This is a genomic window from Bradyrhizobium sp. RD5-C2, from assembly GCF_019972155.1.
In the GTDB taxonomy this organism is placed as follows: domain Bacteria; phylum Pseudomonadota; class Alphaproteobacteria; order Rhizobiales; family Xanthobacteraceae; genus Bradyrhizobium.
This window is the reverse complement of record NZ_BOVL01000048.1, coordinates 1-57,344: the sequence shown is the minus strand read 5'-3', so window position 1 is coordinate 57,344 and position 57,344 is coordinate 1. Positions and strand designations below refer to the sequence as shown.

At 59.4% G+C, this 57,344-nt stretch carries 49 protein-coding genes, 1 tRNA gene and 2 pseudogenes (1 of these 52 running past the window's edge); 19 read left to right on the top strand and 33 right to left on the bottom strand.

Annotated features, from left to right (window positions below):
• Positions 1 to 812: the 5' portion of an SDR family NAD(P)-dependent oxidoreductase gene (locus tag BraRD5C2_RS33900; RefSeq protein ID WP_223975784.1), read on the bottom strand. It extends 106 nt beyond the left edge of the window; 812 of the gene's 918 nt are visible here — the first part of the coding sequence; its start codon is at positions 810 to 812; the stop codon falls past the left edge of the window.
• A gap of 67 nt (positions 813 to 879) precedes the next feature.
• On the bottom strand, positions 880 to 1,116 hold the full coding sequence (locus BraRD5C2_RS33895; protein ID WP_223975783.1) for a DUF2798 domain-containing protein: 237 nt from the start codon (positions 1,114 to 1,116) through the stop codon (positions 880 to 882).
• Between the two features lie 111 nt (positions 1,117 to 1,227).
• Between BraRD5C2_RS33895 and BraRD5C2_RS33890 the strand changes: the two genes are divergently transcribed.
• On the top strand, positions 1,228 to 1,740 hold the full coding sequence (locus tag BraRD5C2_RS33890; protein ID WP_249788377.1) for a TetR/AcrR family transcriptional regulator: 513 nt from the start codon (positions 1,228 to 1,230) through the stop codon (positions 1,738 to 1,740).
• A gap of 197 nt (positions 1,741 to 1,937) precedes the next feature.
• Here the strand turns inward: BraRD5C2_RS33890 and BraRD5C2_RS33885 are convergent, their stop codons facing one another.
• Positions 1,938 to 2,522 (bottom strand): TetR/AcrR family transcriptional regulator, encoded by a 585-nt coding sequence (locus BraRD5C2_RS33885; protein WP_223975782.1) that lies wholly within the window; start codon positions 2,520 to 2,522, stop codon positions 1,938 to 1,940.
• A gap of 80 nt (positions 2,523 to 2,602) precedes the next feature.
• Here BraRD5C2_RS33885 and BraRD5C2_RS33880 point away from each other — a divergent pair, with 80 nt between their 5' ends.
• The 4 genes from BraRD5C2_RS33880 (at position 2,603) to BraRD5C2_RS33865 (ending at position 5,821) form a co-directional block, all read left to right on the top strand.
• Positions 2,603 to 3,556, top strand: a complete 954-nt coding sequence (locus BraRD5C2_RS33880; protein WP_223975781.1) for an NAD(P)H-binding protein — start codon at positions 2,603 to 2,605, stop codon at positions 3,554 to 3,556.
• 75 nt (positions 3,557 to 3,631) lie between these two features.
• A complete protein-coding gene (locus BraRD5C2_RS33875; RefSeq protein ID WP_223975780.1) occupies positions 3,632 to 4,102 on the top strand; it encodes a hypothetical protein in 471 nt (156 codons plus the stop codon).
• Positions 4,103 to 4,175: 73 nt separating this feature from the next.
• Positions 4,176 to 4,463, top strand: coding sequence for a DUF1330 domain-containing protein (locus BraRD5C2_RS33870; protein WP_223975779.1), 288 nt, complete (start codon positions 4,176 to 4,178; stop codon positions 4,461 to 4,463).
• Positions 4,464 to 5,668: 1,205 nt separating this feature from the next.
• A complete protein-coding gene (locus tag BraRD5C2_RS33865; RefSeq protein WP_223975777.1) occupies positions 5,669 to 5,821 on the top strand; it encodes a hypothetical protein in 153 nt (50 codons plus the stop codon).
• Between the two features lie 153 nt (positions 5,822 to 5,974).
• Here the strand turns inward: BraRD5C2_RS33865 and BraRD5C2_RS33860 are convergent, their stop codons facing one another.
• On the bottom strand, positions 5,975 to 6,964 hold the full coding sequence (locus BraRD5C2_RS33860; RefSeq protein WP_223975775.1) for an alpha/beta hydrolase: 990 nt from the start codon (positions 6,962 to 6,964) through the stop codon (positions 5,975 to 5,977).
• A 241-nt stretch (positions 6,965 to 7,205) separates the two neighbouring features.
• Here BraRD5C2_RS33860 and BraRD5C2_RS33855 point away from each other — a divergent pair, with 241 nt between their 5' ends.
• The 3 genes from BraRD5C2_RS33855 (at position 7,206) to BraRD5C2_RS33845 (ending at position 11,665) form a co-directional block, all read left to right on the top strand.
• Positions 7,206 to 10,064 (top strand): ATP-binding protein, encoded by a 2,859-nt coding sequence (locus BraRD5C2_RS33855; protein WP_223975773.1) that lies wholly within the window; start codon positions 7,206 to 7,208, stop codon positions 10,062 to 10,064.
• A gap of 587 nt (positions 10,065 to 10,651) precedes the next feature.
• Entirely contained in the window at positions 10,652 to 10,966 is a 315-nt protein-coding gene (locus BraRD5C2_RS33850) for a hypothetical protein (protein ID WP_223975772.1), read from the top strand.
• 54 nt (positions 10,967 to 11,020) lie between these two features.
• Positions 11,021 to 11,665: a hypothetical protein gene (locus tag BraRD5C2_RS33845; protein WP_223975770.1), complete on the top strand. Its 645-nt coding sequence runs from the start codon at positions 11,021 to 11,023 to the stop codon at positions 11,663 to 11,665.
• Between the two features lie 830 nt (positions 11,666 to 12,495).
• On the opposite strand, the gene BraRD5C2_RS33840 is transcribed toward BraRD5C2_RS33845, so the two are convergent.
• From BraRD5C2_RS33840 to BraRD5C2_RS33750, 19 genes are all read right to left on the bottom strand, one after another.
• Positions 12,496 to 12,924: a VOC family protein gene (locus BraRD5C2_RS33840; protein ID WP_223975768.1), complete on the bottom strand. Its 429-nt coding sequence runs from the start codon at positions 12,922 to 12,924 to the stop codon at positions 12,496 to 12,498.
• A gap of 119 nt (positions 12,925 to 13,043) precedes the next feature.
• Positions 13,044 to 13,370: a hypothetical protein gene (locus BraRD5C2_RS33835; RefSeq protein ID WP_223975767.1), complete on the bottom strand. Its 327-nt coding sequence runs from the start codon at positions 13,368 to 13,370 to the stop codon at positions 13,044 to 13,046.
• Complete coding sequence (locus BraRD5C2_RS33830) at positions 13,367 to 13,555, bottom strand: 3-hydroxyacyl-CoA dehydrogenase NAD-binding domain-containing protein (RefSeq protein ID WP_223975766.1); 189 nt, start codon at positions 13,553 to 13,555, stop codon at positions 13,367 to 13,369. The genes BraRD5C2_RS33835 and BraRD5C2_RS33830 overlap by 4 nt, the downstream gene beginning before the upstream one ends.
• Positions 13,552 to 15,342 (bottom strand): alpha-keto acid decarboxylase family protein, encoded by a 1,791-nt coding sequence (locus BraRD5C2_RS33825; RefSeq protein WP_223975765.1) that lies wholly within the window; start codon positions 15,340 to 15,342, stop codon positions 13,552 to 13,554. The genes BraRD5C2_RS33830 and BraRD5C2_RS33825 overlap by 4 nt, the downstream gene beginning before the upstream one ends.
• A 35-nt stretch (positions 15,343 to 15,377) precedes the next feature.
• A complete protein-coding gene (locus tag BraRD5C2_RS33820; RefSeq protein WP_308444474.1) occupies positions 15,378 to 16,553 on the bottom strand; it encodes an efflux RND transporter periplasmic adaptor subunit in 1,176 nt (391 codons plus the stop codon).
• Between the two features lie 11 nt (positions 16,554 to 16,564).
• The gene (locus BraRD5C2_RS33815) at positions 16,565 to 16,768 is read right to left on the bottom strand and encodes a DUF1656 domain-containing protein (RefSeq protein WP_223975764.1); all 204 of its coding nucleotides are present in this window, start codon (positions 16,766 to 16,768) and stop codon (positions 16,565 to 16,567) included.
• Positions 16,768 to 18,588, bottom strand: a complete 1,821-nt coding sequence (locus tag BraRD5C2_RS33810; protein WP_223975763.1) for an FUSC family protein — start codon at positions 18,586 to 18,588, stop codon at positions 16,768 to 16,770. The genes BraRD5C2_RS33815 and BraRD5C2_RS33810 overlap by 1 nt, the downstream gene beginning before the upstream one ends.
• A 156-nt stretch (positions 18,589 to 18,744) precedes the next feature.
• Entirely contained in the window at positions 18,745 to 18,978 is a 234-nt protein-coding gene (locus BraRD5C2_RS33805; RefSeq protein ID WP_223975762.1) for a DUF6894 family protein, read from the bottom strand.
• A gap of 229 nt (positions 18,979 to 19,207) precedes the next feature.
• Positions 19,208 to 22,006: an ATP-binding protein gene (locus tag BraRD5C2_RS33800; protein WP_223975761.1), complete on the bottom strand. Its 2,799-nt coding sequence runs from the start codon at positions 22,004 to 22,006 to the stop codon at positions 19,208 to 19,210.
• A 916-nt stretch (positions 22,007 to 22,922) separates the two neighbouring features.
• Entirely contained in the window at positions 22,923 to 24,158 is a 1,236-nt protein-coding gene (locus BraRD5C2_RS33795; protein ID WP_223975760.1) for an NAD(P)/FAD-dependent oxidoreductase, read from the bottom strand.
• Positions 24,159 to 24,207: 49 nt separating this feature from the next.
• Positions 24,208 to 25,542, bottom strand: a complete 1,335-nt coding sequence (locus tag BraRD5C2_RS33790) for a Rieske 2Fe-2S domain-containing protein (RefSeq protein ID WP_223975759.1) — start codon at positions 25,540 to 25,542, stop codon at positions 24,208 to 24,210.
• 210 nt (positions 25,543 to 25,752) lie between these two features.
• Positions 25,753 to 26,070 (bottom strand): 2Fe-2S iron-sulfur cluster-binding protein, encoded by a 318-nt coding sequence (locus BraRD5C2_RS33785; RefSeq protein WP_223975756.1) that lies wholly within the window; start codon positions 26,068 to 26,070, stop codon positions 25,753 to 25,755.
• A gap of 246 nt (positions 26,071 to 26,316) precedes the next feature.
• A complete protein-coding gene (locus BraRD5C2_RS33780) occupies positions 26,317 to 27,720 on the bottom strand; it encodes an MFS transporter (RefSeq protein WP_223975754.1) in 1,404 nt (467 codons plus the stop codon).
• A 130-nt stretch (positions 27,721 to 27,850) separates the two neighbouring features.
• Entirely contained in the window at positions 27,851 to 28,384 is a 534-nt protein-coding gene (locus tag BraRD5C2_RS33775) for an aromatic-ring-hydroxylating dioxygenase subunit beta (protein ID WP_223975752.1), read from the bottom strand.
• On the bottom strand, positions 28,381 to 29,727 hold the full coding sequence (locus BraRD5C2_RS33770) for an aromatic ring-hydroxylating oxygenase subunit alpha (RefSeq protein ID WP_223975751.1): 1,347 nt from the start codon (positions 29,725 to 29,727) through the stop codon (positions 28,381 to 28,383). The genes BraRD5C2_RS33775 and BraRD5C2_RS33770 overlap by 4 nt, the downstream gene beginning before the upstream one ends.
• Positions 29,728 to 29,991: 264 nt before the next feature.
• Positions 29,992 to 31,002, bottom strand: a complete 1,011-nt coding sequence (locus BraRD5C2_RS33765) for an AraC family transcriptional regulator (RefSeq protein WP_223975750.1) — start codon at positions 31,000 to 31,002, stop codon at positions 29,992 to 29,994.
• A 471-nt stretch (positions 31,003 to 31,473) separates the two neighbouring features.
• Positions 31,474 to 32,223, bottom strand: coding sequence for a dioxygenase family protein (locus tag BraRD5C2_RS33760; protein ID WP_223975749.1), 750 nt, complete (start codon positions 32,221 to 32,223; stop codon positions 31,474 to 31,476).
• Entirely contained in the window at positions 32,220 to 32,942 is a 723-nt protein-coding gene (locus tag BraRD5C2_RS33755) for a dienelactone hydrolase family protein (protein WP_223975748.1), read from the bottom strand. The genes BraRD5C2_RS33760 and BraRD5C2_RS33755 overlap by 4 nt, the downstream gene beginning before the upstream one ends.
• Before the next feature lie 20 nt (positions 32,943 to 32,962).
• Entirely contained in the window at positions 32,963 to 34,228 is a 1,266-nt protein-coding gene (locus BraRD5C2_RS33750; protein WP_223975747.1) for a muconate cycloisomerase family protein, read from the bottom strand.
• A 17-nt stretch (positions 34,229 to 34,245) separates the two neighbouring features.
• Between BraRD5C2_RS33750 and BraRD5C2_RS33745 the strand changes: the two genes are divergently transcribed.
• The gene (locus tag BraRD5C2_RS33745) at positions 34,246 to 35,121 is read left to right on the top strand and encodes a LysR family transcriptional regulator (protein ID WP_223975746.1); all 876 of its coding nucleotides are present in this window, start codon (positions 34,246 to 34,248) and stop codon (positions 35,119 to 35,121) included.
• A 92-nt stretch (positions 35,122 to 35,213) separates the two neighbouring features.
• Positions 35,214 to 36,290 (top strand): maleylacetate reductase, encoded by a 1,077-nt coding sequence (locus BraRD5C2_RS33740; protein WP_223975744.1) that lies wholly within the window; start codon positions 35,214 to 35,216, stop codon positions 36,288 to 36,290.
• An 86-nt stretch (positions 36,291 to 36,376) separates the two neighbouring features.
• Here the strand turns inward: BraRD5C2_RS33740 and BraRD5C2_RS33735 are convergent, their stop codons facing one another.
• From BraRD5C2_RS33735 to BraRD5C2_RS33720, 4 genes are all read right to left on the bottom strand, one after another.
• A complete protein-coding gene (locus BraRD5C2_RS33735) occupies positions 36,377 to 36,787 on the bottom strand; it encodes a Zn-ribbon domain-containing OB-fold protein (RefSeq protein ID WP_223975742.1) in 411 nt (136 codons plus the stop codon).
• 1 nt (position 36,788) lies between these two features.
• Positions 36,789 to 37,952 (bottom strand): thiolase family protein, encoded by a 1,164-nt coding sequence (locus BraRD5C2_RS33730; RefSeq protein ID WP_223975741.1) that lies wholly within the window; start codon positions 37,950 to 37,952, stop codon positions 36,789 to 36,791.
• Entirely contained in the window at positions 37,943 to 39,661 is a 1,719-nt protein-coding gene (locus BraRD5C2_RS33725) for a class I adenylate-forming enzyme family protein (RefSeq protein WP_223975740.1), read from the bottom strand. The genes BraRD5C2_RS33730 and BraRD5C2_RS33725 overlap by 10 nt, the downstream gene beginning before the upstream one ends.
• A gap of 124 nt (positions 39,662 to 39,785) precedes the next feature.
• The gene (locus BraRD5C2_RS33720; protein WP_223975739.1) at positions 39,786 to 41,573 is read right to left on the bottom strand and encodes an FAD-dependent oxidoreductase; all 1,788 of its coding nucleotides are present in this window, start codon (positions 41,571 to 41,573) and stop codon (positions 39,786 to 39,788) included.
• Between the two features lie 736 nt (positions 41,574 to 42,309).
• Between BraRD5C2_RS33720 and BraRD5C2_RS33715 the strand changes: the two genes are divergently transcribed.
• Positions 42,310 to 43,485 carry a helix-turn-helix domain-containing protein gene (locus BraRD5C2_RS33715; RefSeq protein ID WP_223975738.1) on the top strand — a complete coding sequence of 392 codons (1,176 nt, stop codon included), beginning with the start codon at positions 42,310 to 42,312 and terminating at the stop codon, positions 43,483 to 43,485.
• Between the two features lie 47 nt (positions 43,486 to 43,532).
• On the opposite strand, the gene BraRD5C2_RS33710 is transcribed toward BraRD5C2_RS33715, so the two are convergent.
• Positions 43,533 to 43,952: a hypothetical protein gene (locus BraRD5C2_RS33710; RefSeq protein WP_223975737.1), complete on the bottom strand. Its 420-nt coding sequence runs from the start codon at positions 43,950 to 43,952 to the stop codon at positions 43,533 to 43,535.
• A 101-nt stretch (positions 43,953 to 44,053) separates the two neighbouring features.
• Here BraRD5C2_RS33710 and BraRD5C2_RS33705 point away from each other — a divergent pair, with 101 nt between their 5' ends.
• Together BraRD5C2_RS33705 and BraRD5C2_RS33700 are read left to right on the top strand one after the other, a co-directional pair.
• Positions 44,054 to 44,290: a helix-turn-helix domain-containing protein gene (locus BraRD5C2_RS33705; RefSeq protein ID WP_223975735.1), complete on the top strand. Its 237-nt coding sequence runs from the start codon at positions 44,054 to 44,056 to the stop codon at positions 44,288 to 44,290.
• 573 nt (positions 44,291 to 44,863) lie between these two features.
• Positions 44,864 to 46,096 (top strand): NAD(P)/FAD-dependent oxidoreductase, encoded by a 1,233-nt coding sequence (locus BraRD5C2_RS33700; RefSeq protein WP_223975734.1) that lies wholly within the window; start codon positions 44,864 to 44,866, stop codon positions 46,094 to 46,096.
• 642 nt (positions 46,097 to 46,738) lie between these two features.
• On the opposite strand, the gene BraRD5C2_RS33695 is transcribed toward BraRD5C2_RS33700, so the two are convergent.
• From BraRD5C2_RS33695 to BraRD5C2_RS33685, 3 genes and pseudogenes are all read right to left on the bottom strand, one after another.
• Positions 46,739 to 47,050 (bottom strand): DUF736 domain-containing protein, encoded by a 312-nt coding sequence (locus BraRD5C2_RS33695; RefSeq protein ID WP_223975732.1) that lies wholly within the window; start codon positions 47,048 to 47,050, stop codon positions 46,739 to 46,741.
• A gap of 719 nt (positions 47,051 to 47,769) precedes the next feature.
• Positions 47,770 to 49,780, bottom strand: a pseudogene (locus BraRD5C2_RS33690) (ParB/RepB/Spo0J family partition protein).
• Between the two features lie 997 nt (positions 49,781 to 50,777).
• Positions 50,778 to 51,101, bottom strand: coding sequence for a DUF736 domain-containing protein (locus tag BraRD5C2_RS33685; protein ID WP_223975730.1), 324 nt, complete (start codon positions 51,099 to 51,101; stop codon positions 50,778 to 50,780).
• Between the two features lie 792 nt (positions 51,102 to 51,893).
• Between BraRD5C2_RS33685 and BraRD5C2_RS33680 the strand changes: the two genes are divergently transcribed.
• Positions 51,894 to 52,268, top strand: a complete 375-nt coding sequence (locus BraRD5C2_RS33680; RefSeq protein WP_223975728.1) for an excisionase — start codon at positions 51,894 to 51,896, stop codon at positions 52,266 to 52,268.
• Here BraRD5C2_RS33680 and BraRD5C2_RS39600 read toward each other — a convergent pair.
• Entirely contained in the window at positions 52,265 to 52,687 is a 423-nt protein-coding gene (locus tag BraRD5C2_RS39600) for a hypothetical protein (protein ID WP_308444472.1), read from the bottom strand. The two genes, BraRD5C2_RS33680 and BraRD5C2_RS39600, sit on opposite strands and share 4 nt — an antisense overlap.
• Between BraRD5C2_RS39600 and BraRD5C2_RS39595 the strand changes: the two are divergent.
• A pseudogene (locus BraRD5C2_RS39595) lies at positions 52,580 to 53,092 on the top strand (site-specific integrase); the annotation flags it as partial. The gene BraRD5C2_RS39600 and the pseudogene BraRD5C2_RS39595 sit on opposite strands and share 108 nt — an antisense overlap.
• 216 nt (positions 53,093 to 53,308) lie before the next feature.
• On the opposite strand, the gene BraRD5C2_RS33670 reads toward BraRD5C2_RS39595, so the two are convergent.
• Positions 53,309 to 53,385: transfer RNA gene (locus BraRD5C2_RS33670), tRNA-Pro, on the bottom strand.
• 78 nt (positions 53,386 to 53,463) lie between these two features.
• On the opposite strand from BraRD5C2_RS33670, the gene BraRD5C2_RS33665 reads away from it, so the two are divergent.
• The 4 genes from BraRD5C2_RS33665 (at position 53,464) to BraRD5C2_RS33650 (ending at position 57,045) form a co-directional block, all read left to right on the top strand.
• Complete coding sequence (locus tag BraRD5C2_RS33665; RefSeq protein ID WP_223975727.1) at positions 53,464 to 54,450, top strand: L-threonylcarbamoyladenylate synthase; 987 nt, start codon at positions 53,464 to 53,466, stop codon at positions 54,448 to 54,450.
• A 111-nt stretch (positions 54,451 to 54,561) separates the two neighbouring features.
• Complete coding sequence (locus tag BraRD5C2_RS33660; RefSeq protein ID WP_223975726.1) at positions 54,562 to 55,989, top strand: FAD-binding oxidoreductase; 1,428 nt, start codon at positions 54,562 to 54,564, stop codon at positions 55,987 to 55,989.
• The gene (locus tag BraRD5C2_RS33655; RefSeq protein ID WP_223975725.1) at positions 55,986 to 56,444 is read left to right on the top strand and encodes a GNAT family acetyltransferase; all 459 of its coding nucleotides are present in this window, start codon (positions 55,986 to 55,988) and stop codon (positions 56,442 to 56,444) included. Before BraRD5C2_RS33660 ends, BraRD5C2_RS33655 begins: the two co-directional genes overlap by 4 nt.
• A 19-nt stretch (positions 56,445 to 56,463) precedes the next feature.
• Entirely contained in the window at positions 56,464 to 57,045 is a 582-nt protein-coding gene (locus BraRD5C2_RS33650; RefSeq protein ID WP_223975724.1) for an NUDIX hydrolase, read from the top strand.
• Positions 57,046 to 57,344: the final 299 nt, after the last annotated feature.

Sequence of the window (57,344 nt, the reverse complement as noted above, 5' to 3'; positions counted from 1 at the left end):
CTGTTCAACTCGGTTATGGCCGAGAGATGGCTGACGACGTGCTCAGGAAACCTCGCCTTTCGAAGACCCTCGCTCCACGCCGGAAGTGGGACGTCGCGATATCGGATGGGCCTGCCGAGCGCCTCGGAGTACGCGCGCGCATAGTGCTCCAGATCGGCGGATTCGGGCCCCGTGAGATCGTAGACTTGTCCGATATGCGGTGTTGGGTCATCGAGGATCGCCGCGACCGCACGCGCTACATCGACCGCCGAGATCGGCGAGGTCTTGCCGCCGCCCATCGGCAGTGCCAACTCGTCGGAGGCCCGCACGCCGGCGGCGGCGAGCGTAAGAAAGAAACCCTCGAGGAACACTGTCGGCCGCACCGTGACGACCGGCAGTCCGGACCAGGACAGGGCCTGCTCCGCCAGCCAGTGCAGCTTGTGCTGCGGGCTGTCGGTGGTCTCGCTGATGCTCATCTGCGAAACCGTCATCTGCGACATGTTCACGAACGCCTCAACGCCGTGGTGCCGCGCCACCGCTGCCGTGTTGATCGTGGCTTCCAGGTACGCCGCCGAGACAGACATACCGAAATAGATACGCCGGCAACCTTCGATGGCGCGGTGCATCGAGGCGAGGTCCGTCAGGTCGCCATTTACGACCTCTGCGCCGAGCTGCCGTAAGGCCTCGGCCCGCTTGTCTTCGCGCCGAACCAAGGCGCGCACCTTATGTCCTTTTGTCAGAAGTAACTGGGTAAGACTGCGGCCGATGCCGCCGACGGCGCCGGCTGCTCCGGTCACGAGAATCGGGCTGTCGTGTTTCTGTTTCGTCGTCATGTTGCTGGCCTAGGGTTGCGTTCATAGTGGTGAACGAGTGGTCGTTCGGGTCTTCGTTTTCTGCAGCTCAACGCGGTGGCATTCCGGCCTGCCGCATGACGAAGCGCTGTATCCGAGGGATGACGATCACCAGCATCGGCACGATCACGACGTAGCTCGTTGCCGCGGCCCTCAGCCAGCGCACGGCGAAATCGGGTTGAAAGCCGTAGTTCATAGCAAGACCAACGAACGACATGCTGGTCGAGGTGATCAGGCCGGTGATCATGGAAATCGCGGGTCCGATCAGTTTCGGGGGAAGGACCATTTGCTTGCTCCTGGAAACGGGTTTATTAATTGGACGACGTATAACTTATACGATGTAAAAGCAATGGAGCCAATGCCGAGAACCGCTGATCCGGAGCTACCTCACAGAATCTTGAAGGCCGCCGACGCCCTTTGGCAGTCCGGTGGCGAGGAGGCCGTGACGATCCGCGGCGTGGCGGCCGAGGCAGGCACCACGACGCCGACGGTCTATAGTTATTACGCCGATCGGGAGGCGCTGCTGACAGCCTTGCGCGCGCTCGCCTTTCAGCGCTTCTCAGGCTACCTGGGGAAATCGCGCGACTTCCGCGATGCCTGTGTACGACACCTTGAGTTCGGCACGAGCCACCCCCGCGACTATGAACTGCTCTACGGACGTGGCTGGATGGAACGCGTCACAACAGATGCGCAGGGCAGCGAGATCGCACGATATACCAGCCATCTCGTGCGCGCCGGCGTCGATGAAAGCAGGGCCGCGCACGTTGCCTATCCGGTCATGATGATGCTGCACGGCGTAGTGATGCATCGGCTGTTGAACAAGAAGCCGAGTCCGCTCGGCCGCACGATCGCGGCAGCCTGTCTCGATGCCTGCATGACGCTGCTCGAGAGAGCGCGGCATGGGAAATAGGCACGACGGTTTCTCCGCCATCCGCGGAAGCTCTATGGTGGGCGGCAGACCCTAGCCTCAGTTGTCCTGCATCCTTTATGCCATTTCCGATTGGCCGTTTCTGACGCCAAAGGTACCCTGCCCGTCCGGTCGCGGTCGGCTGATAGTGGGCATTCGCAAGCGAACAAGATTTAAGAGCCCTTGACTTTTTCGGGTCATCAATCGGTGCGAAGAGTATCAGACCACACCGCCATGGCGACGTCGATCATGCGATCGAGCAGGCCAGGATCAACACCCGCTTGCGGGAAGTTCAGTACGGACTGCAGCACGCCGAGGTAATGCCAGGCCATTGCATCTATATCGGTACCTTGGGCCAGTTCCCCCGTCGCGACGCCTTCACGCAGAATCCTTGCCAAGATATCGCGCTGACGTGCCGCCGCAGCCAGTGTGGCGGCCTGTCCTTCTTTAGATAATGCCGAGATCTCGGCACAACTTCGCCCGATCAGGCAACCCGCCGGCCGGGATCTGTCTGGCAAGAAAGCGCGCAGCAATGCCCTCAATCGCCCACGCGCGCTGTCAGCCTTGACAGCGTTCATGCGCCGCAAAACGCGTTGCGTATAGGCTGCAAGAGCTTCCTGGAACAAGCCGTCTTTGTCGTGGAATCTCTGATAGAGGCTGGAGCGAGACAAACCCGTAGCCTCCGTCAGATCGCTGATGGCAGCGGCCGCATAGCCGTTGCGCCAGAAAACCTCGGTTGCTGCAGCGATCACGGCAACGTCATCGAATTGCGGCTTGCCACTCATCAACACCTCACTTGACATCTTGGAACGATCGTTCCATGTATTTTGGACCGACCGTTCCAAGATACAAGGGAGATTTCGCTATGTCCAAGGAAATCCAACCGGTGTCGCACAAGCCGCGGATCGCCATAGCCGGTGCCACGGGTCGCGTCGGCTCGACGCTGGCCAGCCTCCTCGCTTCCGATCCGGTCGATATCACGGTACTGACCCGGCGGCCCGACGCGCCTCAACTGCCCAGAGGTGCCCGCATCGCCGCTGTCGATTTCGAACAGCCGGATACGCTTGAGAACGCGCTTCGTGATACCGATCGGCTGTTCGTTTCGCATGGTACGTCGCCACAGCAAGTGGCGAACGAGATCGCGTTGATCGACGCCGCCGTAGCTGCCGGCGTCCGCCATATTGTCAAACTCTCCGCCTTGGGGCCGGCATCTCGCCTCAATCCTTTTGCCTGGCATATGCAAATCGAGGCACATCTGGCTCAGCAGCCGGTGGCGTCAACCGTCTTGCGGCCCTCGGCATACGTCGACATCCTCAAACGCGCGGCTGGTCAAATCGCTGCCGGCTTCTGGGCGGGCGCCGCCGGCGAGGGGCGCGTGAACTTCATCGATACCCGTGACGTCGCCAACGTGGCACGCGTGGCATTGCTCGAGGAATTCAGCCCGGAGTCGCAGCGCGCCTATCATCTGACCGGGACACGGGCCTGGACCATGCTGCAGGTTGCCGAGCAACTGTCGAACCTGCTCGGCCGCCCGGTCGTCTACAACCATCGATCGACCGAGGAACAGCGAGCCACGCTGCTGGCTGACGGCCTCCCGCCACTGGTCGCCGATTTGCTAGTCGGGCTGGACCAGATGTTTCGCGAATCCGCACTCGGAGAGACCACGTCGACCGTCGAGATATTGACCGGCAAGTCGCCGAGAACGCTACCGCAATGGCTTGCCGAAAATATCGAGATCTTTCGGAACTCAACCCAGCATCGGGCCGCGACTACCCTGGAGGCGCGCGAGGCTCCCGAGCCTCTCGTCTCCAACCCTTAGCGCGAGCCTAGCGCCTTCTTTGGTCCTCCAAGTCATCGCGAGGGGTATCAGAAAGCTGTCAACAGGGAGCAACACATGTCCACAATTCACCTCCATCAGAGAACCTCGTTGACGCCCGAGCAATACGTCCGCGGGCTTACCGATTTCGGACCAGGCCGTTCGAGGCTTTTTGGCAATAGCGCCGATGAGTACCTTAAGGTGCATCGCCAGAGCCACACGGCAGCCGACGTCACGGAGGGCTCCGGCGGGGTCTGGGAACGCCTGCGCTACGATTGGTCTGATCTCAGCCACGTCGTCCTAACGACCACCGACTCTAACGTGTGGGGCGGGGCGTCGAGCCACACCTACACCTTCACGCGTCAGCCAAATGGCACGACCGATATAGACGTCGTCGTCATTCGGGAGGGCAAGAACTTGAAGGGACGAATGCTCGGTCTCGTACTGGGAACGATCGGCAGGCGCGTGCTGGAGAGGGCCTTCGAGAACTCAGTCAAGGCTATCGAAGCGCGGAACGCCGCGGGGCACCCTACGCAGAGCGCGGCTTAGTTATGCGGCGGGTATGCGCGTCGCACGTTGAGCGTTTTCTTGGCAATTAGTTGAGTAATAAGAGGAGTCTCAGATGAAGGCCTACCTGATTGTAACGTTGACGGTTCACGATGAAGCGATGTTTGCAGAGTATCGAAAGAAAGTAGGGGACACAGCCAAACCGTTTGGAGGCCAGTTTCTCGCTGCTGGGGGCAAGGCGACAGTGCTCGAAGGTCAGTGGGAGCATTCCGGCACCGTGATCGTTGAATTTCCATCGCGAGAATCCGCCGAACGCTGGTATGAATCGGCCGCCTACCAAAAGATAATTGGTCTTAGACTCGAGAGCACGAGCGGCAGCCTAGTTATTCTGGACGGAATTTGACAAAATACTTTCAGTGCGGCTGACGACGCCCAATCCGCTTGGCCGCTCGCTTGGCACATCGACCATCGTTGGAGGACGGCTTCTCAGGGCGTTCACGCTTCCAGACCTAATTCGCATCCAAGGACTACCGCAGACGCTAACCTTCGATAGGTATTGATCTCCCGGTGCACACGCCGACTTCTAACCAATTGTATTCTTGGTTCGACAATGCCGATCGAAACCTCGGCTTTCTCCGGTCCGGTGGGCCAGCAATCGACAGAAAAACTCATCAGTTCCTCCGGGCGGTCTAGTACCCCGAACAACGTTCACGTCCGGAATGGCCGCTCCATGTCCCGCGACCGGAATTGCTCGACAGCCGACCGGAGCCTGACGCATACTTATCCGGAACGGTCACCGAGGCGCGGACAGCGCCCGAGCGCGCCACATGGCCTCTGAATTTCACGAGATTGGGATGCTCGTTGACCCGGCCCGAGTGACCACGCTAATTCGCCAAGGCTCGGATCGAAGGCTGGATTGTCAGCCTATAGGCGATCATCCTGGTTCCGTCGAAAATCTCCAGAGACAGTGGTATTCGCCCCTGTCATCTGGCTTTGACCAAAGCTCGATCCGCCGAAAACCAGCTCCACAATTGGAGCATCGACCGCTTCAATTCACGCGTAGCGGAGCGCCTTGATGACAGATGATTCCGCGATCTTTCCGGCGAGCGTGCTCCTCGTTGCCAAGCTCCCGAGTTGTATCCTGATCTTCCGGCGTGGAGTCGGTCCCCGACGACGTCGTATAGTGGGTTCATGGTGCACTCGGAGAGCGTTCGCATTTGCTGCGGTTTCAAGGGCTTATGCCGACGACGTGGTTCGAAAGGTTCTTCTCAGCCTGAAAAGAGCCTTTCAGCTCCGTTTGCGTCAGTCGCGGCACCAGCCATCGCGCGATCTCCTATTGCACGCAAATGAAGGCCGGTCGGCACCCCGCCCCGCTCGCATTCAGTTTCGAAGTTTCAAAATACGTAGCGATTATAGATGCTTGCTTTGACATCATATGCGCTCTACCCCATTGAAATCATTTCACAATCTCTTTCGCCAGAATGGCGATAAATCGCCGTGGTGCCCTGCACAGCGTAGACGCCTACCGCATGGCTGGCTTCGCCTTTTACGATTAACCTTTCGTTAACCATGCGCGCGCCAGTGTCGCGCCTTAGTAAGGAGGCGCGAATGGCAATGTTCCGAATTCAACTCGCCGATGGCGAAAAGAGCCTCAAGACGGACCTTAAAGCGGTGAACGAGGACTCCGCCCGCAACGCGGTGGAGAAATGGTTTGACGGAGCTGCTTGGCGTATCGTCTCGATACGGCGCTTGTCCGACTAGGTTGCCGCAATACGACGTTCAGGAACATTCGGCAGAGATCCACACCGAATCTCGACAGCGCGGCTACTGGTCACCACACCAACGTTTCTCCTTGCCATTCACAGTCGACAGCTAGGAGGGAGCGACCACGTCGCCCCTCCTAGCTGATCCGGATTAACGCGTGAGATGAGCTTTGATCTCAGCTGACATTTGACGGATCGCAGCCTCCGGCTCGGGATCGGTCAGAATGCCATTCAGCAAGACGAAGTCGTGGATCATGCCGTTGTAGCGAGTCGCGATCACCGAGACCCCGGCCTCCTTGAGCTTACGGGCGTAAGCTTCGCCTTCGTCGCGCAGTGGATCGTTCTCCGATGTGACGACCAGCGCCGGCGGTAGCCCGCGCAGTTGTTCGAGGCTCGCGCGCAATGGAGAGACATAAGGGTTGTCGCGCAATGCGGGGTCCGGTGCATACAAGTCCCAGCCATATTTCATGAAAGCGCGGGCCAAGAACCGACCGGTGCCGAATTCATGGTAGGACTGAGTGTCCACGCTGGCGTCGGTCGCCGGGATCATCAGCACCTGGTGACTGATCTTGGGACCGCCGCGGTCCTTAGCCATGAGCGTCAACGCTGCGGTCATGTTGCCGCCGACCGAATTGCCGGCCACCGCGATCCGGCTGCCATCCGCGCCAAACTCTTCGGCATGGCTCGCCACCCACTTCAACACAGCATAGGATTGATTGAGCTGGGTGGGAAACCGCGCCTCGGGAAGGGACGTGTATTCGACGAACACGCCGATTTGGCCCGAGCCGACGACCAGGTCCCGCAAAAGGCGCTGGTGGTTCTGGAAATTTCCGACAATCCAGACGCCACCATGAATAAACAGCAGCACACCGGGTTTACCGGAGATCTGCTCGGGCTTCATGATGTAGATTTTTACGGTTTGACCGTCCTGGGTGATGGTCTGCTCGGTCGTGCTTACCCCCGACATGTCGACCGGGGTCTTGTTCTGCAAGCCGGTCAGGATGTCCTGCGGCTTTGGCTGAGGAAGCTCCCAGAAAGGACTTGAGTCCTTGTTGATTTCTTTCAGAAACGCACGAACCTGCGGATCGATGCGAGGGTCGGTCGCGGGATCTGGTGTTGCAGCTTGCGTCGTTTGCGTCATAACCGTCGCTCCAAGAAGGATTGCTGAGAAAAGAAGGGTGCGTCGCATGTGTTACCTCTGCCGTTCCGACGGTCGAGCGCGTATCCAGAGCACTTCGAGCGAGCTCCGCGCTTCGTTGACGACTTGTTCGACCGTCCGATGCTCACCGCCACGCGCAACGTTTGAGCTCGTTTCGCGCGTGAATTCCCTGAGCCTGTCCTGAGAAGTTCTGAGAATCACTCGATCTACCGGGGTCGCCGACTTGACGGAGCAAAGCGCAAAGGCCGTTCACGCGTCGAACGGGTGGGAAGTCGATCTGGCCCGGCGCGAGTTGCGGTCCGGCGGTGCCGCCGTGCCGATCGGGAGCCGTGCCTTCGAGATCCTCGAGATTTTGGCTCGATCGGCCGGCGAGCTCGTCACCAAATACCACCTGATGGAGCGCGTATGGCCCGGCGCGGTCGTGGAGGAAAACACCCTCCAATTTCACATTTCGGCCATCCGAAAGGCGTTTGGCGCCGACCGCGGCCTGCTGAAGACGGTCGCCGGCCGTGGTTATCGCCTGCTGGGGCGCTGGAACGTGCTGGAGGCACCCCTGCCGGGACACCGGTTCGGTGACGCTGAACGCACCCCAAAACCGGCATTTCGAACCAACGTGCCGATTGCAGGATCGGCGCTGATCGGCCGAAGCGAACCGCGGCAGCATCTGCTGGATGTCCTGTCGGCTTATCGCGTCGTCACGCTGACCGGGCCGGGCGGAATCGGAAAAAGCGTGCTGGCTCTCGAGGTTGCGCGCGGCATCTTTCCGACGCTTGAGGGCGATTGCTGGATCGTCGAGCTGGCTGCGCTGTCGGACGCGGCACTCGTGCCGGCTGCTGTTTCCGTGGCACTCGGAATGAGCATCGCGGGCAGCGTGATTTCGGCCGAATCCGTGGCGCGGGCTCTCGACCGGGAGAAGCTGCTGCTCGTGCTCGACAATTGCGAGCATCTCATCGATGCCGCAGCCAAGCTCGCGGAAACGATCGTCCGTCTATGCCCGAATGTGTCCGTGCTTGCGACGAGCCGGGAAGTCCTGAGAATCGAGGGCGAGTACGCATATCGCGTTCCACCGCTCGACGTGCCACCTTCGCGCCAGGACGACGAGGATCTCATTCGCGAGTATAGCGCCGTCCAACTGTTCAATGCCAGACTGATCGCCCTCGGTGCGGGCTCGTCGGCTGGCCCAGGAAACCTGCCACTGATTGCCGCGATCTGCCGGCACCTCGACGGCATTCCGCTCGCCATTGAGTTTGCGGCAGCGCGAGTTGCGACGCTAGGACTTCAGCAGACGACTGACCTTCTGGATGATCGCTTCAGTCTACTGACAGCCGGCCGCCGAACGGCTCTGCCGAGACACCAGACCCTGCGTGCGGCACTGGATTGGAGCTACGAGCTGCTGCCGGACGCCGAACGGGCCCTGTTGGGCCGGGTGGCAGTTTGCGCCGGCGGGTTCACGCTCGAAGCGGCGACCGCAGTCATGGGCGATCCCGCGGTGACGGCCAACATGGTTGCCGAGGGCATCGCAAGCCTGGTCGCCAAGTCGCTCGTATCTCTTGATACATCGGCACCGTTCGGCCGCTGGCGACTGCTCGAGACAATTCGGGCCTATGCGCTCGACAAACTGGCCGAGAGTTGTGAGGGCGAACAGGTTGCCCGTCGGCACGCGGCGTTCTATCGCGATCTGTTTGCACTGGCCGCCGACGGCCCATCCATGGATTTCAATGATCTGCCCCGTTACGTTCGAGACCTCGACAATATGCGAGCGGCACTAGAGTGGGCATTCTCTCGCGATTCGCAGGAAGTCGACATCGGAATCGGACTTGCTGTCGCCGCCGGGCCCGTCCTGCTGGCAACGTCCATGTTGCCCGAATGCTATCGCTGGTCGGAGCAGGCGCTGCTGGTCCTGGACGACACCAGGTGCGGAACTTCCGATGAAATGCGTTTGCAGGCCGCCCTGGGCTATTCACTGATGTTCACGCGCGGCGGCGGCGACGAGGCGCGCGCGGCTCTGGATAGAAGCCTTTCCATCGCCGAGGATCGCGGCGAACTCACTTATCAAATGTGGTTGCTCAGCGCGCTGAACATCTTCCATTTTCGAGGCGGCAATCGCGAGCTGACAATGCAATGCGCAAAGCGTAGTCTGGCAGTCGCCGAAGCCCTTGGCGACCCGGCCGCCTTCGCGTTGGCGCATTTCGTGTTCGGGAACTCACTTTACCTGACTGGCGATCTCAAGGGCGCCAAAGCGGAATTTGAGGCGGCGATAGAAAATCGGCCACGTGCACAGGGCGCCAGCAAGGTCTATTTCGGCTTTGACGTCGCCGCCCCGGCCGCAATGGGTTTGGCGAGCACACTATGCCTGCAGGGCTATCCGCTCCAGGCCACCGAACAAGCGCACCTCATCCTTGAGGATGCCCGTCACATCAAGCACTCGATCACATTGAGCCTGACTCTCATTCACGCGGTCTTGCTGTTCCTCTGGACGGGCGATCTGGAGACTGCCGAGAAGGTCACGGATTGGTATATCTCCAATGGCCGGACCCATTCCCTGGCGCTACAGGTGTTGGTCGGGCGTGGCATCAAAGCGCTGCTGGCGATCAGCCGCGGCGATTCTCAAATCGGAGTCGATGCCTTGCAGAACTGCGTGCAGGAGCTTCGCGCTGCACGGTACGGGATGATGGCTTCGCCATTCAATCTTTCGCTCACGGAAGGGTTTGCCGCGATCGGCCGATTTGACGAAGGCTTGAGCGTGATCAATGCTGGCATCCAATTGGTCGAAATGAACGGCGACCTCATTTACATGACCGAGTTGTTGCGGGTGAAGGGCGTTCTTCTTCTCTCAATGCCGCAGCCTGACGTCGAGGAAGTGGAAAGACTCTTCAACCGCTCGCTCGAACTCAGTCGTCAACAAGGCGCGCGGGCGAGCGAACTGCGGGCTACGTTCGACCTGGCAAAGCTCATGAGCGCTCATGGACGACGCAAGGACGCTCGAATCCTCCTGGAACAAATAGTTGTTTGGTTCAAAGGCCAAGACACCGCGGATCTAAAAGCGGCGGAACGCCTCCTGACGACTCTGGAATTGATATAGTTGCAGCGGGACTTGGAAATTAAAGCCACGTCACCTAAATCCGGACGGCAGCACTCCGCAAGACATGTTCGATACATTGCATTAGATAGGTCACGCCGCGACGACGAGTATTTGACGCCGCGGTCGCGAGATGCGGCCTGCCGGCCAGGCCAAGCTCAATAATGGGCTGCACTTTCTCCAGGCCGTTGCCGAAGCTACATTGGATACCGACATGATGCGCTCGCGCGCCCCGACCTAGTCGGCGATGAGCTGGCCGATCTCATGCAGCGAGCCGGCCAGCGGCTTCTCCCAGATGACCGCTTGCCGGCGGCGAACGCCGCCATGACTTGCGGAAAGGCCGCGCATTGCTGCGGCCGTCCCGCGGCGGGGCTTGTAGCTCAATGGTTAGAGCCGGCAGCTCATAACGGCCAACATCATCAATGACTTACTTCGCTCTCGTTTCCTGCGCCGCAATCGCCGCACCAGATACGTCCATCTTTCGTTCAAGAGGACGGTTCGCGCTGCACCTCCCGCGGCTGTAATTTCCCTCGCAGCAAGTGCCATGCCGGGTACATTACGCAAATTGCGAATACCTGCGCGTTCAGACCATGAAACCGATTACACCCACACAATGGAGTTTCCTCAAACGCTATCAAGGCACCCTGGATAGCAAAGAGTGTCTGTCCAAGCGTTTTGGTGGAGACGGCTGCGATGGAAGAATCGTTCAAGCGCACATGATCCCTCGCTCGCAGCTCTTACAAATTGCTGAGCAAGGCCATGTCCACGCCGTTCCTACTCGCCTTTCACCCATCGCACAAATGAAGAGATCCGGCTTTCAAGCGGAAGATATTGGTATAGGCAACTTCTCGACATTACAGTGCTTCTGCGCACGTCATGACAAGACTCTTTTTGCGCCTTTGTAGGACGTAGCACTCACCTTCACACGCGAACAACTCACTCTGCTGCATTATAGAGCGATGGCTGCAGAAGTTTATGTTCGAGGAAACGCGGAAGACGCAGCCGCGAACGAGGCAAGAAAATACCTAAGCAGTGATCCAGGACGCGAACCATTTTACGAAGCGTTTCGGATCCATTCACTCGCGGCGATCGCAGCGGAAGAACACTTCAAACGCACCGAGAACATGATTAACCTGTCCAGGTACGATGAAATCCGGGCGGCGATCATTCGATTTCATGCAACACCTGTTCTGCTGTCTGTTGGTGCCTTTCGCCCGCTTTACGACGTCATCGGAACGAAGCTTCAGAATTTTTCTGAAGAAGCTGCGTATATCGGAATGCATATTCTTACGGTCGAAAAAATGCCAGCCGTCGTATTCACGTGGCTGAAGGGGCAAAAGCCAAGCCAGCGATTTGCTAGATCATTTTGCTTGCAACCATACAGGGAGCTCACCACGCTCGCGGTTCAAACGGCCTTCGAGTGCGCCGAGCACACATGTATGCGCCGAGAATGGTGGATGTCTATCACCAAAGGATGGCGCACGCTCTTGTTGAATCGAATTGAGATGGCGAACAGAGCGGCTTCCGTGCCCGACGACGATTTCTTATCGTTTGAATTTCCGCTCGATGATTGGAAATGCCGGAGTATCGATTTCGTTAAGTAGCGCAGTAGAACTGGACAGCACTCCAAAGTTACATCTGTTGTCTCGGCACGAGCAGCGACAACCGATAGAGCGGTTCAGCTCTCGCACTCATGATGATCGGACACATCTGCCGGGCTTCTGTTCAGATGGCGCGACGGAGGGGTGACTATGTCTAATATTCCGAAGGCTGGAACGTGGATTTATGGTGCACTCGGAGAGCGGTCGCATTTGTTGCGATGTCAATGAGTTACCAAGGGTTGTCAAACCATAAGGTGCATTTGGACCCTGAAAGTGTCTTTCAAGGGCCCAGTATGCCCTCCCCCAAAGGTCCTCCGCGCCTGGGAACCGGTCGGAGGGCTCGTACCGAGCATCCGGCCTACAATGGCTCGAACGGAAGGTCTAGCGAACATGCGGCTACTCGCCCTCGATGGAATCGAGCTCAAATGGCTAGTTTAATCGCGGGATTCGCTACTGCCCTCGTCGTCGCCCGCGAACACAATGAGCTCCCGTTTCGCTAATACGTCTCCAAGGCCGCGCAGGCGCGTATGCCAGTCCAAGAGGTGCGCTGCCGTAAAAAAGCGGGCGATCCGACACTATTTTGAAGGACATCTGCGCTGTCCAAAGCTGATGGCGGAGAGGAAGGGATTCTCCGCCGTGGTCCCAGGGAACCTCGAATACTCAACCAAAACTAGCCTTTCCGAACAACCGCCGTGGCTTGCGTGTACCAAGAGTGAGCCGGACCCGCCGGTCCAGCTCAACTGGATAGCATGAGTGGTAAGCGACTTTCTGGCAAAACTCGTTGCTCGCGTACCGACGGAATCGCCGACCCGGAAGGGGACCAATTTGCGATGCTATGTGCGCCGCTTGGGATTCCACGCCTTATGCACGAACTCGATGCGGTTGCCGTCAAAGTCCGCGACATTGGCGGCGTAGTAGCCGGAGGCGAAGTAGGTGCGATCCGCTGGTTTGCCCTCGTCGGTGCCCCCAGCTTTGATTGCCGCTGCATAGGCTGCGTCGACCAGTTCATCTGTGTCGCAGACAATCCCGAGATACAGCCCAGTCTCGCCGGGCTTGCGTTGACGTAGCCAGATGCTTGATCCGACCGCCTTTCCGCTGCCGTAGACGTCGTCCCCGATTCCGTAGAGGTCAGGAACGCCCTCGGGGCCCGAAGCTGAGTCGTAGTTACCGGATATCGTCCACCCGAGCGGCTTCAGGGCTTCAGAGTAAAAGGCCAATGACTTGTCGATGTTGGTGACGGATATGTAGACGTGGTCAATCATCCGGTCCTCTTGTAGCTTTTGTTGGTGGCAAGCTGCGGAATGTGTGGGGTGAGCTTCCGTGATCCTGTTGACGGGTCCGTGAGGGCGTAAGCCGTATTATTCGCGATCACACCAGCGATCTAGGCGCCGCGATCTGCCGCATCTACATCGATCGTCGAAGGTCCTTCAATCAAGACTGCTGGCTCATCATAACCTTTGCGACTGCTGTAAAAAAGAAGCGCCATCAATCCGATACCGACAAGCAAGGAGAAAATGACGCCGAACCCCATCGCGACATAACCCGACGTTGGCACGTCGGCATCTCCGAGGGACCAACCGAGATAGGCGGCGACGCCAGTCGCGACCAAGAGCAACGACAACACCGTGAGCACAATCCATGTACCAGTGCTGTTTCGACGTACAGTTGGTGGTTCGCTTGATAGCTCGTCGGCGGTCTTATCGTTCATAGGATGTCCTCCCCAAAACGGGCGCGGGTTTGCCGCCGCACCGTTGCCTTGGCGGTCTCAGCGTTCTGCGCGCCGTCGCTTTCGACCATCTGGAGTCCCCTGGCGGGAAACAGCGAGGTCCAGCTCGCCCCCATGACACCGGTACCGATGACAGCGATGCGGCGAATGGGCTTGGTGCCGGTCATGAAATTTCTCCGATGCGTTCTTCAGATTTTGGCATTTGTAACGCCGGAGTGTTTCCTTCACTGGATCGACCGGCGTCCAGTGTAGCCGGCCGAAGCTGCAAGTTGTCGCGCCGCTGCGGGCCGCGAGGGCCGTAGTCGAGGTCGGCCCCCTTGTTGCTGCTGACGATGACCGCAGCAGGAGCGTCGTGGGGATCCATGATCGATTCGACGAAGATCATCGCGTCGTTCGGTGCGCTGAGGACATTTTGGAGATCCCCGGTAGTCTTAACGACGAACGAGCGTGCCGACGTGTCGGGACGGAGCACTTTCGGCAGATCGGCATAGGACCAGTTGGCGATGTCGTTGTAGGGCTCGTCTTTGCCGATATAGCCTCGTTCGATCGCGTATCCGCCGTTGTTGATCAGGAAGATCACCGGCTTGTGGTCGTGTCGCAGAATGGTCGACAGCTCCTGCGCAGTGACCTGGAACGAGCCGTCGCCGACGAACAGCAGGTGACGACGGTGCGGCGCCGCGGTCAATGCGCCAAGCAAGGCTCCGACCGAGTAACCGATCGATCCCCAGTTGATTGATCCGATGAAGGTGCAATTTTTCGGAAGCTTCAGGCCCAGGAGAACGAATGACGTGCCATTGTCGACATACAGCACGTCCCCGGGTCGAACATAGCTCTGGATGGCTCGCCAGTAGGCAGCCTGGGTCAGTTTGGCGGAGCCGTTGGCCTGAGTGCCTGCCACGGCAGGCGCGACATGATGCTGGGCGCGGTCTTTGACGGGGTGGACCGTGTCGATCACACCGCGGAGGACTTCCTTGAGCGTCACCGCCTGATAGTTCTCATCACCCACGTCCACCGAATGGCCACGCGCGTGGATCGTGTCGGCCGGCAGTGAAGCCGTGAAATCGCCGGTGGTCACCTCGATCGGCCGGTGACCGATCGAGAACAGGCAGTCGCTGCTCTCGATCGCCTCGCGTACGCCTGGCTCGCTTGCCTTGCCGCCGTAGATGCCGAGGTAATGCGGGAACGTCTCGTCGATCACGGCTTTGGCTGCATTGATCACCGCCACTGGAGCCTGCATCTTCGCGGCCAGGTCCATAAGTTCAGGCGCGACGCCAAAGCGGTCCGCGTCCGCATCAACGAGGATTGCCGGCGACGTCGCGGCGGACAGTCGCGCCGCGATAGCCGCAATGCATGAACGCAGCCGTTCCGGATCGCTCGCCGGTTCGGCGAGCACGAGCGGTTCCGCCGGAACCTCGATCTCGAGGTACGCGATGTCGGACGGCAGCTCCATGTATACGGGAAGCTTTTCCCGCCACGCGGTCAGGATCAGCCGATCGATCTCGGTGGCGGCGTTACGCGGAGTGATCCTGGCCCGCGCGACGGTCACTTGCGCGTAGGTGTCAAGAAAGTGATCAAAAGTCCCATCGGCCATCGTGTGGTGCATTCCCAAACCACGGTCAATGGACCTGAGTGGTATCGATCCGCAGATGCAGATGACCGGGACATGCTCGCTGTATGAGCCGCCGACACCATTGATCGCGCTCAGGGCGCCGACGCCGTTCGTCACGAGGAGCGCGCCCAGGCCGTTCAGCCGCGCATAGCCGTCCGCCGCATAGGAAGCGGTCAGCTCACCGGTCGTGCCGATCCATTTCAGCGTGCCGGTGTCCTGAAGCTGCTGCAACAGCGTCAGATTGTAATCGCCGGGAACACCGAACAAATGTCGGATTCCGGCCTCCTCGAGACGGCGAAGCAGGAAGTCACCGATCGTCATTCGCTGAGTGGGGCTGTTGGACATGCGTCTGTCTCCTCAGATGGTTGAGTCAGTGGAAGTCAGGATGGGTTAGGAATGCAGCCTGGGCGCGCCGGATCTCCGCCGAACAATCCAGCAAAGCTCCGCTCCAGGTCGGCGCGTACCCTCTGAAGCGGCGTTCTGCTCTCGTCGTCCTTGCCGTCACGGATCGTGACAGTCGCAGTCAGGCCTGACACCAGCGGCACCCCCGATGGCACCTTGTCGATCGCGATGCGGACCGGCACGCGTTGTGCCAAACGTACCCAAGTGTAAACCGGATCGACGTTGGGCAAGCCCTGCGTGGCAGCAGCCGCATTGGATACGCTGACCCCACGCGTCACCGTTGCGACGTGGCCGATGATCGGCGCCGGGTAGCCCATCAGCTTGGCCTCGGCGCGGTCACCCACGCAGAGTCGGGCCAGCTTGGTCTCCTCGAAATATCCGTCGATCCAAAAACTGTCCGTGTCGACGATCGAGATATTGCTGGTCCCCTGTACCGCGTAGTTTCCCACCCGGAGCAGGAGATTGGTGACGAACCCGTTCACCGGACTGCGCACCTCGGTACGCCGCAGGTTGATCTCCGCCTGCTTCACCTGTTCTTGAGCCGTGTCCACGACGGCTGCCGCCTGAACAGCATTTCCCTGGTAGGTCTGCTTCTCTTCGGTGCTCACCGCAAGATCAGACAAGCGCTGCCGTCGTTCGGCCTGCAAATCCTTGACGTCCCTGTCGGCGATTTTTTGCTGTAGCGACGCCCTGTACGCGCGTAGCGCGATCTCAAAATCGAAGGGCTCGATGACATACAGGATGTCGCCCTTGTGAACGAATTGATTGTCGACGACCCGCAGCTCCTTGATCTGCCCCGAAATCTGCGGCGCCACGTTGGCAACTTGAACTCGCACGCTCCCATCGCGCGTCCAGGGGGCGGCATTATACCGATCCCAAGCCAGAATGGCGCTCAGGACCGCAACGATCGCGATGCAGGCTGTAGCCAGTCCGCGCAACAGAAGTCGCAGTGTTCGTGCGGCGTCGCCTTGCCGCCGTGACATAGGCCGTTCCGGGGGTGAGGACCTCTGTTCGTCGTCTGCATAGTCTTCCGAGATCCGTCGTGCGATCTCGTCGGACACGACCGTTTCACGAGGCGATGCGGGCGAAAACTGCGCTACGCTTGCCTGCGTCGCGTCCTGCTGAATAGCTTCCTCACGAACAATCGCATTCATGGCTCTCTCCTTTAGAAAAACAGCATCAACAGGCACAGAATCGTCACAAAGAGACTGAGCTGTGCGACTGCGGCGTGACTGAATAGCTTCGCAAACCCTGCAACATGCAGGAGCGGCCGAAGCACGATGACGACAGCAAGCGCTGCCAACAGGTAGGTCACAAAAGGCGCTACCAGCACGCCTCCGACGACCAACTCACCAAAGGTATGTGCCATCAGGTTGCCTCCCGAGATGAATTCGGCCCGCTGTTCCGGTCGATCATGTCGCTTGTCAGGACAAGGCACTCCGCAGTTTCTGCCTCGATCGCGTCCTTGTGAGACGCGTTCGCGCGGAGCACGCGGGCGACGGCGCGGAGCGCCGCTGTGTCTCGCGTGCCGATCGCTTCGCGCGCTTGACGTGCCAGTGGAGCAAGCGGCCCATCAGCGAACTGCGTCAGTTTCGTGCTGCAAAGCCGGATCATCGCCGACCGATCGAAGCAGGAGAGCAGTTCCGCGATGGCACGATTGTCCTGCGCACCATCAGCAGAAAGGAATTGTCCGATGCTCGACGCGTCGCGGAACGTTGCTTCCTCCGGAGTTTCGCTATTCTTGTTGTCCGGCCCCAACTCGCCGCGAACCTCCGCAAGCAGCTGACTCCTCTGTTTCTCGTTGGAGACAGGCGGGATAAGCATTTGCGCCACCAGCAAGACCGCTGGAGCCGCGACAATGAAGAGAGACGTGAAGAGGAATGCCTCGGGGTTGTAGGACTGAGGATTGCTCGGCGCCAGGATTGTCGGGATGGCGATAAGATTGATCCGGCCGAGTCCCGACCACACAGGATTTTGCGATGGCAGGAGCAATGCTGCGCCGATTGCAAAAGGAGCCAGGGCGATCGCCAGTGTAGGAAAGGCGTCAGCGCCATCGAGCACGACGAACTCGAGTATGCCGGCCAACAGGACCGCGACCGGCGCACCAACAAGGGCTATCGCGGCAAAATCTCGCGGGTTGGGCGTTGTGACTCCCAATGCAGCAACCGTCGCGACAAGATACAGTGAAGCGCTTGCCGCAGACCACCCGGCCCAGACGAATAACGTCGATGCAACTGCAAACCAAAGAGCAGCGCGTACAGCGGTGTCGGCCGCAATGCGAAGAGACCGATATAAGGGGGCTCGCTGCAACCGTGACGGCCATTTGGCTGAGCTGAGAGCCAACAAATCCTGGCAGACGTGGTCGTCCCGCCGCAACAACTCTCGCATTTTCCATGCGGAGCCTTCGGGCCCAAGATCGGCATGACCTGCATTCAGGACCCGGGCTGCCTGCAGTTCAGCGACGAGGCTGACGGCTGCGCTGCGGGCGGCGGCGCTTACGACGGTGCCGCTGCTCGACTCGACAGCGATGCTTGCGACGTCAGCACGGAGTCCAACGATATCCCGGACCAGCGCCAGGAAGGTCGCCGAATCCCCCTCGTCACGGAAGCCAGCACTTGCGTAGTCGCGCACGCGACGATGGATTGCCGTCAGTTGCACGGCAAGTCGTGACTGACGGTCAGGAGCGGACATCAATACGTTTACGACCGCTATTGAGACGATGCCGACCGCGATTGCGGCGCTACGTTCCACGCTGGCTTCAAAAACGTGCTGCGGATTGTCGAGCTGCTGTAATGCGATGTTTGCAACGGTGTAGCCGGACAGGACGGCCGCATAGGCGCGATTGCCATCCAACAGCTTTGCCGCGAAGACGCACAGACCAAGCCACACCGCAGATGCCACCAGAATCAAGTCTCTTGCCTGAGAAAACAACCCGGTGATCGCGATCGAAGCTGCCACTCCCACAATGGTGCCGGTCAATCTGAAGGCAGCCTTGTCCAGTGCCTGACCACGGGTCGGCTCCGCAAGAATAGCGACGGTTACCGCCGCCGTGAACGGCGCTTCGAGCTGGAGCCAGAAGCTCACAAACAGCGCCAGGATAGTGGCCAACCAGACGCGGACGGCGAATGTCCACGAGCCGGCGGGAATCTTGGCTATCGTAAACGGCTGCTGAGCTGTTGTTGCGACCAAGGCAATCCCTCATCAATTTTGTCAGTGCTTCGGCATTCGTGTTCAGATATCGGCCCACCGGAGGCAGAAGCCATCTGTCGGATGACCGGTCAGGTGACAGACCAGGTCGGCTCGTCGGGTTGTTGGGCGGTGGAGAGGATGGGCCGCAGGTCGCTCTCAATTCGGTTTGCCGAGGACGAAAGCGAACGGAACGACGAACAGCTCTGCGCCAACGTCGTCTTCGACGTGCAAGATCCAGCCCCGCCAATCGTCGAGATTTCGTGCTGTCGTGAGGGAGCGAACGACGGAGGTGGCACGATCACGGGCTTCCGTGAGGTCGTCTACCATGGCGCCGCACCGATCGATCAAAACTTCGTTTGCGTTGGAGCAGTGGAAATAAACCTGTGTCACCTCAGCCTCCTTCAAAGAGACGGTTAGCGACGAGGCGGCAGCGTCTCAGGTGTCTTCGAGCGGCGGCCAGGACCCGCGGCGCTGGGAAGATCCGCGACCAGGTCGAAGCCGCTATAAGAAAGAAGAAGATCATCTGGTACCTGCAGTCCCTCGTGGATTTACACGCAGAGAATGCAGGCGGCCGGCGAGATGCGCATCTGTCAGATGACCAGTCCGGTGACAGACCGGATCAGGTTGCCGGGCTGTTTGCTTTGGAGAGCACGGGTCCCAGACCGGATCGGGAGGTGATCCCGGTTTTCGAAAAGACGTGGTGCAGGTGGTAGCCGACCGTTCGGTGTGACAGGTACAGTCTGGCTCCGATCACCTTGTTCGAAAGCCCTTGAGCGGCGAGTTGCGCGATGTGCAACTCCTGCGGAGTGAGCCTTTCCCAAATCTGCTCGGTTCGGCGGAGACTGGCTTCGCCGGCTGCCCGCAACTCCTCTCGCGCGCGGTCGCTCCAGGGGGAAGCGCCAAGCGCGTCGAAAATGTCCCGGGCCTCGCGCAGTGGCGCCCGCGCGTTGGCGGGCCGGCGCTGCCGGCGCAGCCACGCGCCATACCCGAGCAGGAGGCGTCCGCGCAGGAAAGGCCAGTTCCTCGCAGGCTGCCCAAGACCCTGCAAGAAGAAGCGTTCCGCGTCGTCATCGGTCGCGAGCAACGCCTTGCCATAGGACAACATCGTCTCGACCCACGGCACCGGCTTCGGAGCCGACATGCGCTCGATATCATCGATCAGGCCACGCACAGCTTGCGAACGTTCGGAGTAGACCGCCGCCTCGACGAAATCGGCGAGCGCAAAAAGCTGCAGACCAGAGTGAAAGGCCGGATCGGCGGACGCAAACAGGCGCTGTAGATGCTCAAAGGCTTCCGAATGGCGGCCGGCCCCGATGGCGGCTATGCCTCGCCCCATCTGCAACATCGCCAGCAGGAAGCCAGCCCCGGTGGACAGAAACAAGCGCTCCACTTGACGAGCATACGCTTCACACTGCTCTAGATTGCCTTGCATGCCCGCTACGTTCGCCTTCACGGTCATAGCCGCGGCGGCCCAAAGGGAAGCTCCAGTCTCCTCTGCTAAGCATACCGCTTCCTCGGCTTGTCGCGCTGCCCCCACCCAATCGCCGATTTCCATTTCCGACCAAGCTTGAACGAAAAGCACGCGCGGCAGGTTGCCGATCCGGGCCTGTTTGCGCAGCTCTGCACTGGACTCCCCCAGGAAGCTTACACCGAGATCGAACGCACCGATGATGTTTGCAGCGCTCCCGAGGACGCGCAGAATATCGGCCTTGCCGGTTCCAGTTACGGAAAGCGCGTTCAGTTTGGCGTACACCTCGCCGCCACGTCGAAGCGGCTCGACATAGGCGGATATCGCGATGAAACGCGGGTCGAGGTCCGGCACGTCCAGTCGATTTGCCGCGGCCAGCACGCTTGCGCGGACGTCGCTGCTTGCGCTACTCCACCAACAGCGCTGTGCGGCCCGAAATAGAAGATTGCTTGCCAGACTCTTCGCGCCCGCGGCGCGTGCCTGGTCGGCAAAGCCGACCAGGGCAGAGATCTTTCCGGGATCACTGACGATCGGAAGCTGGCTCATTTCGCGGCACCACCCGATCCGCGCTGCGCCCAGCTCGTCGGATCCATCAACCTCGGCGCCCCCCAACAGACGCTGAAGCAACTCCGGGCGCCCAAGATCGACGGCAAATTCGGCGGCGCGCAAAAGTCGCTCGCTTCTCGCCTTTGTCGTGCTACTGAGTTTTGCAGCGACTTGCAGAATCTCGACCACCATGGCGATGGAACCCCGCCGCCGCGCACGGGTGGCCATGAGATCGTGTTCGGCAGCCAGTTCATCGTCCGGGCCGACCGTCGCTGCCGCACGATGCCAGAGCCGACGATCCTGATCTTCGATAATCGTCGCCAGCGCGGCATGAACCCTTTGGCGTGTCACAACATCGGCTGCCTGACGAATCGCCGATCGTACAAGCGGATGCCGAAACCGTACTTCGGTTGCATCGAACTCGATCAGCTTGGCCGAGACCGCGGGCGCGAAGGCATCAACTCCGACGCTCCCATCGAGCACCACTTCGCAGGCGCGCATGATTTCGTGAGGCGACGTCCCATCGTTCGCCGCGGCTACGGACATGAGCGTCCGTGTTGCATTGGGAAGTTCGGACACACGGCTGCAAAAAGCGAGTTCAAGGCGTTCGGTCAATGGGAGCCATCGGGCCTCGCCATCATATGCCGCTTGGATTGCCCGCGGCAGCTCCAGCAGGGCCAATGGATTGCCGGCGGCTTCCTTCAAAAATCGGCTTCGCAAGTCGCTGGAAAGCTCGGGCGCTTGGACGTCGAGCAAGCGCGCTGCATCGGCATCGCCGAGGGCCGGAACGACGTGCCGCAAGGTATCGGCGTCTCCAAACGGAAAATCGAAACCCTCGCGTACAGCCAACAGCATTACGATGGGATCTGAACGCAGTCTCCTGGAAACAAAGGACAACACGTCGCGTGTTGCTTCATCGAACCACTGGGCGTCGTCAGCGAGGAGCAAAATTGGCTTGTGATCCGCACCTCCGGTCAGAAGGGTAAGCGTCGCCAGCGCGACCAACCGGATATCTGGAATCGCAGCGGCATCATCGCTCACGCCAAACGCGCTCAGGAGAGCAGACCGCTGGCGAGGAGCCAGAGACTTTGCCTGCTTCATGAGCGGGCGTAGTGCCTGCTCAAGTCCAGCAAACGCGATATGCACTTCAGCCTGGACACCCGTCATGCTGAGCACGGTGATGCCGCGTTCACGCGCGCGGCTTTTAGCCTCTTCGAGCACCGCTGATTTGCCGATACCGGCTGCCCCCCTTATAACGAGAGCCGAGCCACCTAGATCGATCCGGCCGAGAAGCTGATCGATCAGAGCAATTTCTGTCTCTCGTCCCTGCAAAGATGTCGGTCGCGGGACGCTTTCGCGCTGCTTGGCCGGCGGGGGGACCGTCTTTTTCAGCCGTTTCGCCATCTTGGCCCTTGGCGCTTCGCTGCGGTGAGACTTTTGTGCACATCCTATCATGCACGAGCGACGGAGGGCAGACACGCTTGGCGCGCCCGTCATGGATAGTTAGGTACCGTTGTGGGTCAAAAGCGCCGATTTGATCCCTGGCCAGCCGCTTCTGGTCTACCCCTATCAACGGGCTTCGTCGGGCCGCCTTCGCTCGTCCGTCTCGGGCCAAAAGGCGTTATCGCCACTGATACCGCACCACGCCCTTGCCGGCGCTCGAAAGTGCGTTTTGGCCCTGCTTCACGCCTCAGGCACGTCGGATCTCATCTCGTCTTCGCGCACCGAGAGCGCGCTAGAGGTAGATGGCTTGGCTACGTTAAGTCAGGCGGGCCCGACCGCTCATAACGGTCTGGTTGCAGGTTCGAGTCCTGCCGGGCCCACCAATGAGATCAATAAGTTACTTCGTCCTCGTTGCCCGCAGTGCGACGACCGCACCAGAAACCGCACCAGATACGTGCTGTTTTCGTTCACACGAAAGTTCGTAACGGCGTCAAAGTGCCCGGAGCAAAATGATTGTGCCTTCAAGATGGAAAGTGGCGAGGAACTTCGGGACCACCCAATGTTTGGTCAACGGAGGTCGTACATTGACATGAGGGGCCACGCTCCGACCTCCTGGACGCCCGACCCTCGCGGCAAAGGGTTGTCACCTGTAGGGCAACCATCGCCACGGTCGCCATACGGTCAAAGCGCGCGATCAAGGCCACCGCGCAGATCTGCGCAGCCTTAAGGGGACGGGGCCACTCGAGCTGAAGCGGCCGAGCTTTGCCGGAATCCTGGATGCGCGTCACAGCGCCTTGCATTGGGCGCGCGAGGCCCCGTTGTTCGGTCTGTATCAAACCCATCAAGTGCCGCCATTAGCCACGAGCTCCCTGGCCACCTATGCAACAACTTCTTCGATCAATTTCTTGAGCGGCACGGTTACATCTGCGAGTCTGCATGCCTGAATCGCGTGGCCGCCGACGACCAGTGCGCGGCCCTGGACGTAATCCTTTGTCGTGTTCATGCAATCCAGCGCGATAACTTTGTTCTGCTTTAGATAAATTACCGAGAAACTACGCGTCGCCATGGAACCGCGGAGAACCTCTCGGTCGTGCCCAATCGAAAGGCCAATAGTCTGAAGGCGCAGATCATACTGATTTGACCAAAACCAAGGCACGGCACGATAGGTTTGGGGTTGGCCCGCGATAACACTCGCCGCGACGTTCGCCATCTCGGTAGCATTTTGCACCGATTCTAGCCTGAGTTGCGCTCCACTGGCGAAGATATTGGCATGCATCGCGCAATCCCCGATCGCAAAGACCTGCGGCAAGGAGGTTCGGCAATACTCATCAACCAAGACGCCATTCGCACCCATCGCGCCGGCTTTAAGAAGTGGTTCAACGGCAGGGATGATGCCGATTCCAACTATCACGAGGTCGGCAGGAACGACTTTGTTGTCGCCGAGCCGCACACCAGTTACGCGATCTTCGCCTTCTAGACGTTCGACCGACGTGTTGAGACGAATATCGACACCATGCGCACGATGTTCGGCTTCGAAGAAGCGCGAGAGCGAGACGCCGGCGACGCGCGCCAACACGCGGTCAAGCATCTCGACCAGCGTGACTTTTTTGCCAAGCTTAACAAAGGCCGCAGCGGTCTCAAGCCCGACATAACCACCACCGATGACGACCACGCGCTCAGTCTGTGGAAGCTCGCCGACAATTCGATCGACGTCCGACCGCGTCCTGACCGAATGCACGCCCTTCAGCGTGTGGCCGCTGCAGGAAAGCCCGCGGGCCCGGCCGCCCGCCGCCCAGACAAGCGAGTTGTAACGGATCGTGCGGCCATCGTCGAGGTCCACTGTTCTGGCAATAGGGTCGACAGAGGTCACGCGGGTGTTGAGCGCCATCATGACATGGCGCTCTTCCCAAAACCGCGCGGGGCGAATGAGCATCTGCTCAAAAGACTTCTCTCGAGCGAAGTATTCTTTGGAGAGCGGCGGGCGCTCGTAGGGAAGCTCCGGCTCATCGCCCACAACAAGTATCGATCCGTCAAACTTTCGCTGTCGAATCGCGATGGCAACCTGTGCGCCGCCATGACCGGCTCCAACAACTAAGACGTCAACATTGTTCATATTGCCTCTTTGACGGCTCTGCATCAACCAATGCTCGACCGCATGTAGCTCAGTTAAGCGGAGCCGCCGCCGCGTTGGTGTGAGGTATGAGTTCCGCATAAACCGTCAGCAACTCTTCAAAATCCGCAATCGGCGTCACCATGCCAAGCGCGCCGGTCGGCTTGCCTTTACCAAACCCTTGATCAACCGGCTCAATGCCGTTTTCAAGGTTCTGGGCGAGTCGGACAATCTTCTGCCGCGCGGCGAGAATTGCAGCATCAGATCGAACAAGGTTTTCAAAGCGACGATCGATCGTACCTTGTCGGCCAGGCGCGCGCCGCATGCCTTCTTGAATGCCACGATCCTCGTCATTGATGCCATAGATGCCGCTATACTTGGTCGTTTTTTGAAGTTCGCGGTCAATCAAATAGTCATTTTCGCGAGTGGCGATCGGAAGGAACGTATCGATCAACGTACCGTCGGTCAGTGCGTAGGTCCCCTTCGTCATTCGCGGCGGGAATGACCAGCCGGAATTTGTCTTTTCGATTTGCTCGGCCGTGTAGCCCTCGTCCTTCAAAAACTTATATGCGAAGGTGCATGTGTGCTCGTCATCAATTGGCAGCCAACCGCGACCGTGGATGCTCTTGTCTGGATGAAAGGCTCCGGTAACGCTCCACATTGGCAGGACCCAGGCGGTCACACGCCAATAGTATCCGTCGCGATATTTGCGTCTTGCGCCATAGATGAAGCCACCGTCGGTCTCACGCACGAAAATCTCAGGTGCCCCATCGTGCATAAAGACTTCCTGAACGGTGCCTTCATAGTTGGTAACGCCGTGAATAAAGGTGAGATGCGCCGAATCGATTTCGCCCTCGAAGCCCTGCGCCCAGTTGCTCCGCTGAAGCCAGCGAGAAACGTGCACCTGCGTTTCCGGCAGCGAGATCCACTCCATCGGCGGAAGAGCTTCGGGCTTCTTTTCCTTCGGTCCCATATAGACCCAAACGACGCCGCCAGCCTCCCATGTCGGATAGCCGATGATTCGCAGCCGCGCTTTCACTGCTTCGAAATTGTCCGGTGGGATGATGTTCGGGATATCGAGACAATTGCCCGACACGTCGTACTTCCATCCATGATAGACGCAACGTAGTCCGCACTCCTCGTTTCGCCCAAAATAGAGCGGTGCAGCGCGATGGGGACAGTAAGCTTCAACGACACCGACTTTGCCGGAGGTATCGCGGAAGGCCACGAGGTCCTCGCCCAATATGCGCAGCCGCACAGGCTGGCCATCGGGGATGACTTCGTTTCCGAGTAAGGCCGGCAACCAGAAACGCCGAAAAAGGTTACCCATCGGCGTGCCGGGCCCAACGCGGGTCAGGATCGTATTCATCTCGTCGGACTTGGCCATCGTCTCATCTCTTCCTTAGACACAACCATCTTGGACTGCGTGCATGTTCAATCTGCGATAGCTTCCGCACTCGGCGTGCTGTTTGCAGAGCCCTGCAACTCATCCCATGCGGCCTTTGAAACCGCACAGACGGCAAAGTTAGACCGCCCCTCGCCTGCCTCGAAATACTTATGAGGATCTGTGCCGATACCTATTCCGTATGCCCCCCTGTCACTCTTCCGGCGCGACTCTCAGCACAATGCCGGAGAGATCCTCGGTCAGGCGTATCTGGCAGGATAAGCGCGACCGAGCGGTCCGATCGCTCAAGGAATCGAGGAGGTCATCCTCGGTCGCCCCCAGCGGCGGCAGGTGTTCCAGGAACGTATCGTCGATATAGACATGACAGGTCGCGCATGAGCAGCAACCGCCGCAAATCGCAAGAACTTCGTCGATGCCCGCACTGCGCAGCGCTTCCATCAGGGATTGACCGGCGGTTGCCGTGACGACCTGCTTCTCTCCGCTACTCCGCTCGACATTGATCACCGCCATATAACGTCCTCTCTAATAGCGACCTGTTCGAGATCGCCCAGGCCAACTCGCGTGAACTCAGAATGCGGTCGGCAGTTCGCGCCTGGCACGACCACTAGTGACGGAAGATTATCGACGCGCTCAAGGCGGCTTGCTGCGCTATCTCTCCACCTATCCTCGCCTCACCGTTACTTCGACGTCCTGCACGTACGCCGAACGTTTTCGCTCAACATCATTATCGAGGGCCTGCTGCTGTTCTCGATATGCTCAAGAAGCGCTGCCGTGGACCAATACGGGTTTCTCTACGTTCGCCTGGCCACCGTCTTCTGCACGCGTGGCGACCGCTTGCGCTCCACCAAGGCGCCCGAGCATGAAGAACCCCAACGCAACGATTGGAAGCGGCGCGGCGGCGATCAAAAACAGGTCGATCAATGGCGGATGACTAGCAATAACAAACCCCGCGAGGGCAGGACCAAAAATGGCGCCCAATTTCCCAACCGAGAGCGCCCAGCCCGCACCACTGGCCCGATTGCTATTCGGATAGAACATGCCCGTGACGCTCATCAATGCGAGGTGACCGCCAAACACGAAGAAGCCAATTACACCCATCATCGTGAGAAATCCTGCGTCCGAGAATTCAAGCGCACCAGTTGCGATAATAACCGCACTCGCAATCAACGGAATCAGGGCGACTGCGGCCACGCCTCGCATATCTACAATTCGGCTGGCAAGAAGGCCGCCGAACGCCCCACCTAACGAATAAAGGGTAAGGCCGATCGCGGCGAGGGAAGCCGAACGGCCGGTGCTAACTGTGATAAGCGGTATCCAGAAAGCGAGTAAGAACACCGTCATATTGCTTGCGATGAAGGAGATCCATAGGACAGGTGTGACTCTCCTAAGACGGCCTTTAAACAGGCTCAGAATGATTTCCTTCCAACTTCCGAGTTTTGCCTGATCTTCCGTGTCATCGAGCACGAATCGCGTGTCAGATGTGGCTCCCGCAGCAGGACAGAGGGCGTTGACCAACAGCGGGACGGACTTCGAATGCTCGTTGGACAGCAGGAGATACTTGATCGATTCCGGTAGGGCGAAGACAAGCAGAGGCATCAGTGCAAGCGGTGCCAACCCTCCAATGTAGAAAAGCACATGCCAACCGTGCTGCGGCACCAGCCACGCCGCCAAAATACCTCCAATGCCGGTCCCGATCATGTATCCGATCATGACAACTGCAACGACTGTCGCTCGGAAGCGCTTGGGGACATATTCGACATTCAGAGCAAAGCAGATCGGCGTAACCCCGCCGATGCCCAGACCTGCAATAAACCGAAACACGGCAAGATGCGTCACCGTCGTTGCAAGCACGGTGCTCAAGGTCATGACGCTGAACAAGAGCGTTCCAATGATAAACGACGGACGGCGGCCAATTCGATCAGCCAATGATCCGAAAAGAAACCCTCCAACCATGATGCCGAGCGCGCCGGCCGTAAAGACAAAGCCGAACGCTGATTTTTCGATACCCCAATCGGCAACGATGCTTGGCGACGCGAACGAGATCGTTTGAAGATCGTATCCGTCGCATAGCATGATCAAGAAGGATAACAGCAGAAGGGAGACGACCTTCCGGTTCAACGTTTGGCTCTCGATCACTTCTGAAATATTCACGATAGACATGTCGTCTTCCCCCGTTTGGTTTCGGTCCTTTGTTATTATTGTTGCCGGCAATCAAGGTTCACCGGTGGTCTCATCGTTTTGAATGTACGCCTGCATCAATGTCGCGCATCAATGTTCAAAACAGCCCGCATCAAACCGTGTAGAAATCGACGACGCTTGGCATCCGGTCATTGATGAGCGAAATTGTCTTGCAAGTGATGAGCCACGGGCCGTCCCCCGTTCGACTGAGCGTGTGGCTGTACCGGACTGCAGCAATATGATGATCGGAGGTCCTTGGATCGTAGACATGCACGTTCGCGCTGGAGCTCGCTTGTATGCGATCCTCCGAATGCGCGAGCAGCCGTATCCCACCAATGACATGGATGGTGCGGGGCAATGGCATCGTCGTAATCGATTTGAGCGAATTGACCCGGTCGACGCGCTCCTCGAGCTCTAGCCGTGACTCATGATAGATGAGTGATACTTGCGTGTTGGGATCATCGCTTTGCGCGTTCTCATCCAACCATGCCGGCATCCAGAATTTCGCATCAACGCTGTAGAGTGCGAGCCAGGCAGCCCAGTTACGGGAATCAAGCTCGTGTGCTTCAGTGAGTATGAGATCAGAAGCAACCGCGCGAGCAAATGCGCCAACTGTTCCGTCCGGTACGTGCAATGTGGCATTCATCGAGCGGATTCCTTCTGAAGCAAGCGCTTCCACTCGCGATAACCAGGAAAAAAGTTCGTCTCGCCGCCAAACGCCTTGGCCCCGAATGCCTTGCCGACGCCGATCGCGCTTTCGACCGGTGAAATGTTCAGCTCGTCCGCTTGCTTCTGGGCTGCGCCGGGCCTGCTCGCCATTCCGCGAGCGTATCCCTGCCTTGGGCCCGCCTCGGCCGCGTATCCGGCTTGGCACAGTTCATACATCGCGTTGTCGTCTGAACTTGCCAATCCTGGCGGATTGAAGAAGTCCTCGTACCCTCGAATGCGAAAGCGCCGTGCGGCAGCGCTTTCACCGACGATACCGAGACAGTGAGAAGTCATCTCGGTTTTGTGGGCCGAAAGGGGACGCCATGTGCGGATCTGCGCCGAGTTGATGTCGATAATCTGCAGATTCGGATAGATAGTCAGGTTACGCTGACGGAGCATCCATTTTGCGCGCGTGGCTCCGACACGCGCGCGAACTGCATCAAGCGCATCTTGCTCAAGGCACAACGGGCGGCTGAAAATGCTTTGCGACAGAATCGACCAGTTAACCGCGTGCCCGCGGTGAAAGTTGAAACTGCCCTGGGCTTCAGGCTCGTCCTCACTGGGAAGAACGCCAATCGTGCCGCGTTTTGCGCGTTCCGCTAAGATGTCAACGTACGAACTGTGCGTAGAACTGAAATGGTAGAAGTCGAGCCCGTTCTCAAATTGAAGCTTCCAGTTTCCATTGAATGTATAGGTGGTCTCACCTGGCACATATTCGATCTTGCCAACCGGGCTTTGGTCGACGACGAGATCAATAAAGACCTTGGCATCGCCGAGATGCTCACTAAGCGAGGGAACGTCCGCGTTCAGACTTGCGAAGAGAAGGCCGCGATAGCTTTCGAAACGCGGCACTTTCACAAGGTCATGATCGGCTTCGGTGAAGCTTGCCGCATATTGGCCTGTGGCCTCCGCGGTAACAAAAACATTCTCGCCGCCCGTGTTGTAGGACCAGCCGTGGTACCGACAGACATGAATCTTCTGACATCCATGCTTGTAGGGACAAAGCAATGTACCGCGATGCCTGCAGGTGTTGAGGAAACAACCCACCTGTCCGTCGCCATCCTTCATGACGATCACCGGCTGGCGTCCGATATAGGTGGTAAAAAAGCTGTGCGGCTCGGGCAGCTGCGAGTCCAGCCCGACGTATATCCACGTTCCCTCAAAGATCGCGGCCATCTCCGCCGCAAATATCGCTTCGTCGGTAAAGACTGCGCTATTCACAGCAAAGATGTCATCTTCCGGACGATCCTCGACAAGCGTGTTCAGGCGTTCAACGTCCATCAAGATCTCCCTCGAAGCCACCCTTCAACACGCCGTCAGAAGCGGGCGCGCATCGGGCGTCTCTTACTTGTTGACCGGTCTCATCGCCTCGCAAGACATCGAAGAGATTACCGACGTCGGATGATAGCGCTGGACACGGAGCGACGAGCGCCTGTCAGCGCGTCAAAGCTGTTCTGGGGGTGCAGACGGAGCACGCATCGAACTGCGCGTGACGAGAAGAGCTCGCGCTACTATGAGCGAGCAGATGCACTGATCCTCGCCAGATCAGTGTCCCTGGTTGGCGCGCGAGGGGCGCCTGTTCTTCGTAGTCGCTTCGAACTCATCGCGGTAGTCGACCGGCGTGACCCCGAATTTAACGCGGAAGCGGCGCGAAAAATGGCTGGCGTTTGCAAACCCGCATGACCATGCAACGTCACATCCGCGATAACCAACAAAGCGGCGATCGCGGAGCATCTCCGCAGCACGCTCAAGACGCATGTCCATCAGCACGGCGCCGAACGATAAGCCAGTTTGCGCGAAGAGACCATGGAGGTGGCGCTTTGAAATTCCGACCGAACTCGCGATAGAAGCAGGGTCAAGCTCCGGATCGTGCAAGCGCTCCTGCATGTGACGCTTCAAACGTACGAGCACTTCACTCTGGTATCGGCCAATGCCCTGCGCCGGACGGCCGTAGATAAGCGCCAAGAAAGCCCCGAGCTGATCGGCAATGACGCTGCGCGGCAAGATCGCATTGGCCAAGCCTTCACTAGCGATCGTTCGAAGCGCGGTGGCAAGTGTTGATCCCCAGCCGTCGCGCGTTCCAGTCAGCGTGGCGACGACCGCCGTCGGATGCGGTAACCAGCGCCGAAGCCATGCGTCTTCAAGACGCACGGCTAAGGAAGAGCCCCCCGCTTCCCGCAGGAGTTCAAACGGCTGCTGGTTATCCAGGAGGACGAAACTCCCCTCGGGAATGGTCAGCCTCCGGCCATAGTGATGCAGCTGAGCCTCTTCCTTCTCAATGAGCAAAAGAAGGTAGTCATTCGAACTCTTGTCGATCATGGCCCGGCTTCGCAAAACGCGTTGCGATGTCGCAGACAAATAGTTCAGCTGCAGTGGTCCCAACTCAATATGGCGGATGCATCCGCGGTGTGTGCTGAACGTGCGGCCTTCTATATGGAGTTCGGTGAGTTGGGATGCGAGATGGTCGGTCCATGAACTCAGCGCCGACTGCGCGCAGACGGAGTCGGTCGACCATTCATAATCAACAGAAGGATCCAACGCGACGGTTGTGCGCATCTCTCAAATGCCTCTTCTACCCGACAAGCTGCTCCGGTTCGTTAGATATTGCAAGATTTGAAGGTAGATCGAAATGCCCTCAGCCAATCATGGTCCCACGGCCTGCAGATGTTGAGAAACAAGGTCTTCTACCACCTTCGCTAGTGCAGCATGGCGTGGGGACCAGGAAAGCATAAGCGGCCAGAGAAGTTCGTGATCGCATTTCGAGGAACGTGGCCGTTCCTCCCTTTCGACCTTCTGTTGCAAAGGTCTACTGGAAGAGGCGGCGGTCGGTCATACCGCACACCGTCCGTCGGCGGCACGCTCCTCCGCTCCAGTTGGCTTTGGCGATCTTGAGAGGCGCAGCGGCCCAGTCAAGGGCCTCTGAGGTAGACCGAGATCTCAGAAGGTCTCGGTCGGTTAAGGAGGAAATGCCCTACATTTCTCGTGCCCCGATTTGACCTCTCCCGTCGAAGCAGCGAGGGCAACCCTTTAGGAAGTTTTGGGATCAAGAACGAAGTCGACATTCAGGACTTTGTTCTTGCCCTCTTGCTGAATGGGAAAAATCAAGGCATCCACGATGCCGCCAGCCACGTCGTCGTCGACATACTTGCCGCCTTCGAAGTAAGCCTGCGTGGTAAACTCGCGGAAACCATCCTTGCGAACCTTGAAGTGGACGTGAGCGGGACGCCATGTGTGATGACCCATCATTGTGATCAGCGCACCCACCGGTCCTTTGTCGGGGATCGTGTAAGGAACGGGCAATGTCGTCGCGATTTCGAACTTGCCATCAGCGCCCGTCTTCAATCGACCGCGGTAAAATTCGGAGGGGATTCCCTCATGGATGCCGCCATAGGCGCCGTCCGGCGTTGAATGCCAAACGAATACAGTGGCGTCTTTTACCGTCGCACCGTCTGGTTCCTTGACAGTGCCCCGCACAATGAGAGGTTCGCCCTCATCTCCCGGCGCGGTCTTCAATGCACTCTCGACCCAAGGAACTTCCTCGATAAAATAAGGACCTTCGATCGCTTGAGCCGAGTTATGACCGCGATGGTCTTCAGCCTTGATCACCAAATGCTCAAGGAAGACGTCGATCAGAAGAGGAAGTTCTTTGTCGGCTTGGACCTTCGCGAGATAGTGAACGCCCTGCCGATATTCTTCGCGCGTCACGTTGTTCTCGGCGAGAACCTTTCCGGCCGCGGCAATCAAGTCTCGGACGATCTTCGTAAGACGCTCGTTCATGGCTGCGCTTCCCTTTTGTTTACGTTCTTGAAGGCTGTTTTGATGAATTCGACACTTTGGGTGTAGGCCAGTGCCGCTGCTTTTGGATGGAAGCCGAAGCTACGCACCTTGTTGAAAAATCCGTGTCCAGCACCCGGGTGAAGTTTATACTCATGCGGTGGCTTACCCGTGGCATTCTCGAGAATGCCATGCGCTTCCAACGAAACGTGGGCATCATCGTCGCCGACATGCACCTGCACCGGACAACGCAGATCCCGCAGTTCGGCCTCGTACGACGGCGCTTGAACCGGATAAAAGGACACCGTCGCGTCGGCGATGCCTAGGTGGGCAGCAAGCAATGCGTACTTTCCGCCGAGACAAAAGCCGACGATAGCGACCTGGCCGTTGCAAGCAGGGTGCTTGCGTAAGGTTGCAACGGCTGCCGCTACGTCGCGGCGAACTTGCTCATCAACGAGCACCTGCCAATAGCCGATCGCGGTTGCCCGATCATCCTCGCTATAACCAAGCTCGATACCCGGGCGGATTTGATGAAAGAGATCGGGCACGAGCACGACAAAGCCATCGCCCGCGAATTGGTCTGCAGCCATCCGCATCGCATTATTGACCCCGAATATCTCATGCAAAAGCACGATGCCTGGTCGAAGCTCAGCTTCGACGCCAGTCAGATAGCCGCTAAAGGATTTGTCCGATCCTGAAATGGCTTGGTTCAAGTTCGACATCTGCGCTCCTCCGGCCGAAATCAAGCGCGGGTAAAATGAGTCACACGATCCATATCGACGGTGACACCGAGGCCAGGGCCATCCGGAACAATAACCTCAAAATCGCGATAGACCGTGGGCTCGGTGGTGAGATCTTCCGCCAGGAGTCGCGGACCGATCAACTCGCAACCCCAAGGCAACTCGCCCAAAGCGCTGAACAGTTGCAGCCCAGCGGCAGTACCAAGCGAACTTTCCAGCGCCATCCCGCCATAAAGCGGCAAACCAGCAGCTTCCGCGACTGCGGCGCCCTTGTAAGCACGCCGAATGCCGCCGCCCTTGGCGATCTTGACGGCGTAAACATCAGTCGAACGACGCGCAGCCGCGTCGAATACATCGTGAAGGTCCCAAAGACTTTCGTCGGAAAGGATCGGCATGTCGAGCCGCGCGGCGAGACGCGACATGGCGGCGACATTCCAGTGAGGCACGGGTTGCTCAACAAGCGAAAAGCCTGCGTCCTGCAATCGAGGCAATAGCGTGGCCGCGGTCGGCTCATCCCACGCCTGATTGAGATCGACGCTGAAAGTGGCTTCATTGGAGATATTTCGAATGGCTTCAGCCGTCTTTATGGCCCGTTGCGCTTCTGCATTCGGATCACGTTTTCCGATCTTGATCTTGAAGAAGCGATGATATCGCTGTTCAAGTTGACGACCTGCATCCTCAACATCGGCTTCAAACGTCGCGGCCGCTAGCGCCCAAAGCACCGGGATGCTCTCGCGCATGCGACCGCCGTAGAGGACAGCCACTGGAATATCAAGGAGACGGCCCACCAGGTCATGGAGAGCGACGTCGACGGCCGCCTTTGCGAATTGATTATGGCTCGCGGCGCGATCCATCGCCGCCAATAGGGCTTCATACGCAAAAACGTTGCGGCCGATGATCGCGGGGCCGAGGTAGCGATCGATCATCAACTTGATGGTCTCGACGGACTCGCCGCCCCAAAAAGCCGTTCCAGCGGGAGTGCCACCCTCGCCGATACCAACCGCACCGCACTTCGTACCAATGGTCACGATGACCAGACTTTGGCCGGCATGGGTGCCGCTGGCGTGGAAATGCTGCCGACGCAACGGCAGATCGACAATCACAGCTTCGACCCGGTCAATCGCATATTCTTTGCTATCGGCGCCCACAGAACCGTAGCGATTGATGGGGTGAGCTGGCGAAGCGGAACTCGATGTTTTCATAAATAGACTGATAGAAGGGTCGATCTCAAAAGAAAAATACCGTATTGATGCGCGAGCGATACTCATACGGTATGGAGCGTTTGATGGAGTTTCGGCAGCTCAATTACTTCATCGCGGTCGCCGAGGAGGGAAACCTAACGGCGGCATCCCGACGCCTGAACATTTCGCAGCCGCCTCTCACGCGACAGATCCACCAGCTAGAGGACGAACTCGGCGCAAAGCTTTTTTACCGCTCGTCAAAAGGCGTGCAGTTGACCGCTGCCGGCAGCGCCTTTCTTGCCGATGTGCATCGTCTGGTGCATTTCACCGAGGTCGCGTCGGACAAGTGTCGAGCTGCGGATCGTGGTGAGATTGGCCACCTCGAGGTCGGCTATTATGGAGCAACCATTCACTCGGCCGTGCCTCACGCGATCCGTCGCTTCCAGGAAGTCCGACCACAGGTCTCGGTGCAGCTCCGGCGTGCAACGAAGCGCGAACAATTTGATCAGATTCGCGACGGCCGACTCGGCGTCGGTTTCGCTCGGCATTATTCAACCGAATCCGATCTCGATACGCTTTGCGTATGTGTTGATCGTCTCTTCGCGATGGCTCGGATTGGAGTCTTGCCTAAGCCATCTACCGACAGCTTTACTCTGGCTGAGCTTGAAGGAAAGCCCATCGTTATATTTCCCCAAGGCGGGCGGCCAAGTTTTGGCGACAAGGTCCTAGAGTTGCTCAGTCGCGCGGGCGTGCGCCCCTCGAATGTCGAAGCAGCGGAAGACGTCTTCGCGGCTATTGCGATGACTATGATAAGCAATGCGATCTGTGTTATCCCGGAAGCTGTCGCAGAACTGCATTGGCCGGAACTTGAATCGGCGTTGATTGATGATCCAACGGCTGTCTCCCCGGTGAGCTGCGTCTTTCTTAAGGAAGGGCGCACAGCTGTCGTTGACGCCTTCCTCGATACGATCCCACGTTGAAGACATACGGATTAGGTATCGCCACGACGCGTGATCGGTATTTGACGATACGAGGGGCTCCGGGCGATCAATGATCGTTGCGAGGCCATCCGATGATCCCTTTTGTTTATGAGAGTCTGCCTTCACGCGTCATATTTGGCCGCGGGACAGTTGGCCAGGTAGGTGTTGAGATTGAACGGCTCGGCGCCAAGCGGGTGATCATCCTTACTACTGCCGAACAATCGGCTGAAGCCGAGAGGATCTCGCGGCAAGTGAGCGGTGTTCATGGCGCGACGTTCAATGGCGCTGTGATGCATACGCCCTTGGAAGTAACGAACCGGGCATTGCAGATCGTTCAACAAAGGAAAATCGACGGCATCCTCGCGATTGGCGGCGGCTCCACGATCGGCCTCAGCAAGGCCATCGCTCTACGCACCGACTTGCCGCAGCTAGTGATCCCGACCACTTATGCCGGATCGGAGATGACCCCTATCCTTGGTCAGACCGAGAACGGCATAAAGACAACGCAACGGACAGCGAAGGTCTTACCCGAGACGGTGATCTACGACGTCGATCTGACCCTCAGCTTGCCGGCAAAGATGTCGGTGGTCAGCGCAATCAATGCGATGGCGCACGCGGCGGAAGCCTTGTATGCGACGAACACAAATCCGGTCTTGTCGATGATGGCTGAAGCAGGTATCGCCGCCCTTTACCGAGGGCTGCCGATCATTACGAAAAGCCCGGAAAATATAGAGGCCCGAAGCCATACACTTTACGGAGCGTGGCTATGTGCAGTGTGTCTTGGCACCAGCAACATGGCACTCCACCACAAGCTATGCCACGTGCTCGGCGGATCCTTCAATCTTCCCCACGCTGAGACGCATGCTATCATTCTTCCTCACGCGATCGCATACAACTCACCGGTAACGCGCGATGCGATCGCAGCACTAAAGCGCGCCCTGGGAGGCGAAGGCGTGGCCGGACGGATCTTTGATTTAACGCAATCAGCGAACGCTCCGACAGCTCTCAGAGATCTTGGCATGCCTGAAAATGGCATTGATCGCGCAGCCGAAATTGCTTTGGCAAGTCCCTACGCCAATCCTCGACCAATCGAACCCGCACTCTTGCGTCGACTGATCGTCAATGCGTGGTCGGGCGTGCGTCCTGACCATTCTTCGTATGTAGATTAGTCCGCTCAGGCGCCCAATAATCGCGCCTCAGCACGTTATGATGAACCTTGACCGACCTAGGCGGCTTTACTCCGGATCCTATCAAATCAGACATCGGCGTTCGTAAAAGCAGGCCACGACCGGCCATCTGCAAGCAGCGCCCAGCTCACAACGACTGCCATACCGTGTTGCAATTCGTCTTCGCCGACATACCAGCTTAGAAAGCGAAAACCATCGTCCATATCGACGAGTGTTGGCCGATGAGAAACACGGTCGTCTGTAGCCGCACCATTCTGAATGATCCAGGAATGGACACGGCCTCTGCCAATAGCCTCACGCCAACCCAGGTTTCGTGAACCGGTATACTGGCTGACCGGTCGCGGCGGATGCTGGAAGCGATCAGTATCAAAGCAGTACTGCACGAAAAGCTTGCGTTCGCGCGCATGGCTCCAAAAGGGAGTCGTGTCGATATAACCTGCGAATGCAGCATCGGGCGGGAGAAGTACGAGCGACGTCATCCTACGATTCCAAAACCATGACAGAGCTTGTCAGCCAGTTTCCGGCGTAAGGTATAGCCCCTATGCCGGTTACAACAGCGTTGGTCCGCGAGGGTATTTGACGCGCACCTGCCTCGCCAAATAGCTGACGAATAGCTTCGACCAAGATCAACCCGCCTGCCGCAAGGCCGGGCTGGCCGGCTGAGAGTTGTCCGCCACCTGTATTGAGCGGCAAATCGCCCTTTGCGGAAAAATCGGTCGCAAGAACATAATTTGATCCGCTGCCACGATCGCAAAATCCAAGCTGCTCAAGCTGTAGCAGCACCGCAATCGTAAAATCGTCATAGGCCTGAAGCATCGAAACCTTATTGGGAGTGAGCCCCGCGCGTCGCAATGCCTTCGGCCCCGCAACCGAAAATCCTGTATCGAGGACGTCCGACATGGCCTCAGCTGACCGATGGCCCGTCCGTTCTGAATAGCTGGCGATCCGCACCATCTTGCTACCGAAAGTCCGCGCACGCCGTTTGGTCGTGAGCATGATCGCGTTGCCGCCATCGCAAAACATAACGCTGTCAAGCATACGCAAGGGATCCGCAACCAGGCGCCCTTCAAGATATTCACGTTCGGTGAGAGGACGCCGGAGCTTGGGTAGTGCATTGTCGTTAAGAAGCGCCCCCTCGCGCTGCACAATGGCAATTTTTCCTAGGGCGCGTGGATCAAGCTCGTATCGCGTTTCATAGGCTCGCAGCAAAAGACCAAACGCATCCGGAGGACGCCGAATTCCGACCGTCTCAAGAAATTGGGTACGATAACTGGAAAATTTCAAGTTGAGCGCGCTGCTTGGCGCATCAGCACTGAGTACGACGGCGATCTCACACTGGCCGCATCGCAACGCAGCTGCTGTAGCCGCAACGCCACTGATAACCGATGAGCCACCGATGTTTGTCGTTTGGAACCAATCGAGCGACAAGCCAAGTACCTCGGCGAGGTCCGACGTGTAAAAAAGATGCCGGCCCTCGCTTAGTGAGGCGGTCGTGCAAAACCCATCGATCGCGTCCCTCTCTACGCCCGTATACTGAAGGAGATCGGAAAACACCTCGCCGGCCAGGTCATACACGCTTCGCAACGAGCGAAACGAGTTTGGCAACTCCGAGTATCCGACAATGACGATGTCGTCTACGGCCATACGTTGCTGTCAACCGGCTTGGAGGTGCGCAGAGCTATGCGAGAGACCTTGCCAGTCAAACCGAGTGGCAACGCGTCAATCCAATGGAAAACCTTGGGCACCTTGTATCCAGCCAGGTGATGATGCCGGCGCAGAAACTGACTAAGCTCCTCAGCTTCGGGCCGCTCACCGCGCGCCACCATATAGGCCTCGATACGCTGTCCCAACTGAACGTCGATTTGACCCACGACGGCGCATTGCGCAACGGCAGGATGTGTAAGCAACGCATGTTCGATCTCTTCGCTGTGAACCTTCATGCCGCCGGTATTGATGACGTTATCGAGGCGGCCCAATACATAGAGATGCCCATCAGCGTCCAACCGGCCGAGATCACCGCTGCGCCACCATCCGTCTATGAACTTCTTACGGGTCATCTCAGAGTCCTTCCAATACCCGACAGCAGTCGCTGGGCTCGAAAGGAGGATCTCGCCGCTCTCACCCACCGGAAGCTCGTCGTCGAATTCGCCGCCGGGCGCGACGATCTTGATGTCATTGCCAATCAACGGCCGGCCGCTTGACCCGATTTTGCCGCCCTCTGCCAGTTCCTCGGGCGTGACGGAAAAACAGGTGCCGATAAAGGATTCTCCGGATGCGTAGAAACAGCGAATTGTCTTGCATATCCGGCTGTACATTTGACGCACATCCGTTTCAGAAGGGGCTTCGCCCGAAACAGCGGCAAGTGTCAGCGACGACAAGTCATATTTCTCGGGTCCAGCGTCGAACAGCATTCGCCAGACCGTGGGAACTGACGGTGCGAAAGTAATACGTTCTCGCTGGCAAGCTTTCAGGAAGTCTGGAGCCGCGAAAGTCTTGCCAAAGCAAGCCTTGGCAGAAGCGGCAATGAACGGAAGAAGGATCAGCGTCCAAGCTGCAAAGGACGGGTTGATATAGAGCAAGATCGAGCTCTTCGGGGTTATCAAAGCCAACGCAGTCTGTCCGCTCTTGGAGCCTTCCAGCAATGTCTTTTGCGTGTGCATCACGCCTTTGGGACTGCCGGTGCTTCCCGACGAGAGAACGATCGCTGCAACGTCGTCCGGCTTCGGCCGGGCCGCCGCAACGTCGAATGGCGAGCACGTCGTAATCATGTCGCTGTAATGGGTATTAGCATGCCCGCGCTCGCCGAGGCTGATCAATTGAATAGGTCTGCCAAGGACGGCAATGGCAGCGAGGGCTTCGGTTTCCAATTCAGGATCATAGACAAGTACTTTGGCATCGAGCCAACCCAGCACTTCTCCGAGACGTCTTGAGGTCTCACGAACATGCAAGTTGCAGGCAATCCGGCCACTCAGAGGTGCCGCAAGCCAAGTTACAGCGTGACGCGCGGAGCTGCGGCACAAGAACGGAATGACATCACCCGGTGCGACGCCAAGGCGAGAAAAGCCTTGCGCCAACCGCAGCGCCTGATCCAACACGTCAAATCCGGAAATGCGATGATCGTCGTCTACAAACATTTCATCTTTGCCACACCATTGTGTGGCTCGGATAAAGAGGTCGCTGACGGTTTCGATAGAGGGAGTGCGCAGCATTGACGGATACCTGCTTTCCACTTCAAGAGCGGACTCGTTTCCTGATCCCGGTGCAGCATAACGCGGACGACTGGCCGGCGGACCGACCAGAGCTGTGCGAAAGCGCTGATTGAGCTCGCGAGTAGTTTTCTTCTCGGCTGCCATGCCCCGCTGAATGCGGAGCGGTCAGCACTGTCGGGGTGCAGAAATCAGGCAAACGGTCGGCAAATCTGGCCAATACCGGTTCCTGCACCCGCCGATACAGAAAGCGCTGGCGGATGCGACAATTTTATTCCGCAGCGAGGCGTTGCTTCGATGACAACCCGAGAATTTTCTCAAACGCCGTCAAGAGATCATCGACCGCCGATTTTGCCAAGTTTTTCGAACGCCAGCCGACGATCAAATCCGGTCGCACCAGGAGTGCTCCATCTTCATTGGTCTCGCGCAAGTGCGAGAAGTCACCGTAGATATCCTCGTATTCCCGGCCTGGCCCAACAATCACGGCATCGAGGTTAATCCCGTAAGCGTCCCGCACCTGGCGAGCTGCGGCGTCCCAGGCCTCACCACCAATGCCCGTCAACAACGTAAAGCGGCCCTTGCCGCAAAGATCGAGCGTTGAGATGCGATGACCGGTTTTTGTAACCAGCCAAGCATGCGGCAACGGGGCACCGGGACGGCTCGAATGCTCGTGATAAAGTTCGAGGTCGCGTTTGAATCCTGGATCGGGCGTGCCATCAGAAACAATGGCAGCGGAATCGTAACGCTGGTTCATTTCGACGCCATGCGCGTTGTAAACGTAGTGCGTGTTGTCGATCGCGTTGATGAGTGCGGCGCGCTGCTCTGCCGCTCCCGGCGTCGCTGCCTTGCGCGCCGCCATGTTAGCGATCATTTCCTGCGGCGACTTGGCGTCGAGAAGACCGAGCGCCTTGAAGATCGGCGGAAAATCGCCGAGGCTTTTGTTGGCCCGCTTCACGGTCTGCTTGGCAACCGGCGTTCGCTCTGGATCGTATGTCGAAAGCAAGCTTGGGGCGGCCTTACCCCCAAGGACCAGCGCTAGTTTCCATGCCAGATTGTAGGCATCCTGTATGGATACGTTTGAGCCGAGACCGTTGGTCGGGGGGTGGCGATGGATGGCATCGCCCATGCAGAAAACACGTCCTTTCGAAATGGACGTTGCAAACATATCGTTCACCGTCCAAAGCGAAGTGGCTTCGATTGTGACCGGGACTGAGTTATCACCGATCATGTTGTGAACGATCTCCTTGGCGAACCCCTCAGTCATTTCGGGGGCTCCCTGTTCGATATCGTAGCCCCAAATCGCCAACCATTTATTCCAAGGGCGGACCATGCGGACAAGGCCAATACCGAGGCCCCCGGTGCTGGAGCCCGGCTGCATGACCCAATACAAAACGCTGGGCCGATGCGCGACAAAGCGAGAAAGATCGGCATCGAAATGAACATTGATCGCTCCGGACACGCCCATTTTGCCTTCCAATGGAAGGCCCGCGTCGGCGACTACTTTTGAGTTCGCGCCGTCGGCTCCGATCAAATATTTGCAGCGAATGTTGTAGGTCTCGCCAGTTAGTCGATCTCGCACGCTGACGGTGACACCTTTGTCGTCCTGCTCGTGATCCAAATATTCGGTGTCAAAACGGACTTTGGTACCGCGCTTCGCCGCGGCATTGATGAAAATGGGCTCGAGGAGATGTTGCGGCAGGTCGCACATCTTTGTCGGACTGGCGAGTTCGAAATCGGTTCGTCGTCGAGGATGATTGCCCCAAGTTTTGACGCGACCCAACTCCTCCCCAGCAAGGCTGGTGCAATAGGTGTTTTCCCCCATCAACTCTTGGCGCGTTGCATGCTGTTCCGCTTCTGCTTCCAGGCCCAAGTCACGGATGATTTCCATCGTGCGCTGATTGGTGATGTGCGCGCGTGGAGTTGGTGCGGTCCAGCCGTACTTGTTGATGACAAGAGCGCGCACACCATAGGTACCAAGCAAGGCGGCTGAGGCAGCGCCAGCGGGTCCTGTTCCGACGATCAAAACATCTATTTTAAGTGCCGTTCTGTTGCCGTGCATGGTTTCCCTCCGAGTACTCTTTTGACATTGCTCAGGCCACCTCCGCCCGCCTGTAGAAAGTGAATTTCAAACCCACAGAGGCGCAGCGATTGGCGGAGTGCGCTGGTGGAGCCGAGCTCGATGTCGATTGGTAGAAGGGTCGATCTCAAAAGAAAAATACCGTATAGATGCATGAGCGATACTCATACGGTATTGAGCCTTCAATGGGACTTCGACAGCTCAGTTGCTCTATCGCGATAGCCAAGGAGGGGACCTAGCAGCAGTGTCCGACGCCTGACAGTTCGCGGTCGCCTCGAAGGCGACAGATCCGCCCGCTCAAGGATGAACTGGGCGCAAAACTCAAGACCCCTGATCAGTGCCCAACTCTGCCTCCGACTGTGGACGGCCTAACCATCGGCGGCAGCATCCAACGACCCAAGCGACTGGGGCTAGAGTTGGTGGGCCGTTTGCTGGGTTTGTGGTGCGCTCGGAGGGCGACTCCATCAGTTACAATTTCAATGACTTATCGGCATGATCGAACGCATTAAGTGTGTTTCGCGCCGATAAGTACTTTTCGGGGTAAACGCCCAAGCACCAAGGCTACTCTTTGCGGTCGTCCGCACTATCGCCGACAGCGCGACAGTGCCATTCCCCATGGCATTCCCACGCGGGATCGGACTTTCGGTTCGTACACTTTCGGTGTACATTCGGATTCTGGCGTTGGGGTTGGCCCGACGCTCGGGATATGGAGCCCATCATGATCGATTTCGGATCGAATACCTCAGCATTGGATGAAACCTCCATGGTCAGCGTTTACGACCTGCTGCGTCAGCGCTGTGGCTTGTCACAACAAGACGCAGCCAACTTTCACAACACCAGGATCGATACGATCAAGTCGTGGTGCAGCGACCGGCGGACAGCCCCTGCAGGTGCCCTTGACGAGCTGCGCGATTTATATGCTGACATCGCCGAAGCAGGCCGCGAGCTCGCCGATATCGTCAGACTTAGGCCGCAGACCGACGAGAAGGGAGCACTGTTCTACTACGTCGGGACACCACTGAGCGTCGCTGACGCTGTGAAATCTGGCTTCCCCTGCGAGGGAAGCTGCCTCGCCGCAGTTGCCCTCGCGGTCACCATGCTTTCGGGTCCTGCCAAGCTCATCCCGCAGCGGTACGGCGAGCATCCTACCGCGTTTTCAAGGCAGCAGCGTCAGACTGCGAGGGTGACCGTCTACCACTTCAAGTTCTGGGATGCCAGTAGCGGCGACTACATAGTACCGGAGCGGAAGAGTACGCGCGAACGTATCAACATGATCGGCGCGGAGATCCTCGATGACACGGCAGAGCGAGTGGAGACTCGTTCTCTCGACAATCTGGGGCGTTACACGCCTGCAAGCGGTTCCATCGAAAACCACACTGACATGAGCCCCCGTGCGAGAGGCATTGCGAAGCTTCACGGGCTCGATGGCTGGGTGAGCGCGAAGCCGTCCTCCCTTCGCATCGACGGTGTTCCGCGGGTTGCCTTTACCTTCCGTGACGGCAACGAGGTTCACTTTGAAGCCGGCATCCTCAGGCGTCTTGCGCTCGAATTGTCGCAGCTTGGAGAGATTGAGGCCGCACGAAGCATTGAAGTCATTCTGAAGCAACTAGTCGGAGTAAACCTGCGAGAGGCACCAGGTGCCGGCACGCGCGCTGCCGTGCTTGATCGCTACAGGGTAGTGGATCATCCTAGATTGAACGTCCGGCCACTGAAGCCTGACGATGAACTCTGGCGTGTCGCGATCAGCGGTGAAGGCAATCCGCTAACCGCCTTAGATGTCGCCGGTGCGGTTAAGCTTGCCGATGAGCTCATGGCCATCGGCGAAAGCAAGCTCGCGGGACGCATCGTCAAGGCTGCGGCTGACGCGGCTGAGTTTCAAGCGCGCGGCGCTTAAAGACGGGCCGTGCGGGGTAGCCTTGCTCTAGCGTCGCACTTCCTGCGCTAGGATCCAGCCTTACGAGCCAGCGCATCTCTTACAACGTTGGCTGATTGCTCCAGCCTCTGGAGCATTGTCTTCAAATTTGCGGTTGTTGCTTCTTCCATGTGAATGTTTTGGGGAGCTAACGTCGCGCGAATGAGCTGATCAAGCGGCAGCGGGCACACTCCAGTCGAAGAAGCCCCACTATTTTCGAACGAAGCCTCCGGAATCACATCGCCGTCCGGGGTAAGCCTGCACGACAACGTCAAGTTAGATGAAACTGCTTCTTCTAGTAACCTGGCGGGAATTTCAATCGCCGCGACAACGGTGTCGGTCCCAACAATCCTGTATCCAAACCGATAAAGATGATCTGCCGCGCGCGTCTTTGGCAGGCACGCGCATTCGAAAAATGGTTCAATTTCCTGTCGAGTTGACAGATCCAATACCTTAACTCCGCCAACATAAGTTCAGCCCCCCAATCAATACCTAATTTATAGGTATCTGAAAAGTCGTTCTATGTGTCTGGCCTCCTTCTGGAGGCTTGATGCCCAAAACGGTTACGTCGCCCATTCAAAAGAAGCTCGCCGCGATATTGGTTGAGCTGAGAAAGGGCGCTGGTCTCCGTCAGGTTGATCTCGCCAATAAACTGGGCGTCTACCAATCCTGGGTAACCCATCTAGAATCTGGGCAGCGTCGAATAGACGTTGTCGAATTGATCGAGTTGGGGCGTGTCATTGGCTTTGACCCTGCCGAGGTCGTTCGGAAGCTAAATAAGCGTTAGGCATCTGCTGAAGCCTCTATCAATGACACGGCCAGGCTATATCTTGACGCGCTCAAGTGGTTGTTGGCTCAGTTCATCCGGTTGGTTTCGCTTTTGCGCGGCTACCGAGGCACAGCGCGCCTCAGGTGCGCCTTGCGGTGGTGAGGCCTGCTCCGGCAGCCTGGCGCCCGACGGGCCACGCCGCACGGCCTGCTCCGGGGATCGCGCGCGGCGGTGCTAGATCGGAATGGCGGCGCCAGCTGTGGCGCAACGCTTTCCAGTCTCCCGGAATTGGCACTGACCGGGGCGGACCTCTAACAGCTTCGGACATAAGCGGGCGCTGGCCATTTGGCGGACCGCGGGGTCAATGAGCCGGGGCGCCGGCGTAAACCCCGGCAAGTGCGCTTACCGGGTCAGTAAACGGCTAGCCGAGGCAGAGGCCTAATCTAGGGCGCAGCCTTCGGCTTCGAGCGGAAGTCCCTGCTCGTGGACCCCAGGCCGACCCATCGCGAAGCCCAGGCCCGGGTGTTCCATTCCCGTGAAACGTGAATCATACTGTCCGCTTTCACTTACTTATTTATCGAGGGATTTCCCATGACGGATTTGACTCCGGATGTCGTGATCGTTGGTGGAGGAATAGCTGGCGGTGCCCTGGCCACGGTGCTGGCGAGAAACGGGCTGGAAGTGTTCGTATTGGAAAGGGAAATATATTATCCCGACCGGGTGCGTGGGGAGTGGATTGCCCCTTGGGGAGTGGCCGAATTCAAGCGGCTTGGGCTTATCGATGTCCTGCGTCAGCATGGCGCGCTTAGCGTAGAGCGTAATGTGCCCTACGATGAGAATTGGCTGCCGGAGGCTGCCGAGCAGCGTGCCCTCGATTTCACCAAGCTGCCGCCGGATCTCCCGACGCCCATCTGCATCGGCCACCCGACCATGTGCAACGCTTTTGAAGCGTCGGCCAAAGCAGCCGGTGCGCGAGCCTTGCGCGGCGTGAAGGAGGTCGAAGTAACGGGGGGCGTCCGGCCGACCGTGTCGTTTACCTTGAACAACGAGTTGTTGCGGTTGACGCCTCGCCTCGTCATTGGTGCCGATGGACGCAATTCGGTCCTCAGAAAGCAACTTGGTTTTTCCATCCACTCCGACGAACCGCACAATCTCTTGGGCGGGATGCTCGTCGCAAATGTACCGGCTTGGCCTCGCCATGTTCAGGCGATCGGGACGGAGGACAGGCTGCACTATTTCGTTTTTCCGCAGGGCGAGGACAAGGTCCGCCTCTATGCGTGCTATGATTTTGCTGACCGACGGAAGTTCGCGGGTCCGGACCGAGAGGTGCGGCTATTGCAAGCCTTTCGGTTGAAGTGTCTGCCCTATTCGGAAGCGATCGTCGGCGGCACCCCCATCAGTCCGTTTCATTCCTACTCGAATGAGGATCATTGGATTGATGATCCGACGCTGCCGGGCGTCGTGCTGATTGGAGACGCTGCCGGCCACAATGATCCGATCATGGGACAAGGTCTGGCGATCGCTGCCAGAGATGTTCGTATCGTGTCCGACCTCCTGCAATCAGAGAAGGATTGGGGACACGCCGAATTTGCGCCGTACGTCGAAGAACGACGGGAGCGAATGCGCCGACTGAGGATTGCTGCCGGCCTGGCAACGAAGATACGGGTCGAATTTGGCGAGGACGCGAAGCAGCGTCGGGCCAGGGTTAGCGACAGAATGATCGAACGCCAGCTTTCGCCGTTACCCGCTGCGATCATAGGCCCGGAGCGATTGCCTCCAGGGGCTTACACGACCGAAACAATTGAGAAGCTGATTGCACCGTGAGGTACTAAGGCGACGGCGACGGCGCGACGACCTCGCCCACGAATAGCGTCCCTTGTCTAAGAGAAGAACTGCTCAAGACCGAATACTACTGGGCCAAAGACAGAGAAAGCAGCGGAGTTTCCTGAAACGATTGAAGCGCTTGGGTACGCTGTAGCGACAGGAGGCCTTCCAACGACGCTAACTATTGGATGTGCAGACAACCACTTAGCCGCGCTCAGGCGACAGTGCTTTTATCTTGCCGAGATCCCTTACCCTGCCCTTGATCGCGCTTGGTTGGCCCGGCTTTGCTCAAGTTGCCAAATCAATCACCGCGCGTTCGACCAGTACGACACGAAATAGAGGCCATTCGCCCGACAAACGAACGGCAATTCGAGCTCTGAGAGCACGCGCGGCGACGTCATTCCCCCTCGCGAAACTGGCGCACTGTCACGCCTCGAGATCGAAAATCCAAGCTCACGCGACGCGAATTTCCGATCGAGCAGCCCAAAATATTGCGCCAAAACCCGTCCGACCGATCGCATTTTTGGCCAGCGGCGAAGCCACTTTCCGGCTGCAAAATGCCCCTCCACTTTCTCCCAAAGCGGCGCAAGCAACGCAAAGAAGCCCCGCCTCCGAGGAGGCGGGACCGCTGGTTCCGGCCGGTCAATCGCCGCTGCGCCGCGACCAGATCAGGCTGAAGCCTTCGTCGCCTTCGACCTTGACCAGCGAGGCGTAGATCGGGGCCGGGAAGCTCGGATCGTCGAGCTTGACCGAGAGATATTCGCGCTCGCTGTCGCGGGCGGTCTTCTTCCAGGCGGCGCCGAACTCGGTCGTACCTGCGAAGATGCGGTAGTCGGGAGCCTTGTCGTTGTCCTTCTCGGATGCGACGAGCTTGGCCTTGATGTTGAGCGTCAGCGTCTTGATCGAGCCGGTGTAGCCGTTGTCGGAAGCGGTGAAGGTGCCGATGGTCGCCATGATAATCTCCGTCTGTTTTGCTCGGGCCGCGTCCATCGCAGCCTCGATGGCGATCCCTTGCCCGGGGAGCGATCGGCCCGCAGCCGTAAGGCCCGTAGCGCCAGCGGAGGACGGCGAAAGCCTGCTTTTTTGTCTTCCCGCGAGGAATGCCGCCGCTTTGCGGCAAGGGAAAAAAGCAGGCGTGAGCTGTTGCGGGAAGGCGATCGAGGCCCTTGCCGTCCGCCGGGCTTGATCAGCCCAATCGTGACTACGTTGGACGCGCGCCCACAACGGAACTGACGGAGAATTATCATGGCGACCACCGCCGGCGCAGCATCAGACGACGGCTACACCGGCTCGATCAAAGCCGATCTCCACGCTTCAACTGCAGTGAGGACCCAACCAGATCAACGCAAGCATACCCAGCAACTTGTTCGCGCAAGGAAAGGACGGTGCCGCCAGAACTACCGCCCGAATGCGCTTGCGATAGGTGTCGTCGAGCTACGATCCGAGCTTCCCGGGTCCGATCTCCGCCACGCTGGTGAGGGTCGAAGGAGCCGCGATACTACCGTCCTAGCTGCTGCAATCGGCGTTGATCGGAGGGATCGTGCCCCCGATCGGAGGGAACTCTTTGCGCGGGAAATCGCCGCATTGCATCCATGAAATAGGCCGCGCACCTGATGGTGCGCGGCCGAAATTTTGACCCCGCCGGGGCCGCCCGCGCGGCCCCGGCGCTTATTTCACTCCGCGGCTTCCGCTTGGATTTCGCTTCCTTGCGCCTCGCTTTGGAGATCAGTTTGCGCGCGCGGCGCGGCCGTCCGCAGCAGCGACGGCAGCCAGCCAGTCGCGGCCAACAGCTGCTCGGCAGCCTGCGCCATGTCGGCCTTCTTCATGGCCGACATGCGCTCGGCCGCCTCCTCGCTGATGGCTTCGCGGACCGCCGCCAGAATGCCCGCCTTGGTGACGCGGCCGAGATAGCTCCGCGCTGTCGGGCGCCAGTAGGCGGTCATGTCGAGGGCCATAGCCTCGGCCAAATGGCTGGCCGCCGCTAGCGCCCGCGGCCTCCGGTCAAACGGCAATTTGACCGCATTGACCGTCAGGAAGACGCAATGCGCGAACAACGCCATGCGGCTGTCGTGGTCGAGCTCGGCCACGAATTCCCACAATGCACCGACGTCCTTGGGCATCTGCCGCGCCCAATTGGCATGGCGATCCGACCAAGCTTTCCCGGCCGGCGTGTCCTCGATCCCGTCCGCATGCGCTGCGAGATCGGTCTTCACCGGCTGGATGCCGACCACATGCGCGGCCGCCCCGACATAGAAGATTTGAGCGGCGAGCGCATGGGTGACCGCCACGATGGCGACATCAGGCTGCTCACTCAGATTCAGCCGCAGCCCCAAGGTTCGATGCGCGGTGAGGTCGCGAACGAGAGCGTCGGACAGCGGTTGATGCTCGTCCTCCTCGTCGGCCGCGCCCTCGCCGTCTTCGCGATCCAGTGCGGCTTCCTCGCCCTCCCGGTCCTCCATATCCCGCGCCTCGGCATCGCTGACGGAGCCAGTTTCGGCCTCGGGTTTCTCGTCTCCGGGACGGACAAAGCCCCGTTCGATCCGAACGCTGCCGTCGTGATTGAGGCTCACGAACGCGCCGCCGCGCGCGACGTCGGCGGGATCGTAGGCCTGCCGTTTCGCCTCCAGCCGCTCGATCTCAGCCTCCAACTCGCCGAACCGCGCGTCCGCCTCGTCCGGCAGTTCCTCGGAAGTCTGATGCTGCTCGGTCAGCCGGTCGAACTCGCTCTGAACCGCCTGCAGCGCGGTCTCATCCTCCGCCGAAAGCTCGACCGGATGCGGGTAGACGCGGAGCATGCCATGGGCATGCGGGAAGTCGAGATGGGCCTCCGTCCACTTCCATCCCTCGGCCGCCCTTAAGGTATCTGCCTCGCGATTGAGCCTTGCCGTCACCAGCAAATCGAGCAGCGAGACGTCTTCCAGATAGCCGCCGCGATCCTCGGTGAAGAGGTCGCGCAGGATAGTGCCGCCCGCTTCCGTGTAGGCCTCAAGCCCGACAAAACGCACCCGGCGATCCGTGGCCGCGACATGGGTTTCGGTGAGCAGACGGCGGATGGTGCTGACATCCCGGTCATACGAGAGCCGCTCATAGACCGCTTCCTGCCGGACGTGATCGTGGACGATGGCAAAGGCCATCAGTTGCTCAAGCGTCAGAGCGCCATCGCGATAGAGCTGCATCAATTTCGGGGACACCGCCCCCAGCCGCAGGCGCTGCCGCACCACATGCGCGGTCACCCCGAAGCGCGCCGCGATCTCCTCCGCGCCGAGCCCGCGCTCGTCCGCGAGCTTCCCGAAGGCCTCGAACTGGTCAGCGGGATGCATGTCTTCCCGGGTGACGTTCTCGTCCAGGCTGATCTCGTGAGGGTCGTTCGCGGTGTCGACGATGCAGCGGATCGGCTCGGTCTTCTTGATCTCCTTCCGCCTCACCCGCAGCAGCTGGGCGAGCCGCCTGCCCTCGCCGATGGTGACAAAGTAGAACCCGGTGGCGGCCCCTTCTCCATCCAGCTCCGGTTCGACGACCAGATTCTGCAGGATGCCCTTGGCGGCAATACTCGCCGCATAAGCCTCGATGGCCGCCTCGCTGTGCGGCGTCTTACGCGCATTGTGGTGACTTCTTGAGCTTGTTGAGCGGAATGAGAACCTCCGTTCCGCTCGCGGAGATGATTTCAACCGATTTGGCCGACATGATCGTTCTTCCTTTTGCTTCCATGGGTGCATGGCGCACTCCGCGCCTGCGCCCCTGCCCGTCGGCGAGGCCGGGGGTAGCAAGTGCCAGGGCGACCCGAGTGGAGGGGTATCGCCCGCCCCGATGAGGGGCCGCTTCGCGAGAAGCGGGTCTGCACAAGCGCGTGCCATGTCGTCCAAGGTCGGCAAATGAACAAAGCGCGGAAGACCGGGGAGACCGCTCGGGTCGGCGCCGGCCGGCCGGCGCTTTACCCTGGCGCGCGCGAGGGACGGCGTCCCTTAGCTCTCAACGGTGATAGAGCTGGCAACTCGGAAGAATTGAAATCAAGCCGGGAGTGACAAGATCAAAAAGGCAGCCGCCGACAGGGCAGTGATAGCGACGCGGGCATGCAATGACCGCGGGCATCGAGGCGACTGCAGTGGCGAGACCGGTTAGCAAGGCACCCGAACGCGGGACAGTGATAGCGACGCCGGCATGCAATGACGGCGGGGCCCGCGGGCGAGTGCCTCCGGCGAGCGACACATTATATATGGCGATATATTTCGCGCGTGATCCTCCTATGCTTGCGCGAGGGATCGAAGCCGGATGGCCGAGACGTCGCACGGCTCGGTTCACAAGGGCCCGGTGCGGCCCTCGCCACACGCGCCGACAAAGATGCGATGATGACGTTTGCCGAAGCTGGATCTTATTGCGAGCTACTGTTGTCGCAATTCCGGTTTGCGGGCTGGAAAGAATTCTCAACTCTTTCCCACTGGCCTGGTGCTTGCCGGGTTGCAGCATTGCATCGCCGACGCCCGGGATCGAGCGTACAACATCGCACGTAACCGCTTGCCGACGAGTACATTTCGGATCTTCGCCCGTGCATCAAGGAAGATACAGCAAGACTCGGGACACGCCGCCGCGCCGCAACGCATGCGTTCACGCAACAGGCGCCGATGATCGCGCCTGGAGACAAGAAGGGCTCCCGCGCGAAGCGCAGGAGCCCAATACTCTCGAGTTAGTCTCCAGGATTCCAGATCAGGAAGAAGCCATTGTCGTCACCCAGGCCGACGGCTCGGCCAAGGTTCGCGTAGAGCTTGCGAGACCCAAGTTCAGGTGCCGCGAGTGACAGGCTGACGTAATCCTTGCCGCTGCTCTCACCGCGCCGGATCCAGCCCGCTCCGATCTCGACTCCCTGGGCGATGATGCGGAAATCCGGCTGAGCCTCAGTCGACTTGCCGCTGTTGGGAACGATGTCGATGTGGGCACGGATCGACAAGGTCTTGAGCTCGCCCCTGAAGCCGCCCTTGTCCGTACGGGTGACGAATCCGATTGCAGTCATGGTCTGTCTCCTTCGCTGCCACAGGGCCGATCCCCTGCGATGGCGAGACCGTCATGGGAAGCGAAACGCCATTGAACCCCACGGGGCGAAGCGCAGCGGCGCACCCGTGACAGCGCCTTTTTTGTAGCGGAGCGGCCGCGAGGAGCCGGTTTGCCGGCGGGGAAAAAAAGGAGCTGGCGAGGGTTTCGGATGGCGGGGCGATTCCCATAGGTCGTCACGTCCACAAGCAGGGAAATCGTCCGCGGAGAAAGCCAGAGGCCGGATGTTGACCGCATCGGAGCCTCCTAACCGAGTGTCCCTGGCGGCGCGTCAGGCCAACGCACAACCTGTCAGATCTACCAGTACCCGCAGAACATCCGACCCGATAGAATCGCGCGAGCCGCGTCCAGCAACCGCAGAATACTGTTGAAGGGATCGGCGAGGCCTGTTGGCTGCCGTGTGGATTGCGGTCAACGGCCCCATCAAGGGTTCAGCTTCACCGGGTGTGTTTCGCCCGCGCCAACGACGGCAGCGGGCATTGGCCAGTCAAGAAGCCAGCCGGAACGAAAAACAAGAATGAGGCCTCGCAAAAGTGATCAATATCCCCACCTAGGATAACGCTGGCGCTCTGGTCCCAGGCATTGCTCCTGTCCGCTCATGTCGGCCCAAACTGCGGCTTGTCGCAATTGAGTTGCCGTCCTTGCGTTGATTGTATGTGCCGATGGGCACTGATGACCTTGAGACGTCCAGCGCAAAGGGGCGCCTTACCAGACGCGGCACGTTAGTGCGTTCGCAATTCGCGATTTCACTGACATGATCGACACAAAGCACCGCGAAGCTGTTGGACAGCACGATCCACTTCGGCTTTCTGTGGCAGCGGCCGTGGCATTTCCCGATGGTTCGATGACCGCCTCCGGGTTGCGCAGAGAGAGTGCTCGCGGAAGGCTCATCATCGAGCGCATTGCGGGCAAGGATTACACGACACTGTTTCATATAGAGAGAATGAGGGAATTATGCCGCGTCCAAGCAAAGGAGCCCGGCTCTACAGACGCAAAGCACGGTATCGCGGAGGCAACCTCGTCGCCCAGTCCGTTTGGATTATCAAAGACGGCGACCGTCATATCGCCACAGGATGCATTGCGAGCGCGTCTGAAACAAAGCCGCCGCAGAAAGCAGAGCAAGCGCTAGCAGACTACATCGCGCAGAAGTATCAACCGGAGCGCAGCCGAAGAGACATCGACGACATCGACTGCGCCGACGTGCTGTCGATCTATTTGAGCGATATCGGCGAGCCAGGCGATCAGTTTGAAATTGAAGCGAGGATCGACCGGCTCAACGATTTTTGGGGTGGCAAGAAGCTGTCGGCGGTCAACGCGCAAACCTGCGCGGCTTACGTCAAATATCGCGGCAGTAAGGGCGGCGCACGCCGTGACCTCGAGACTTTTCGTGCTGCGATCAACCATCATGCAAAAGAGGGCTTTCACCGGGGCACGGTTCGCGTGTCCCTCCCGCCGAAAGGCGAGGCCCGCGACCGGTGGCTGACACGCAAAGAGGCAGCGGCCCTGATTTGGCAGTGTTGGCGCTATCGCGAAAAACAGACTGTCCACGTCGGCTCCTCAAAGGGCGCCCCGGTGCCGACGGACCGCCGACCACTGCGACACGTGGCCAGATTTATCCTGATCGGCCTCTATACAGGCACTAGGGCGGGCGCGATCGCGGCAGCATCACCATACCCCGAGCTTGGGCACTCGTACGTTGATCTGGAGCGTGGTATCTTCTACCGCAGGCCGATCGGGAAGCGAGCCACCAAGAAGCGTCAGACGCCAGCTCCGCTTCCACCCCGGCTGCTCGCTCATATGCGTCGTTGGAAAGATCGGAAGCTGATCAGCACCTGCTTTGTCGAGTTCAATGGCAAGCCGGTCGCTTCCGTGAAAAAAGGCTTCAAATCTGCCGTGGATCTGGCCAAGCTGCCTGGGAAAGTCACTCCGCACACGTTGCGCCACACGGCGGCGACCTGGCTGATGCAACGCGGCGTGCCGATCTGGGAGGCGGCCGGGTTCCTCGGCATGTCGCCCGAGGTCCTGCAGGATACCTATGGCCATCACCATCCCGATCACTTGCACGGGGCGGCTGCAGCGATTGGCCAGAAAGCGCGGTATGTTTCGGTGGTCAAATCGGTGGTTGACTCGGGAACGGCCACCGATGAGAAGAAAAAACCTAAGGAAATCTGGTCGGAGTGGCAGGATTCGAACCTGCGACCCCTGCGTCCCGAACGCAGTGCTCTACCGGGCTGAGCCACACTCCGACTAAGAGGCCGGCTTATAGCGTCGCGTTTCGGGGACCGCAAGGGACCACAGGCAACCAATTGAGGAATTGAGTCACAGTGGATACAGGCCTGAAAACGCACGTTTTGCCCGCCGGCGCCGCCGCCACGGCGACAGCGGCCGGGGTTCTGGCCGAGGGCGGCCTGGTAGCGTTTCCAACCGAGACGGTTTATGGGCTCGGCGCCGACGCCGGCAACGCCGCCGCGATCGCCCGGCTCTACCAGGCCAAGGGCCGGCCGGCCTTCAATCCGCTGATTGCCCATGTCGCCGATCTGGGCGCGGCGCGCCGGATCGCCCTGTTCGACGGGCAGGCGTTGCGGCTGGCGGAAGCGTTCTGGCCCGGCCCCCTCACCCTGGTGCTGCCGAAGGCGCTCTCCTGCCCGGTCGCTGAGCTCGCGACCGCCGGGCTCGATACGGTCGCGATCCGCATTCCAGCCCACAAGGTGGCACGCGACATCATCAAGGCGTTCGGCGGTGCTGTGGTAGCGCCATCGGCCAATCTCTCCGGCCATGTCTCGCCCACCACGGCCGAGCACGTGAACGGCGATCTGGCGGGCCGGATCGACATGATCGTCGACGGCGGCCCGGTCGAGGTCGGAGTCGAATCCACCATCGTCGGCTGCTTCTCCGATCCGGTGCTGCTGCGGCCGGGCGGGCTGACGCGCGCCGAGATCGAGCGTGTGCTCGGCCATCCCTTGCAATCGCCGCCGCCCGATACGGAAGGCGATGCTCAGCCGATCGCCCCGGGCATGCTGGCCTCGCATTATGCACCGCGGACCCCGGTGCGGCTCAATGCCAGCGACGTCCATGTCGGTGAAGCCTTGCTGGCGTTCGGCCCAGTCAAGGTCGGGCGGCGCGAATGCGCCTCGGTGGAGATGAACCTGTCCGAACGCGGCGATCTCGCCGAAGCTGCTGCCAACCTGTTCGGCTACCTTCGCACGCTCGACACAAGAAACGCAGATGCTATCGCAGTGATGCCCATACCCGAGGACGGGTTGGGCGAAGCCATCAATGACCGGCTGCGCCGCGCAGCGGTTGGGCGGTAACAAGCATGACCCGGAAGAGTGCGAGCCGGTTTTCCCCGCGTCAGACGCCAAGCGTTTGCGCAGAGGTCATGCCCAAATAAAGATCCCGACTGAGTGAAAGACCAAGAAGAAATGAACATCGTCCAATCAGCGGTGCCGCCGCTCCCGCCCGAATTGCTTGCGAAATTCCGCGCCATCGTCGGCGACAAATATGCCGTGACCGATGCCGCCGACATCGAGCCTTACGTCACCGAGGAGCGTGACCTGTTTCACGGGCGCTCGCCGCTGGTGCTGCGTCCCGGCTCGACCGCCGAAGTCGCCGCGATCTGCAAGCTAGCGAGCGAGCACCGGATCGCGCTGGTGCCGCAGGGCGGCAACACCGGCCTCGTCGGCGGCCAGACGCCGCACAATGGCGAGGTCGTGGTGTCGCTGCGGCGCCTCGACAAGATCCGCGACATCGACGTCGAATCCAACACCATGACCTGCGAGGCCGGCGTGGTGCTGCAAATCGCGCAGCAGAAGGCAGCCGACGTCGACCGGCTGTTTCCGCTGTCGCTCGGCGCCGAGGGCAGTTGCACCATCGGCGGCAACCTCTCGACCAATGCCGGCGGTACCGGAGCGCTCGCCTACGGCGTGGCGCGTGAGATGGCGCTCGGCGTCGAGGTCGTGCTCGCGGATGGCCGCGTGCTCAACGCTTTGTCCAAGCTGAAGAAGGACAACACCGGCTACGACCTGCGCAACCTCTTCATCGGCGCCGAAGGCACGCTCGGCATCATCACCGCCGCAACGTTGAAGCTGTTTCCGAAGCCGCGCGCGGTCGAGACCGCCTATGTCGGCCTGAAGTCGCCGGCGGCGGCATTGAAGCTGCTGTCGATCTCGCGTAACGAGGCGGCCGGCAGCCTGACGAGCTTCGAATTGCTCGCCGACATCGCGGTCGATTTCTCGATCCGCCACGGCATCGATATCCGCGATCCCTTGGAAAGCAAGCACCCCTGGTACGTGCTGATGGAACTGTCGTCATCGCGCGACGATGCCCGCGATGCGCTGGAGGCGATCCTCGCCCAGGGCATGGAGGACGGCATCGTCGACGACGCTGTCATCGCAACCAATTTGAGCCAGCGCCAGGCGTTCTGGAAGCTGCGCGACGAGATGTCGGCGGCGCAGAAGCCGGAGGGCGGCTCGATCAAGCACGATATTTCAGTGCCGGTCGCAGCGGTGCCCGCCTTCATCGCGGAGGCCAATGCTGCGGTAGTGAAGCTGATCCCGGGCGCGCGGCCGGTGCCGTTCGGCCATCTCGGCGACGGCAACATCCACTACAATGTCAGCCAGCCGGTCGGCGCCAATGCGGCCGACTTCCTGGCGCGCTGGCACGACGTCAACGCCGTGGTGTTCGAGATCGTGCTGCGGATGGGCGGCTCGATCTCGGCCGAGCACGGCATCGGCGTGCTCAAGCGCGACGAACTGCCCGACGTCAAGGACAAGGTCGCGATCGAGCTGATGCGGCAGGTCAAGGCGATGCTCGATCCGCTCGGCATCATGAATCCGGGCAAGGTGCTGTGACCGTGCAGGCGACAATACCCTCCTCCCTCGTCATTGCAGAGATCACCGACGCCGACGTCGCCGCTGTCGTCGCGCTGTGGCAGGCGTGCGGCCTGACCCGGCCGTGGAACGATCCGGCTGCCGACATCGCGCTGGCACGGCGCGGACCGAGCTCCGCCATCCTTGTCGGCCGCAGCCCGGACTCGATCGTGGCGACCGCGATGGTCGGTCACGACGGTCATCGCGGCTGGGTCTATTACGTTGCCGTCGATCCGAGCAGCCAGGGCAAGGGGCTTGGCCGCACCATGATGGCGGCGGCTGAGGACTGGCTGCGCAATGCCGGCGTGCCGAAGCTGCAATTGCTGGTGCGCCGGGAGAACGCCAAGGCCGGCGCATTCTACCAATCGCTCGGCTATGAGGAATCGACCTCGGTGATACTGGCCAAATGGCTCGACGGCCGCGAAGCGACGTCGTGACGGAATTAAAGGGTTACGCATGAGCATCGCCGACCGCGTCCGCGTCAAGGACGTCCAGCTACTGTCGAAGCGCCGCTACGAGCTGAAGAGCGCGACATTCGACTACCGCCGCAGCAACGGCGAATGGCAGACCCAGGTGCGCGAGGTCTATGACCGCGGCAATGGCGCGGCGCTGTTGCCCTACAATCTCAAGACCCGCACCGTGGTGCTGGTGCGCCAGTTCCGCTATCCCGCTTTCGCCAACGGCTATGACGATCTCCTGATCGAGGTCGCCGCCGGCATGCTCGACGACGCCGCGCCGGAGGCGCGCATCCGCGCCGAGGCGGAGGAAGAGATCGGCTACCGGCTCGCGCATGTGCGCAAGGTGTTCGAAGCCTTCATGACGCCAGGTGCGGTGACCGAGAAGCTGCACTTCTTCGTCGCCGAATACGACGCCACGATGCGCGTCAGCGATGGCGGCGGGCTCGCCGACGAGGGCGAGGACATCGAGGTGCTGGAGCTTGCGATCGACGACGCGCTCGCCATGATCAGCGATGGCCGCATCGTCGACGGCAAGACCATCATGCTGCTGCAATACGCAGCGCTGCATCTGTTCAGGTGAATGCCGCGCCGTCCCGGCCAGGACCGAGGCGGCTCGCGCCATCGGCTAGACAAAATATCGAAAACAACCCCATGCACAGTAGCCGGCGGTGGCCGGCGCTCGACTTGACACGTCGGGCAACTCACGGATACGCTTCCAATATTCCGAAATCACGCAGGCGCGCTGGCCCCTAGAGCGATTTCCATTCCGATGGAATCGAACGGGGCGATAGTGCTCTAGCTGTGGAATCTCAGGAGGTCGTCCATCGGAAGGCCGAGGCGGCTGATGGGTGGTTTGGCTTGCAGACTACCGTGCGGACG

Excerpts from the sequence above, each read along its gene's own strand:
- BraRD5C2_RS33715 (WP_223975738.1), top strand. The coding sequence starts at position 42,310 with ATGATCGATTTCGGATCGAATACCTCAGCATTGGATGAAACCTCCATG.
- BraRD5C2_RS33865 (WP_223975777.1), top strand. The coding sequence starts at position 5,669 with ATGGCAATGTTCCGAATTCAACTCGCCGATGGCGAAAAGAGCCTCAAG.
- BraRD5C2_RS33870 (WP_223975779.1), top strand. The coding sequence starts at position 4,176 with ATGAAGGCCTACCTGATTGTAACGTTGACGGTTCACGATGAAGCGATG.
- BraRD5C2_RS33680 (WP_223975728.1), top strand. The coding sequence starts at position 51,894 with ATGATCGACACAAAGCACCGCGAAGCTGTTGGACAGCACGATCCACTT.
- BraRD5C2_RS33730 (WP_223975741.1), bottom strand. The coding sequence starts at position 37,952 with ATGGCCGTAGACGACATCGTCATTGTCGGATACTCGGAGTTGCCAAAC.
- BraRD5C2_RS33895 (WP_223975783.1), bottom strand. The coding sequence starts at position 1,116 with ATGGTCCTTCCCCCGAAACTGATCGGACCCGCGATTTCCATGATCACC.
- BraRD5C2_RS33830 (WP_223975766.1), bottom strand. The coding sequence starts at position 13,555 with ATGACCGGCACCAAGCCCATTCGCCGCATCGCTGTCATCGGTACCGGT.
- BraRD5C2_RS33770 (WP_223975751.1), bottom strand. The coding sequence starts at position 29,727 with ATGGACGTTGAACGCCTGAACACGCTTGTCGAGGATCGTCCGGAAGAT.
- BraRD5C2_RS33835 (WP_223975767.1), bottom strand. The coding sequence starts at position 13,370 with ATGAACGATAAGACCGCCGACGAGCTATCAAGCGAACCACCAACTGTA.
- BraRD5C2_RS33825 (WP_223975765.1), bottom strand. The coding sequence starts at position 15,342 with ATGTCCAACAGCCCCACTCAGCGAATGACGATCGGTGACTTCCTGCTT.
- BraRD5C2_RS33800 (WP_223975761.1), bottom strand. The coding sequence starts at position 22,006 with ATGGCGAAACGGCTGAAAAAGACGGTCCCCCCGCCGGCCAAGCAGCGC.
- BraRD5C2_RS33735 (WP_223975742.1), bottom strand. The coding sequence starts at position 36,787 with ATGACGTCGCTCGTACTTCTCCCGCCCGATGCTGCATTCGCAGGTTAT.
- BraRD5C2_RS33790 (WP_223975759.1), bottom strand. The coding sequence starts at position 25,542 with ATGGCCAAGTCCGACGAGATGAATACGATCCTGACCCGCGTTGGGCCC.
- BraRD5C2_RS33815 (WP_223975764.1), bottom strand. The coding sequence starts at position 16,768 with ATGGCACATACCTTTGGTGAGTTGGTCGTCGGAGGCGTGCTGGTAGCG.
- BraRD5C2_RS33775 (WP_223975752.1), bottom strand. The coding sequence starts at position 28,384 with ATGAATGCCACATTGCACGTACCGGACGGAACAGTTGGCGCATTTGCT.
- BraRD5C2_RS33820 (WP_308444474.1), bottom strand. The coding sequence starts at position 16,553 with ATGAATGCGATTGTTCGTGAGGAAGCTATTCAGCAGGACGCGACGCAG.
- BraRD5C2_RS33745 (WP_223975746.1), top strand. The coding sequence starts at position 34,246 with ATGGAGTTTCGGCAGCTCAATTACTTCATCGCGGTCGCCGAGGAGGGA.
- BraRD5C2_RS33880 (WP_223975781.1), top strand. The coding sequence starts at position 2,603 with ATGTCCAAGGAAATCCAACCGGTGTCGCACAAGCCGCGGATCGCCATA.
- BraRD5C2_RS33695 (WP_223975732.1), bottom strand. The coding sequence starts at position 47,050 with ATGGCGACCATCGGCACCTTCACCGCTTCCGACAACGGCTACACCGGC.
- BraRD5C2_RS33845 (WP_223975770.1), top strand. The coding sequence starts at position 11,021 with ATGGCTGCAGAAGTTTATGTTCGAGGAAACGCGGAAGACGCAGCCGCG.
- BraRD5C2_RS33875 (WP_223975780.1), top strand. The coding sequence starts at position 3,632 with ATGTCCACAATTCACCTCCATCAGAGAACCTCGTTGACGCCCGAGCAA.
- BraRD5C2_RS33780 (WP_223975754.1), bottom strand. The coding sequence starts at position 27,720 with ATGTCTATCGTGAATATTTCAGAAGTGATCGAGAGCCAAACGTTGAAC.
- BraRD5C2_RS33840 (WP_223975768.1), bottom strand. The coding sequence starts at position 12,924 with ATGATTGACCACGTCTACATATCCGTCACCAACATCGACAAGTCATTG.
- BraRD5C2_RS33725 (WP_223975740.1), bottom strand. The coding sequence starts at position 39,661 with ATGGCAGCCGAGAAGAAAACTACTCGCGAGCTCAATCAGCGCTTTCGC.
- BraRD5C2_RS33860 (WP_223975775.1), bottom strand. The coding sequence starts at position 6,964 with ATGACGCAAACGACGCAAGCTGCAACACCAGATCCCGCGACCGACCCT.
- BraRD5C2_RS33700 (WP_223975734.1), top strand. The coding sequence starts at position 44,864 with ATGACGGATTTGACTCCGGATGTCGTGATCGTTGGTGGAGGAATAGCT.
- BraRD5C2_RS33765 (WP_223975750.1), bottom strand. The coding sequence starts at position 31,002 with ATGCGCACAACCGTCGCGTTGGATCCTTCTGTTGATTATGAATGGTCG.
- BraRD5C2_RS33660 (WP_223975726.1), top strand. The coding sequence starts at position 54,562 with ATGAACATCGTCCAATCAGCGGTGCCGCCGCTCCCGCCCGAATTGCTT.
- BraRD5C2_RS33720 (WP_223975739.1), bottom strand. The coding sequence starts at position 41,573 with ATGCACGGCAACAGAACGGCACTTAAAATAGATGTTTTGATCGTCGGA.
- BraRD5C2_RS33760 (WP_223975749.1), bottom strand. The coding sequence starts at position 32,223 with ATGAACGAGCGTCTTACGAAGATCGTCCGAGACTTGATTGCCGCGGCC.
- BraRD5C2_RS33685 (WP_223975730.1), bottom strand. The coding sequence starts at position 51,101 with ATGACTGCAATCGGATTCGTCACCCGTACGGACAAGGGCGGCTTCAGG.
- BraRD5C2_RS33755 (WP_223975748.1), bottom strand. The coding sequence starts at position 32,942 with ATGTCGAACTTGAACCAAGCCATTTCAGGATCGGACAAATCCTTTAGC.
- BraRD5C2_RS33705 (WP_223975735.1), top strand. The coding sequence starts at position 44,054 with ATGCCCAAAACGGTTACGTCGCCCATTCAAAAGAAGCTCGCCGCGATA.
- BraRD5C2_RS33885 (WP_223975782.1), bottom strand. The coding sequence starts at position 2,522 with ATGAGTGGCAAGCCGCAATTCGATGACGTTGCCGTGATCGCTGCAGCA.
- BraRD5C2_RS33795 (WP_223975760.1), bottom strand. The coding sequence starts at position 24,158 with ATGAACAATGTTGACGTCTTAGTTGTTGGAGCCGGTCATGGCGGCGCA.
- BraRD5C2_RS33740 (WP_223975744.1), top strand. The coding sequence starts at position 35,214 with ATGATCCCTTTTGTTTATGAGAGTCTGCCTTCACGCGTCATATTTGGC.
- BraRD5C2_RS33850 (WP_223975772.1), top strand. The coding sequence starts at position 10,652 with ATGAAACCGATTACACCCACACAATGGAGTTTCCTCAAACGCTATCAA.
- BraRD5C2_RS33785 (WP_223975756.1), bottom strand. The coding sequence starts at position 26,070 with ATGGCGGTGATCAATGTCGAGCGGAGTAGCGGAGAGAAGCAGGTCGTC.
- BraRD5C2_RS33750 (WP_223975747.1), bottom strand. The coding sequence starts at position 34,228 with ATGAGTATCGCTCGCGCATCAATACGGTATTTTTCTTTTGAGATCGAC.
- BraRD5C2_RS33650 (WP_223975724.1), top strand. The coding sequence starts at position 56,464 with ATGAGCATCGCCGACCGCGTCCGCGTCAAGGACGTCCAGCTACTGTCG.